A 57,266-nucleotide genomic window follows, 5' to 3' on the forward strand; every position below is an offset into this window, starting at 1 on the left:
GTGTTCCTGCGCACTCAGCGGGGATTCCGGGCGCAGACCGTCCAGGTCGGCGGCCGCAGCGGCGGACTGGCGGCGATCGCCTCGGGCCTGAAAGCCGGAACGCCGATCGCCACGCGCAATGCCTTCCTGCTCAAGGCCGAGCTGGAAAAGGGGGAGGAAGGCGAATGATTGCCCGCACCCTCGAACTCTCGGTCAGGGCACGGTGGTTCGTCGCCTTCCTGACCCTGCTCGTCGCCGGGTTCGGTCTCTGGCAGCTTGCGAAGCTGCCGATCGACGCCGTGCCCGACGTCACCAACCGGCAGGTCCAGATCAGCACCTTCAATCCCACGCTCGGCCCCGTGGACATGGAAAAGCAGGTGACTTTCCCGGTGGAGACCGCGCTTTCCGGCATTCCCGGACTGAACATGACGCGCTCAATATCGCGCAACGGGTTCAGCCAGGTCACCGCCGTCTTCACGGACGATACCGACATCTACTTCGCCCGCCAGCAAGTGACCGAGCGCCTGGCGCAGGCCCGGGAAAGCCTGCCGCCCGGCGTGCAGCCGACGCTCTCGCCGCTGAGCACCGGGCTGGGCGAGATCTTCTTCTACTCCGTCGCCTTCCGCCACCCCGACGGCAAGGGCATCGCCACCATTGACGGCAAGGCCGGCTGGCAGTCCGACGGCAGCTACCTCACGCCCGAAGGCGAACGGCTCACCACCCAACTGGCGAAAGCCGCCTACCTGCGCACCGTGCAGGACTGGATCATCCGCCCCCAGATGCGCAACGTGCCCGGCGTGGCCGGTGTCGATTCCAACGGCGGCTACGTGAAGCAGTACCTCGTCGAGCCCAATCTCGCCGCGCTGGCTTCCTACGGCATCGCCATCACCGAACTGGCCGACGCACTTGAACGGGCCAACCTCTCGGCCGGCTCGAACTACGTCCGGCGCGGCGGGGAGAGCTTCCTGGTCCGTGCCGATGCTCGGCTGAAATCGGTCGAGGAGATCGAGGACGCGGTGGTCGCCACGCGGGCGGGCGTACCCGTGCGCGTCCGGGATCTCGGGCAAGTCGTGATCGGCGGGGCCGTGCGCACCGGTTCCGGCAGCCGGATGGGCTCCGAGGCGGTGATATCGACCGTGCTCATGCTGGTGGGAGAGAACAGCCGCGTCGTCGCCACCAGCGCGGCGGACAAGCTGGTGCAGATCAACCGGGCCCTGCCGCCCGACGTGTTCGCGGAGCCGGTCTACAACCGTTCGAAGCTGGTGGACGCCACGATCGCCACGGTCGAGAAGAACCTGATCGAGGGCGCGTTGCTGGTCATCGTCGTGCTGTTCCTGCTGCTGGGCAACATCCGCGCGGCGCTGATCACGGCGGCGGTCATTCCGATCACCATGCTGATGACGGCATCGGGGATGAACGGACTGGGCGTCTCGGGCAATCTCATGAGCCTTGGCGCGCTGGACTTCGGGCTGATCGTGGACGGCGCGGTCATCATCGTCGAGAACGCGCTGCGCCGTCTTGCGGAACGGCAGGAACACGAGGGCCGCCTGCTAACCCGGCCTGAGCGCATGGAGGAAACCACGCTGGCCGCGCGCGAGATGATCCGGCCCACGGTCTACGGCCAGCTCATCATCTTCCTGGTTTTCGTCCCCCTGCTGACGTTCCAGGGCGTGGAGGGCAAGACCTTCTCCCCCATGGCGATCACGCTGATGATCGCACTGGCCAGCGCTTTCGTGCTCTCGCTCACTTTCGTCCCGGCCATGGTCGCGCTGGTGATCACCGGCAAGGTCAGCGAGACCGAGGTCAGGCCGATCCGCTGGTTCAAGGAAAGATACGCGCCGGTGCTGGCGAAGGCGGTGGCGCGGCCGCTGCCCTTCGTTCTGGGCGGCGCGGGCGTGTTCGCGGCCGCCGTCCTCGCATTCGGGATGCTCGGCGAGGAATTCATGCCGCAGCTCGACGAGAAGGACATCACCGTCACCAACTTCCGCGTGCCGTCCGCCTCGATCGACCAGTCCACCCGGATGCAGCTCCATCTGGAGAACACGCTCAAGACCCTGCCGGAAGTGGCGCTGGTGTTCTCCAAGAACGGCAATGCCGACCTCGGCACCGACCCGATGCCGCCGAACGCTTCGGACACTTACGTCATTCCCAGACCTGAAAGCGAATGGCCGCCCGAAGTTCGCAGCAAGGCGGATATCCTGCGCCGCATCGAGGAGAAGATGAAGCCGCTGATCGGAAACCGGGCGGAAATCCAGCAGCCGATCCAGATGCGCTTCAACGAACTGATCGCCGGGGTCCGCGCCGATGTCGCGGTGAAGCTCTATGGCGACGATCTTGAGCAGATGAGCAGGCAGGCAGGCAGGATCGCCGCCGTGCTGCGCCGGATACCCGGCGCGGGCGACGTCAGCGCCGAACAGACTTCCGGCGCGCCCACCTTCGACGTCAGGATCGACCGGCAGGCCGCCGCGCGCCACGGACTGTCGGTGGAAGAAGTGGCCAACACGGTCGCCGCCGCGCTTGGCGGGCGCGAGGCGGGGCTATTGTTCGAAGGGGATCGCCGCTTCGCAGTGGTCGTGCGCCTGCCCGACGCCCAGCGCGACGACCTCGATACGCTCGGCGCGATCCCCGTCATGCTCCCGGCGGACGGCGGACAGATCGCCCGGTCCATCCCGCTCCGCGAAGTCGCGCGGTTCAGCTATACCCAGGGCCTGAACCAGATCAGCCGCGAAAACGGCAAGCGCATGGTCGTGGTGCAGGTCAACGTGCGCGGGCGTGATCTTGGCGGATTCGTGTCCGAAGCGCGCGAGAAGGTCGACGCGCTCAGCCTGCCTGCCGGGATGTACACCGACTGGGGCGGCACCTTCGAGAGCCTTCAGTCCGCGCGCCTGCGCCTGCTGATCGTGGTGCCGATCTGCTTCATCGCGATCTACGCTCTGCTCTACATGGCGCTCGGCACGTTCGGGTCGGCGGCCATCGTGTTCAGCGCCGTGCCGATGGCGCTGGCGGGCGGCGTCTTCGCCCTGCTCCTGCGCGGCATACCGTTCTCGATCACGGCGGCGGTCGGCTTCATCGCGCTGTCCGGCGTGGCGGTGCTCAACGGGCTCGTCATGATGAGCGCGATCCGCAAACGGCGCGACGAGGGCCAGCCGATCGAGGAGGCGATCGTCGGCGGCGCCATGGAACGCGTGCGGCCGGTACTTATGACCGCACTGGTGGCCAGCCTCGGCTTCGTGCCGATGGCACTGGCGACCGGCACTGGCGCGGAAGTCCAGCGGCCGCTCGCCACGGTGGTGATCGGCGGGCTCGTCACCTGCACGGTGCTGACCCTGCTGGTGCTTCCGGCGATCACGGCGCTTGCCGCGCGGCGGCGCCAGGTCTCCTGAAACGGGACCGGCAGCCCGCGCGCGCCCGCGGACTGCCGGTTTCCCACGAAAAATCGTGCTTCCCCAGCGGTAAAGGGGTCATTCGCCCCATCGCGCAAAGCGGCGGCTCGGCCAGAGTTTCCACGAATTCGCAAGTTTGTGCCGCGCACGCGCCTCACAAAAGCAAAATCGACCGGGCGAAAGGGGCAGCCTGCGCTCAACGGGTTCAAGGAGAAACAAGCCATGATGACGTGCAAGCGCCTTATCCAGACATCGGGCATCGCCCTTGCCCTTGCGGCCAGCGTCGCGGCGGTCCTTCCCGCGCAGGCCCACGGGATCTGGTTCGCGCAGCGCGCCCGCCAGCTTGCCCTGGTCTACGGCGTCGGCGCGGACGACCTCGACGCGGTCGCCCGGGAAAGCAAGCTCACGCTCGTGAAGGGCTATGACGAAGACTGGCTGGACGTGAACGTCAGGCTGCGCGACGCCGGCGCCATTCCCGTGGTCGACAGCGACGAACCGGTGGCGGCGGTGGCGGCGGTGATGGACTACGGCATCTGGACCAAGGATGCTGCCGGCGAATTCCACAACAAGGGCCGCGACGAAGTGCCCGGCGCCACGCTCAGCGAACACAACTGGAAATACGCGGTGCATCTGACCCGCATGCCCACCCGGCAGGTTCCCTTGCTGGCCGGGCAGACCCTCCAGCTCGTGCCGGTCGGAACCGACATCCCCCAGAAGATGGGGCAGCCGATGAAGGTCCGCGTCTACTTCGAAGGCAAGCCGGTGGCCGGTGCGCAGGTCATGACGGACTACGTCAACGATCCCGACGAAGTGCCCGTGAAGACCGACGGCGAGGGCTATGCCACGATCAGGTTGCGCAACCAGGGCATCAACGTGCTGATGGCGATCTTCGTCAGCCCGACCGACAATCCCGTGAAGTACCAGCAGGTCGAGCACCGCGCCTCGCTGTCCTTCGTGCTGCCGCATCTCCCCGAATAGGCGCCTAACCCAGCCTCCCTGCACTCCCCCCCGTTTTCCGACAGGAGCCATTCCCGATGAACACCCAGCCTATCGTCGCCGCTCTCGCTGCCGTCCTTCTTGCCTCGGTCCCCGCCACCGCGTTCGCGCATGGCAGCATGAAACCGCAGCACGGCGGCATCGTCGCCATGTCGGGCGAGATCCTGGTCGAAATGGTGAAGACGCCCAAGGGCGTGAGCTTCTACGTCAGCGAGGAAGACGAACCCGTTCCGGCAAGCGGCTTCGACGCGAAGGTCACGGTTACCGCCGCCGGCAAGAAGACCCAGACCCCGCTCGTCGCCGCAGGGGGCAACAGGTTCTCCGCGCCGGGCCTCGCCGCGCCGAAGGGTTCGAAGGTCGTCGTCTCGCTCGTCAACAAGCGCGACCAGGCCAAGACCTTCGCCTCGTTCACGACGAACTGACATGCACCCGGCAGCCATTCCCCGGCTCGGCCGCCGTTCCTTCACGGACAGGCGGCGCCTGACCTTCGCCGCCGCCGCGATCGCGGCTTTGCTGCTGGCACTGGTCAGTTCCATCGCCCGGGCGCACGGCGTCGCCGAAAACGACGCCGCCTTCATCGAGGGCACTTCCGGGGTGAACATCATCCCGTACATGTACCTCGGCGCCAAGCACATGGTGACGGGCTACGACCACCTGCTGTTCCTGTGCGGCGTGATCTTCTTCCTTTACCGGATGAAGGACGTGGGCGCCTACGTCACGCTCTTCGCGCTCGGGCACAGTTCCACCCTGCTGATCGGCGTCATCTTCGACCTTCGCGCCAATCCCTATATCGTCGACGCCATCATCGGGCTGTCCGTGGCCTACAAGGCTTTCGACAACCTCGACGGGTTTCGCACGGTCTTCGGCATCTCGCCCAACCCCAAGGCGGCTGTGCTGATCTTCGGGTTCTTCCACGGGTTCGGACTGGCCACCAAATTGCAGGAACTGACCATGTCCGGCGACGGGCTGATCCCCAACCTCATCGCCTTCAACCTCGGCGTCGAGATGGGCCAGCTCATGGCGCTTTCGCTGATCCTGCTCGCTATGAACCTGTGGCGGATGACGCCCAGCTTCCAGCGCAGCGCCATCGCCGCCAACGCCGCGCTGATGTGTGCGGGCTTCGTGCTCGTGGGTTTCCAGCTCACCGGCTATTTCACCAAGGGAGCCTGACATGACGGCCCAGACGATGACCCCCAAATCCACGCTGCCCGCCTCCATCCACGCATCGCCGCGGGCGCTGGCCAGGGCCACGCTCGGCGCGGCAGCCGCCGCTGCCGTCATTCTCGTGGCCTTCGTGCTTCCCGCCGAAGCCGGGATCGATCCGACCGGCATCGGCAAGGCGCTTGGCATCGCGGGCATGGCGCAGGGAAGCCCGGAAGCGGAAACGGCCGCTGCATCCGCTCCTGCGGGTGCCATCGCTGCCGGCGCGCTGCCGATCCCCACCCGATCTGCCATTGAGCGCACCGGCGCCTTGCGCAGCGACGAGATGACGATCCACCTTGCCCCGCACAGCGGTCAGGAGATCAAGGCCCACATGAAGGCGGGCGACGGGTTCGTCTTCGAATGGCGCGCTGCCGGCGGACCGGTGAAAGTGGACATGCACGGCGAACACCCCGATGCCCCGGACGGCGAATTCACGAGCTACTGGGCCGAGCGTTCGCTCGAAAGCGCACGGGGAGAGTTCACCGCCCCGTTCGAGGGCACGCATGGCTGGTACTGGCGCAACAAGGGAGACACCCCCGTTACCATCACCGTGCGCACGACCGGCTTCTACAAGGACCTGTTCAAGCCCGCGCACGACTAGGCGCAGCGCCCTGCGGCTCCGCACGCGGGGCGCTGCGCCCCTTCTCGAACCCGTGGCCGCCCCGGCGCTGCCACGGGTTCTTTCTTTCCCGGAGAACCGTGCGCCTGAAGCGGCAGAATCTGCCGGAATCGAGCCGATTCCGGGCCGCTTTCCACGAGCGGCATAAAGCGCGGCCAGGTGTCATTTTTCGTCATATTCGGCCGCCGGCCCCGCCCGTTTCGATCAAAGATACGCGTATCGATCCATAAGCTCGGACTTGCAGAACAGAGCCGCCGACCACGCAAGACCGGACAGATGCAGGCCCGGCACAGGAATAGGGCGAGCGAAAAAAGCAGGCAGGACAGACAACGCACCTTATGAGGGGTCACGACATGACACGATGGAAGTCCGCATTGAACATCGCCCTCGCCACGGGCTGCGCGATGATCGCCTTTCCTGCCTGCGCCGAGGAGGCGGCGGCACCCGAGAATGCATCGGCGAGCGACATCGTCGTCAACGGCAAGCGTGAACAGTATCGCGGCGACGTGCCGCTCAAGGAGGTGCCGCAAAGCATCCAGCAGATCGACGGCAAGATGCTGGCCGATCTCAACATCACCCGGCTGGACAGCGCGCTCGATCTCGCCAGCGGCATTGCCCGCCAGAACAACTTCGGCGGCCTGTGGGACGCCTTCGCCATACGCGGCTTCGCAGGCGACGAGAACTTCCCGAGCGGCTTCCTGGTCAACGGGTTCAACGGCGGACGCGGCTATGGCGGCCCGCGCGATGCATCGAACATCGAACGGATCGACATCCTGAAAGGCCCCAACGGCGCGGTCTTCGGGCGCGGCGAACCGGGCGGCACGGTGAACATCATCACCAAGAAGGCCACCACGGACGACAGCTTCGGCAGCTTCGCCGTTTCCGGCGGCAGCTACGACACCTACCGGATCGAGGGTGACTACAACCTCAAGCTGACCGACAGCCTGGCCCTGCGCGTCAACGGCGCCGCGCAGGAGGCCGACAGCTTCCGCGACTACATCTGGTCACGCAAGAAGGTGCTCACGCCCTCCGTGCTGTTCCGGCCCGGCGCGAACACCACGCTGACTTACGAGATGGAGGTCGTCGACCAGTACGTGTTCTTCGATCGCGGCACGATCGCGGTCGACGGCGAACTGGGCGTGGTTCCGCGCTCGCGCTTCTTCGGCGAGCCCGGTGACGGCCCCAATCACATCACCGTCTTCGGTCATCAGGCGCAGGCCCAGCAGGACCTTGGCGGGGACTGGGTGGTGCTGGCCGGCTTCAACTACCGCGAGACCACTTTCGACGGCTACTCCAGCGATGCCGAACTGTCAGGCAGCCGCCAGACCCTGGAGGAGACCGGAAACTATCTCGCCCGCCAGCGCCGCTACCGCGACTATGACACCACCTACATGGCGGCCCGCGCCGAGATTTCGGGCAAGCTGCGCACCGGGCCCTTCACGCACCACGTGCTGATCGGCGCCGACTGGGACAAGTTCGAGATCGATACGCTCTCGATGCGGTTCCGTCCCGCCGCCTACACCGCCGGATCGCCGATCACGGCGGCCAACAATGCGATCGACATCTACAACCCGGTCTACGGCCAGTTGCCGGCGACATCCTCGGTGGTCCAGGACACTTTCGAGACGCAGCGTGCCTGGGGTATCTATTTCCAGGACCAGATCGACATCACCGACCGGTTCAAGATCCGTGGCGGCGGCCGCTTCGATCACTTCAACCAGAAGATCGACACCGGCATCCATTCGACCCGAACCCGCTTCAGCCCCTCCGTCGGCCTGCTCTACGAACTGACCGACACCTTCAGCCTCTATGCCAGCTACGGCACCGGCTTCCGCCCCAACAGCGGCGTGGACGCGGCGGGAAGCGCCTTTGCACCGGAAACCAGCAAGTCCTACGAAGCGGGGCTGCGCTACGTTTCGCCCGACAACGCGATCACCGCCTCGCTCGCGGCGTACCACATGAAGAAGAACGGCGTGCTGACCGCCGACCCGCTCAATGCCGGGTTCAGCCTCGCGGGCGGGAAGGCGCGCAGCCGGGGCATCGAGGCAGATATCAACGCCAACCTGCCGGGCGGGTTCAAGCTCTACGCCACATACGCCTATACCGACGCCGTCTGGACCGAATCCGCGCTCGACCCCGCATTCGGCCTGACCATCAACCCCGGCGATCCGCTCATCAACATCCCCAAGCATGCCGGCAACCTGCTGGTGACGAAGGAATTCGATGCCGGGAATGCCGGCGTGTTCACGCTGGGCGGCGGCATCAGCGCGGCCAGCAAGCGACTGGGCGAGACCGGCTACGATTTCTGGCTGCCCGGCTACACCCTTGTCCGCGCCATGGCCAGCTACAAGCCGAGCGAGCAGATCAAGTTCAGCCTCGACGTCACCAATCTCTTCGACAAGACCTGGTACGCCGCCTCCTACCACCGTTACTGGATAACGCCCGGCACGCCCCGCACCATCACGCTGCGCGCCGACTTCTCCTTCTGACGGCAATCCACCGTACATCCGCCGAGGCCGCTCCCGTAAAAAACAGGAGCGGCCTCGATCGCCTGCCCCCTTCACAGCGCGGCAGATCGCTTGCCGGCTTGGCAATCCGGCGGCGAGCAAACTAGGTTCGCGGCAAAATGGCTCGGCGCAAGGAGGGAAGGCGCGGCAATATGTATATATTCAATATTTTCCGATACGAGCACGAGCCATTCCGGAAAAATCCACGAGGGAGCAGGGTGCCATCCAAGAGTTTATGACCCGGGAAATGCCATGAGCGCCATCCTTCATGTCGGCCCGAGCGAGCGCGCCAGTGCCTGGCAGGCCGAATTCCGCCATGCCCTGCCCGAGGTTGAATTCCGCTGCTGGCCGGAAATCGGCGATGCCCGGGACATCCGCTATCTGGTGGCCTGGACGCTGAGCCCGCAGCTGATCGCCGCCCTGCCGCGGCTGGAAGTGCTGTTCAGCATCGGCGCCGGGATCGACCAGCTCGACCTGTCGCTGGTGCCGGAACACGTCCGCATCGTGCGCATGATCGAACCCGGCATCACCACGACCATGGCCCAGTACGTGGCGGCCTCGGTCCTCGCCCTGCACCGCGACCTGCCGTTCTACATCGAGGCGCAGCGCCGGGGCGGCTGGACTCAATTGCCAACGCTCCTGTGTGAGGAGCGCAGCGTGGGCGTGATGGGGCTGGGCGAACTGGGGCGCGCGGCCCTCACCATGCTGGCGCCGCTGGGCTTCCGCCTGCGCGGCTGGAACCGCAGCCCGCGCCGGATCGAAGGCGCCGAGTGCTTCTCCGGCGCCGGGGAACTCGGTGCCTTCCTGGGCGGGACCGACATCCTCGTCTGCCTTCTGCCGCTGACGGACGAGACGCGCGGCATCCTCTCGCGCGATCTGTTCGACCGGCTTCCGCACGGCGCCCGCCTCGTCAACGCCGCGCGCGGCGGACATCTCGTGGAAGATGACCTGCTGGCCGCGCTGGACGAGGGACGGATCGCCTCGGCCATGCTCGACGTGTCGCAAGTGGAACCCCTGCCCCAGGACCACCCTTTCCGGACCGATCCCCGCATTCTCGTGACCCCGCACGTGGCCGGCGTGACGCGGATCGAAACGGCAGTCCATGCCCTGATCGACAACTTGCGCCGCGACCTTGCCGGGCAAGCCCTGCCCGGCGAGGTCGACCGGACACGCGGCTACTGAGCCCCCATCTCCTTGGCGCCGCCTTCTTCCAGAGGCGCGCCAAGCGAAAGGCGGACGATGTTGGCGAACCAGGCGATCCCGGTTCCGCTGACAGCGTCGTTGAAATCGTAATGCGGATTATGCAGCGCCGGGGAACCTTCACCGGCCCCCTGCCCGAGCCAGCAATAGGCGCCCGGCTTCGCTTCGAGCATGAACGAGAAATCTTCCGAAGTGAACGCCGGCACGGGCGCCGGCGCACTGTTCACACCCGGGATCAGGGCTGCCGCCGCCAGCGCGCGATCCGCGCAGGACGGCGCGTTGACGGTGGCCGGGTAATACCGGTCATACACCACCGCGACATCGACCTCGTGACTACGTGCGGTTCCGGCAACCATGGCGCGCAGCGATGCCTCGATACGGTCCTGCACCGCCGGTTCGAAACTGCGCACCGTGCCGATCACCCGCACTTCCGCCGGGATCACGTTGTGCGCGCTGCCCGCCTGCACCATCGTCACCGAAAGCACCGCCGTCTCGCTCGCCGGCACGCGCCGCGCGACGATCGTGTTGAGCTGAAGGACCAGATCGGCCGCCGCCAGGATCGCATCGGGCGTCTGGTGCGGCAATGCCGCATGGCCGCCCTTGCCGGTGATGACGATCTCGAAACGGTCCGCTGCCGCCATGATCGGTCCGCTGCGGGTCTGGAAATGGCCGGCGGGAAGGTCCGGCCAGTTGTGGACGGCATAGACCTCGTCGCAGGCGAAGCGCTCGAACAGGCCGTCGTCGATCATCGCCTTCGCGCCGCCCAGCCCTTCCTCTGCCGGCTGGAAGATGAAGTGGACCACGCCGTCGAACTCGACCGACGCGGCAATATGGCGCGCCGCGCCCAACAGCATCGCCGTATGCCCGTCATGCCCGCATCCGTGGAACTTGCCGTCCACCGTGCTGCGATGGGGCAACCCGGTCTCCTCCTGGAAGCCGAGCGCGTCCATGTCCGCCCTCAGCCCGACCGACCGGCGCGACGTGCCGCGCCGCAACGTGCCGACGACACCGGTTCCCCCGATCCCCGTCGCAACCTCGAAGCCGAGGCCGCGCAAGACCTGCTCGACGATCCCGGCCGTCCGGTGCTCCTCGTAAGCGAGTTCGGGATGCGCGTGGATATCGCGCCGGATCGCGGTGACATCGGGCAGCAGGGCTGCGATCGCTTCGAGTTCCTGGTGCGCGTCCATCTGCTGCTCCATGTCCTGTAGATCCGGTCTTCCCCTTCGATCCTAGAACCGCGCGGCAAGACGGAGCTTCCGACGATGCCCCGGCAGGCGGCAGCTTCGGCCGGGCCGCCTGCAAATTCGGAACATCCTGCCACCGAGGGCCCGTAGCTTCGGCCGTGAAGGACCAGGCAGGCGATCCTGCCGCCTTGCAGCGGAGATGAGTGCGTCATGAGCGATACCGGTTTCGACCCATCCCTTGTTGAAATCACGGGACAATCGAACTTCATCGGCGGCCGCCGGGTGCGGGGGCTGGGACAGGCGGTGCCACTCAACCGCCCCTCCGACGGCACGATCCACTGCGATCTCGATTCGGCCTCCTGGGAACAGGTGGACGAAGCCTGCGAGGATGCGCACCGGGCCTTCGCGGAAAGCGGATGGGCAACCTGCCCCCCGCGGGACCGCATCCGGGTGATGCGCCGCTGGGCCGACCTGATCGAGCGCGACGCCCGGCAGATCGCCCGGCTGGAATCGTTCTGCTCCACCCGCCCCATCGCCGACAGCACCGCATGGGACGTGACCAATGCCGCCGAATGCCTGCGCTTCTTCGCGGAACTGGTGGACAAGCAGGGCGGCGAAGTGGCGGCCACCCGGTCGGACAACCTGGGCATGGTGCTGCGCCAGCCCTATGGCGTGATCGGACTCGTCATCCCGTGGAATTTCCCGATGGTGACCACTGCATGGAAAGTGGGCCCGGCCCTGGCGGCGGGCAATGCGGTGGTGGTCAAGCCGTCGGAAATGACCCCCTACAGCGCGCTGCGCCTCGCAGAGCTGGCGATCGAGGCGGGGCTTCCGGCCGGGCTGTTCAATGTCGTGCAGGGAACCGGGAATGCCGTGGGCGACGATCTCGTCCGCCACGCGCGGGTCCGCAAGGTCAGCTTCACCGGATCGACCGCCACCGGCGCGCGGGTCATGGCGGCCTGCGCCGAAACCGGGATCAAGCCCGCCACCCTCGAACTGGGCGGAAAGAGCCCGCAGATCGTCCATGACGATGCCGACATCGAACGCGCGGCGCTGGCCATCGCCAAATCGATTACCGGCAACGCCGGGCAGGTCTGCGTCGCCGGATCGCGGCTCATCGCCCACGAAAGCATCGCCGGAGAACTGGTGGAGCGGATCGCCGGCCATTTCGCGCAAGTGCGCCCCGGCGCAACTTGGGACGGGGCGACCACGTTTCCCCCGATCATCAGCGACCTTCAGTGCACGCGGATCGAAGGCATCGTCGAACGGTCGCGCGCGGCGGGCGCCGAGGTTCTCGTGGGCGGGCAGCGGATCGAGGCCTGCGGCAAGGGCGCGTTCTACGCTCCCACCATCCTCACGCATGTCGACATGTCGAGCGAGGCGGTCAGGTCGGAAATCTTCGGCCCGGTGCTGGCCGTGCAGACCTTTGCCGGGGAAGCCGAAGCCATGGCGCTGGCCGACCATCCGGAATACGGCCTTGCCGCAGGCGTCCACACCCGAGACATCGGCCGCGCCATGCGTGCCATGCGCGCCATCGAGGCCGGCACCGTCTGGATCAACCGCTACGGCCGCAGCGGCGACTTCGTGCTGCCGACCGGGGGATTCAAATCCTCGGGATATGGCAGGGACCTTGGCAAGCAGGCCTTCGAGGCGGCACAGCAGGTCAAGACCGCCCTCATCGACTTCGCCGACTGACCGGCCCCGCAAAGACCCTTCCGCAAACAGCAGGGCCACGTTCCGGAGCAAATGCGAGACATGCAGATCAAGCCATACTGGACTGACACCCGGACGCCCTTCGCCTCTGCGCGGGAAGGTCGGGTTCCGGCGCGGGCCTCGGTCGTCGTGGTGGGCGGCGGCTTTACGGGGCTTTCGGCGGCGCGCACCCTGGCCATGCGCGGGATCGACACCGTGCTGGTCGAAGCCGGCGAAGTCGCGGCGGCGGCTTCGGGCCGCAATGGCGGGCATTGCAACAACGGCACGGCGAGCGACCTTGCCGGGCTGGCCGCCAGCCTCGGGCTGGAAGAGGCAAAGCGGCTCTACGGCCTTTACGACAGCGCGGTGGATTTCGTCGAAGAGACCGTGCGCGGCGAAGCGATCGACTGCGATTTCGTGCGCAACGGCAAGATCAAGCTGGCGGCCAAGCCCAGCCATGTCGATGGTCTCAAGCGGGCGGGCGAATTTCTCGCCCGCCATGTCGAGCCTGACCTGGTCTTCCTCGACCGGGCAGCGCTTCAAGGCGAGGTGCGCTCCGATGCGTTTCACGCCGGGATCGTCATGCCGCGCGGCGCGCAGATGCACATGGGCCGCTTCGGCGTCGGTCTCGCGGAAGCAGCCGCGCGCCACGGCGCCGCGATCTTCGAGAATGCCCCGGCATCCGGGATCGAACGCCTTGCCGGCGGCCGCCACCGGGTGACGACCCCGAAAGGCAATGTCACCGCCGATGCCGTGTTCCTTGCCACCGGCCCCTCGCTGCAAGGCCCGTTCCGCTGGATCCGGCGCCGCACGATCCCGATGGGAAGCTTCATCGTCGCCACAGAGCCGCTCTCCGAAACGCAGGTCGCCGCAACCATGACCGGACGGCGGAACTGCGTGACGAGCAAGAACATCGGCAACTACTTCCGGCTCACCGCCGACAACCGCCTGATCTTCGGCGGCCGCGCCCGCTTCGCCTTGTCCGACCCCGCCAGCGACGCGAAAAGCGGCGCGATCCTGCGCCGCGCGCTGGCCGAGATCTTTCCTGCGCTGGCCGAAATCGGGATCGACTATACCTGGGGCGGCGTGCTGGACATGACTCCCGATCGCCTGCCGCGCGCGGGCGTCCACGATGGGCTGCACTACGCGGTCGGTCTCAGCGGACACGGCGCGCAGTTCTCCGGCTTCATCGGCGACCGCATGGCCCGCCTCATCGCCGGCGAAGCCGATGCCAACCCGCTGGACGGCAAGGCCTTCAAGCCCATCCCCGGGCACATCGGGCCGCCGTGGTTCCTGCCTTTTGTGGGGGCCTGGTACCGCTTCCTCGACTGGCGTTCCTAGGATGCCTGCCCTACCCCGCACAACCGGATGCCCGGAGACACCGCGATGAAGAAACCCGAAGCCCGGCACAGCGACGTCATCGTGGTCGGCGGCGGCATCATGGGTGCGTCGAGCGCGTTCTTCCTGGCACGCCGGGGGCTTTCGGTCCGGCTGATCGAGCGCGATCTCGTCGGCCAGGCGGCCAGCGGCACCAATTTCGGCAATGTCCGCCGCCAGGGCCGCTGGCTGCATCAGCTCCCGCTCTCCCTGCGCGCTCACGCGATCTGGCAGCGCCTGCCCGAACTGATCGGCGAGGACTGCGAATATGTGAAACGCGGCCATCTGCGCGCCGCCTATACCCCGGAATTCGTGGACAAGATCGAGACTTACGCGCGCGACGCACGCGATTGCGGGCTCGACCTCGAAGTGCTTTCCACCAACATGCTGCGAGACCGTTTCCCTTATCTCGGGCCGGAGATCACCGCCGGGGTATGGGACCGCGAAGGCGGCCATGCCAATCCCCGCCTCACCGCCCCGGCGTTCGGGCGTGCCGCCGTGCGTGAGGGCGTGGACCTGATGGAAAACGCCGAAGTGACGGGGGTGACGCGAAACGGCGGGGACTTCATCGTCGAGATCGAAGGCAGGGGAGAGTTTCGCGCGCCGGTCCTGCTGGTCACCGCCGGGGCCTGGGGCGGACGCCTCTCGGCCATGTTCGCGGAACCCGTGCCGATCGAGGTGGCCGGGCCCGGCATGGCGGTGACGGAACCGCTGCCCTACCGGATCGAACCCAGCATCTCGATGGCGGTCGGCACGACTTACGAGACGGTCTATTTCCGCCAGGTCGAACGGGGCAATATCGTCATCGGCGGTTCCACGCGCGGCCCGGCCTCCATCGACAGCAAGCGCGCGAAAGTGATCCCCGGCCACGTCATCGGCCAGATGGAACAGATCAGGCGGATGATGCCCGCATTCGCGCGGGTCAACATCATCCGCGTCTGGAGCGGCGTCGAAAGCTACTTTGCCGATGACGTGCCGGTGATGGGCCCAAGCGGCACTACGTCGGGACTATTCTATGCCTTCGGTTTCTGCGGCGCAGGGTTCCAGGTGGGGCCGGGCGTGGGTGACGTGATGGCGCAGCTCATCGCCACCGGCGCCACCGACACCCCGCTGGCGCCCTATTCGATCACCCGCTTCGCAGGCTATCGTCCGGCCTGATCTCGAGGCGGCAGGATATACCGCAGGAAAGAGGAGATACGGTTTCAGGCCCGGCGATCCGCGCCAAAGCCGGTGCCATCGCCCGCCCCGCCTGCCGCACACATCATGGACCTGTCCGACCCGCAACAAGGAATGCGAAGATGGCTCTGCGCCCGAAATACATCACCTTCGACTGCTACGGCACGCTGATCTACTTCGAGATGGCGCCGGCCGCGCGCCGCGCCTACGCCGACCGCCTCCCCGAGGCCGACCGCATGGAGGCCTTCGTGCGGGAATTCTCCGCCTACCGCCTCGACGAAGTGCTGGGCGCGTGGAAACCCTATCGCGACGTGATCGAAAGCGCGCTGAGGCGCTCCTGCGGCAAGCTCGGCATCGAGTACCGCGACAGCGACCTTGAATACATCTACGGCGATATCCCGAACTGGGGCCCGCACCCGGATGTGGTGGAGCCGCTCAGGCGCGTCGCCGAGGAATTTCCGCTGGTGATCCTCTCGAACTCGATGGTCGATCTCATCCCCCACGCGGTGAAAGCGCTTCAGGCGCCGTTCCACGCGGTCTACACCGCCGAGGAAGCGCAGGCCTACAAGCCGCGCATGCAGGCTTTCGAGTTCATGTTCGACAGTCTCGGCTGCAATCCCGAGGACGTGCTGCACTGCTCATCCAGCTTCCGCTACGACCTGCTGACCGCCTATGACATGGGCGTGAAGATGAAGGCCTTCGTCAATCGCGGCCACGAACCGCTCAATGCCTATTACGAGGTCAACGAGATTCCCGACATCTCCGGCCTGCCGGGCCTGCTCGGCCTGTGAATGCGGCACCCGTGACGGAAACGGCGCCCCCGGCGCCGTTCGTTAACCTGCGCGCTTTCGCCGCCGCAGCCGCAGCCGCCCCTGCACCCGGCAGCGGCGACGGCGGGAACTGGGCCACGGCCCGCGTGCCCGCGCCGGTCCCCGGAGGCGGCCTCGGCATCGCGGCGCTCCTGCTCGAACCGGGCCACGGCATCGCCTCCGCCACCGGCAGCGAGATCGTGCTGGTGCTGGAGGGCGCCCTGTCCCTCACCGCCGACACTGCCACCATCCGGCTGGGGCCGGGCGAGGCCGCGATCCTGCCGATGGGCAGCGATTTTCACTGGCGCGCGGATGAGCCCGTCCGCGCGGTCACGATCTCGGCCGACCGGCCGGGGCCCCAGGGCGCGCGCCTTGTCCGGATCGCGCCGGATGCCCCGCACGAACCCTCCGCCACGCCCGATCCGCGATTGCTGGCAGGAGAGCAATTGCCGCTCTGCGCCCAGCATGTGGACTTTCGCAGCGCCGATGGCGGGTTCTATTGCGGCACCTGGAGTTCGTCGCCCTACCATCGCCTGCCGATGACCTACGGGCATTGGGAAGCGATGTATCTCCTGGAAGGCGAAGTCGCCTTTGGCGATGCCGAGGGCAACGAGACGCTCGTGGGGCCGGGGGATTTCATCGTGGTTCCGCAAGGGCAGGTCGCATCGTGGCGGGGGATCGGCCCGACGCGCAAGCTCTTCGCGATCCTGCGTCCCTGATCGCCGCACCGCCAAGGGACCACGATAAAAGGGCCGGATCGTTCGAACGATCCGGCCCTTTCGCTTGCGACCCTTGCGGGATTCCGTTCGCGGCGGATCAGTCTGGCTGCGCCTGCGCGCCCACCGTGGCCAGCGACAGCGGCTTGACCGGCGCCTGCCCGCGCAGCCTTCCGACATCCTTGAGCGGGCAGCCCCGCGAACCGGCAAGGATCTCGGCGGCGGCGTGGCCGCAGTAGCGCCCCTGGCAGCGCCCCATGCCGACGCGCGACAGCGCCTTGGCCCGATTGAGCTCCGGCGCGCCTTTCTCCTGCGAAACCGCGCGCAGGGTGCCCGCCGTGATCTCCTCGCAGCGACAGACCACGACATCGTCCTCCACCGCGCGCGCCAGATGCGCCGGCCAAGGGAACGCCTGCGCCAGTCCCTGCCGGAACCGTTCCATGCGGCCCAGCACCTTGCGAAGGCGCGCCCGTTCCGCCGCCGTATCCTGCAATCCGCAATCGGCCAGGACGGCAAGCGCCGCCAGCCGCCCGGCCGCCTCCGCGGCATCCGCGCCGAGAACACGCGCGCCGTCCCCCGCGATCACGACGTCCGGTCGCGAACTGCGTCCATCGGCATCGGTCCAGGGCTTCCACTGAGCGATGGTCTCGTCGAAGACGAATTCGCACTCGGCAAGGTCGGCAAGCTGGGTTTCGCTGCGCAAATGGTAGCCCAGGCCCACCGCGTCGCATGACAGCGCCTCTTCGCCTCCCCGCACCTTGCGGTAGCGCACGCCCACCACGCCCTCGTCGCCCTCGATCGCCACGGGCTCCACCCCGTTCTCGATGCGGACCCCGGCCATTTGCAGGCGCAGGCGCATCGCCGCGCCGCGCAGCGCGAGGGCCGGTCTGGCAAGCAGCCTGGGGAAGGCAGCGCGCTGGGCGGCAGCGGGAGAGGTATCGAGCACGGCCACGGGTTTCGCACCGGCTTTCATGTACTGATACGCCACGAGGTAAAGCAGCGGACCGGTTCCCATGAACACCGGCCGCGCACCGATCGCGCAGCCCTGCGCCTTGAGCGCGATCTGGGCGCCGCCGAGGCTGAAACAGCCCGGCAGGGTCCAGCCGCGCATCGGGATGAGGCGGTCGGTGGCCCCGGTCGCAAGGATCAGCGCATCGAACTCCAGCGCCTCGGCCACGCCGCCGTGCATCACGTGAAGCGTATTCTCGCGCAGCGCCCATGCCAGCGTCTCGGGCCTATAATCCACCCGGCCTGCCAGCGCATCGAAATCGCGGTGGACCGCGCGCGCCTTGTCCGCCTCCGGCCCGTAGAGCGTGTCGTAGCTGCGGGTGAAGCCGGGAGGCTGGCGGCGGTAGATCTGACCGCCGGCCATGCTGCCTTCGTCGATCACGGTGGGCCGCACCCCGGCGGCCAGCAAGGTCTGTGCGGCGCGGACACCGGCGGGGCCGGCCCCGATGACGATTACGCGAGGTTGGGCCATTGTTCTTCCCCGACTGGCGACGTGCGCACCCTGATACCTTCCTCCACCGGGGTGGAGCACGGCCTGATCCGTCCGCCGTCCTCGGTCCACATCCAGCAGTCCTGACAGGCGCCCATCAGGCAGAAACCCGCACGGCGACTTGCCGAGAACTCCGAGGTCCGCAGCACCGGGCAGGACGCCAGCACCGCCACCATGAGGGTGTCCCCCTCCAGCGCCTCGATCTGATCGCCGTCCACGAAGAGCGACACCTTACGGCGGCCTGTTTCGGCCAGCCGCACCAGCCTGCCCGCGCTCACAGGTACTTCAGCCACCAGATGTCCCGGCGGCGCTTCTTGAGGTTCGAAAACCAGCGCGTGGGGAAGTAGAGCGGCACGATCAGCCCGACATACCAGACCCATACCCACGCAAGACTGTCGACGCCGAAGTACTTGCCCTGGGTCGCCCCCCAGATGGCGAAGGCGATCACATAGAGCGCTTTCAGCACGTAGAGGTGCAGCAGATAGAAGAACATCGGCGCCCCGCCCATGACCGAGAGCCACTGCGACAGGCGGCCGCCGTCGATCTTCTCGAACCCGGCCAGCAGCACCAGTCCCAGCCCGCAATTGAACAGGAGGTAGAACAGCGAGGGCGGATACTTGGTCAGCGCCATGAAGCTCATCGCGGTTCGCAGGGCATCGCCCTCGACCACGAACCGGGGGGCGTCGCCATATATGTTCAGGCCCCGCATCACGAAGAAGGCCGCCAGCATCGCGGAGCCCGTCAGCACGAGCCGCCGGCGCCGCAACCCTGCGGGAACCTCGTTCGCGAACCACGGCCCCATGCAATAGCCCAGCGCGATCAGGCCGATCCACGGCAGCACCGGATATGTGGTCTTGAAAGTGATCCCGGCGAATTCCCAGGCCTGACGCTCATGAAGCATGGCCCAGGGGGCGAAAAGCGCGCTGCCCGGCGCGGCATGGAGCCCGTCCAGCAGATTGTGCCCGCAGACGATGACGAACCCGATGGCGAAGATCGCCTTGCGCGGCAGGTGCAGCATCGCCGCCAGCGCGATCATGGCCACCCCGATCGCCCAGATCACCTGGAACCAGATCGTCTGCGGGGGATAGACCCCGGTCCACGCGAAATTGACGAACGTCAGCTCCAGCAACATGAGGAACAGCCCCCGCTCGACCAGGAACCGCGAGACTTGCGCCGCGCTGTGCGTGCGTCCGTAGAGAAAGGCGGAAAGCCCGGTCAGCCCCACGAAGACCGGCGCGCAGATGGTGCTCAGGTAGCGGGTGAGGAACAGCGCCGGCATCACCGCTCGCGCATCCATGGGATCGGACACCTGCATGTGCAGGAACCATGTCTCGCGCACATGGTCGAGCAGCATGATGACCATGACCAGCCCGCGCAGGGCATCGATGCTGGTCAGCCGCCTGCTGGCGGGCTTCGCTATGGGTGCCGGCGAGCGCAAGGGCTCACTGCGAGCAATGGTAGCCATGATCCTGAAGCTCCTTTTGGAGCATTGGACAGGAGTAGAGACCCATGCAGACTCCGTTTTTCCCTCGCGCGGAGGATTTTGTGATAAATTTCCGGCAACCCATGGAACAAAGTGCCGCGCCTTCCAATCCCCTGTCTTCGCGGCGCGGCGTCCGATCGCGCGCATTTCCGGCGCAACGGCGCGCACGGGCAGGCACCCGCGCATCTAGCCGATAGAGACAGGCGGCAGCCGGGCGGACAAGCGGCGGCAGACTGTGCCGTGAGATGGGACGGAAAGTTCCCGATCCGTCCAATTGGCGGCGCACAAACGAAGGCACCTGTCGATCGATGCGTGATGCTCTAGGAGGTGAAGTCGGCTCTCTGCCCTCTTCCCTCCGCAGCACGAGAGAGAGACGAACACGCCCATGGCCCATTTCTGCTCCAGTCGCGTCGAAATGCCGGTCCGCCAGGAAGCGGGACCATGCAGCGGCGCGCCGGGAGCATGGCGTTGAGCGCCAGCCCCCTGTCGAGGCGCGCCGCGATCGCTGGCGGTCTGGCCGGTGCCGGGCTGCTGGCCCTGGGCCGGACGCAGGACGTGCTGGCCGTGCCCCGGCGCGGCGGCAGCATCCGCATCGCCACCCAGTCCAGCTCCACCTCGGACACGCTCGATCCGGCGAAGGCCGCGCTCGCCACCGACTATGTCCGGCTCGGCATGGTCTATGAAGGCCTGACCTGCCCCGATGCCGCGCTCAATCCCGTCCCCATGCTGGCGGAGAGCCTCGAAAGCGCCGACCGCCGCATCTGGACGATCCGGCTGCGCCGGGGCGTGACCTTCCACGACGGCGGCGACTTCACGGCCGCCGATGTCGTCTGGTCGCTGCTGCGCCACAAGGAAGCCGCCGTGGGATCGAAACTCGCCAGCATCGCCGCGCAGTTCGCCTCGGTACGGGCGAGCGACCGCCACGAAGTCACGCTGGAACTGACGGATGCCAATGCCGATTTGCCCGCAATCCTGTCGCAGCCGCAGTTCGCCATCGTCCGCAAGGGCGAGAAGCACCCGCGCGGGAACGGCACCGGCCCGTTCCGGATCACCCATTTCCAGCCCGGCGTGCGAACCGTGGTCGAACGGAACCGCAACTTCCGGGTGCCGGGGCGCCCCTATCTCGACCGCATCGAACTGATCGCCATTCCCGACGAGGTCAGCCGCGTGAACGCGCTGCTTGCCGGGGACTGCCAGATGATCAACGCGGTGAATCCGCGCTCCATTCGCCGTATCGAGCAGAGCGGCAGCCATGCGGTCATGGCGACACCCTCCGGGCTCTACACCGACCTCATCATGCGCGCCGACGGGATGCCGACGGGCAACCCGCACTTCGTTCAGGCCGTGAAGCATCTCGTGGACCGGCCGCTCGTCAAGCGGGCGCTGTTTCGCGGCCATGCCACGATCGCCAACGACCAGCCGATCCCCCCCTTCCACCCGTACTACAACCCGAACGTGCCGCAGACCGTGCTCGATCTCGACCGCGCCCGCTGGCACATCGCCCGGGCCGGACTGACCGGCGTGCGCATCCCGATCTACTGCTCGCCCGCCGCAGAGGGTTCGGTGGACATGGCCTCGATCCTCCAGGAATACGGCGCACGAGCCGGACTGGAACTGGCGGTGAACCGCGTACCGGCCGACGGCTACTGGTCCACGCACTGGATGCGCCACCCGCTCACCTTCGGGAACGTGAACCCGCGGCCCACGCCCGACCTGCTGTTCAGCCTGTTCTACAAGTCCAGCGCGGACTGGAACGAGAGCGGATGGCGGAACGAGCGCTTCGACCGCCTCCTGAAGGAAGCCCGGTCCCAGCCCGACCAGGCCTTGCGCAAGGAACTCTACGGCGAGATGCAGCAGATCGTGCACGACCGGGGCGGCACCGCCATCCCGGTATTTATCAGCCTGATCGACGGTTACGACAAGCGCATCCGCGGCCTGAAGCCGATCCCCATCGGCGGCTTCATGGGCTACCAGTTCTCCCAGCACATCTGGCTGGAAAGCTGATGACGGCCCAATCCGCCTCCGGCTCCGCAACGGCGGACGCGCCCAGCATCCTGCTGCGCCTTGTTGCCCGCCGGACGGCTTCCGCGCTGCTCACGCTTCTGCTCGTGTCGATCGTGGTGTTCACCATCAGCGGGCTGCTGCCGGGGGACGCCGCGCAGGAAACCCTCGGCCAGAGCGCCACGCCCGAGCAGGTCGCTGCGCTCCGCCACGAGATGGGCCTCGATCGGCCCGCGCCCACCCGCTATGCGGAATGGCTTGGCGGAATGCTGAAGGCCGATCCCGGCCAATCGCTCGTCGCGAACATGCCCGTGCGCGACATCATAGCCGAGCGCCTGCCGAACTCGCTCATGCTGGCGGGCTTCACCGCGATCATTGCCGTGCCCCTTGCCCTTGCCATCGGAATCGCCGCCGCCGTCGATCGCGGCGGGAGGCTGGACAGGGCGCTGAGCATCGCCACCCTGTCGATGGTGGCGGTGCCGGAGTTTCTCGTGGCGACGCTGGGCGTGCTGGTGTTCTCCGTCAAACTGCTGTGGCTTCCCTCGATCGCGCTGGTTTCCGACGACGCCGACACGATGGACACCATCCGCTCCTGCGCGCTCCCGGTGATGACGCTCACTTTCGTCGTCGTCGCGCAAATGGCCCGGATGACGCGCGCCGCAATGATCGACCAGCTCGATGCGGGCTATGTCGAGATGGCGCAGCTCAAGGGCGTGCCGTTCCGCCGCATCGTGCTGTGGCACGTCATGCCCAACGCCATCGGGCCGATCGCCAACGCCGCGGCCCTTTCGCTGTCCTACCTGCTGGGCGGCGCGATCATCGTCGAGACCATCTTCAATTTCCCCGGTCTCGCCAGCCTGATGGTCAATGCCGTGACCAGCCGCGACATGCCGCTGCTGCAAAGCTGCGCGATGATCTTCTGCGGCGCCTATCTGCTGCTGGTCCTCGTTGCCGATCTCGTCGCCATTCTCAGCAATCCGAGGCAGCGCGCCTGATGAAGACCCCGTTCCCCTCCCGCTTGCCGTCCCTTGCCCGTGCGCTGCCCCTGTCGGGCAGGATCGGCCTGTTCCTGGTGTGCTTCTGGCTTGTCGTCGCCCTGGCCGGACCACTGATCGCGCCCTATTCGGTGGGCGGCTTTGTCGATTACGACGTGTTCGGGCCGATGTCCGCAAGGTTCTGGCTGGGCAGCGATTACCTCGGCAGGGACGTGCTCAGCCGCCTGCTGTGGGGCGCGCGCTATACCGTGTTCCTCGGGCTTGGCGCGGCGCTTGTCGCCAGCGCGACCGGCACTGCGCTGGCCCTGTTCGCTGCCGTCCGGCGCGGCTGGGTGGACGAAGCGATCTCTCGCACGATGGACACGCTGATCTCGATCCCGTCCAAGGTCTTTGCCCTTGTCATGGTGGCTGCGTTCGGTTCCTCGCTGGGGCTCCTGCTGCTCATCGCCGCGATCACCTACGTCCCCGGCAACTTCCGCATCGCCCGTGCCATCGCACTGGACCTCGCGGCGATGGACTATGTCACTTTCGCCCGCGCGCAGGGAGAATCGCCGGTTCACATCGCCCTGCGGGAGATCCTGCCGAACATGATCCACCCCCTGCTTGCGGACCTCGGCCTGCGGTTCGTCTTCATTGTCCTGCTGCTGTCGGGTCTGAGCTTCCTCGGGCTCGGCGTGCAGCCGCCCCATGCCGATCTCGGCTCGCTCGTGCGCGAGAACATCTCGGGCATCACCGAAGGCGCGCCCGCGATCATCGCGCCCGCCATCGCCATCGCTACCCTGACGGTAGGCGCAAATCTGCTGATCGACGCGCTCAAGTCCGGTCGCGGCGGCAAGGGGAAACCGGCATGATCCCGGCCCACCCCGCGCCCCCTGCCCGGACCCAGGGCGCACGCGGCCATGTCGTGGTCGAGGGACTGCGGATCGTCGCCGGGCCGCCGGGCAACGAGCACGCCATCGTCGACGATGTGAGCTTCTCGGTGGCGCCCGGCCGCACACTTGCGCTGATTGGGGAATCCGGTTCGGGCAAGTCCACCATCGCGCTGGCGCTGGCGGGCTTCGCGCGGCCGGGCGCGCGGATCGCGGGAGGAATCGTCAGCCTTGCGGGCGACCGGATCGACCTGATGGACGACAGGGCCCTGCGCGCCGTGCGGGGGCGCCGCGTGGCCTATGTCGCGCAAAGCGCCGCCGCCGCGTTCAATCCCTCGCGCACGATCATGGCCCAGGTGATCGAGCCGCTGCTGGTCCACCGCCTTGCTCCTCGCGCAGAAGCGATCCTGCGGGCGCAGCGGATTTTCGCCAGCCTTTCGCTGCCCGATCCCGAAACCATCGGGCAGCGCTATCCGCACCAGCTTTCGGGCGGACAGCTGCAGCGCCTGATGGCGGCGATGGCGCTCATCACCGGCCCCGAACTCCTGATCTTCGACGAACCGACCACCGCGCTCGATGTCACCACGCAAGTCGAGGTGCTCAAGGCCTTCAAGGCCGCCATCGCCCAGAGCGGCGCGACCGCGATCTATGTCTGCCACGACCTGCCCGTCGTTGCCCAGATGGCCGACGACGTGCTCGTCCTGCAACATGGCCGCACGAAGGAGGCCGGCAGTCTTGCCGCCGTGTTCGGGACCCCGGGCGATCCCTATACCCGCGCCTTGCTCGCCGCCGCCGACCACGGCCACTGTCCGCCCGCAAACGCATCGGCAGGCGGCCAACCTTCCCGGCCCTCCCCCGCGCAAGGCAGGCCGCTGCTGCGGGTCGAGGGCCTCGCCGCCGGATATGGCCGGGTTCGGAACGGGCGGCCGGAAGTGCCGATCCTGGAGGACATCTCGCTCGAATGCCGACGCGGCGAAACCGTGGGCGTGATCGGCGAATCCGGCTCGGGAAAATCGACACTGGCGAAAGTGGTCGCCGGTCTCGTACCCCGGGCAAGCGGCACCGTGCGGATCGACGACACGCCATTGCCCGCGGGTCTTGGCGAACGCAGCCGCGAACACTTCCGCCGGGTGCAGCTTGTGTTCCAGCACGCCGAGACCGCGCTCAATCCCGCCAAGACGGTCGGCGCGATCCTTGCCAGGCCGCTGGCGCTTCACCACGGCATTCACGGCCGGGCCGCGGACAGGCGGGTCGCCGAACTTCTCGACCTGATCCAGCTCCCGGCCGAGACCGCCACCCGCAATGTCAGGGCGCTGTCGGGCGGGCAGAAGCAGCGCGTCAACCTCGCGCGGGCACTGGCGGCGGAGCCCGACCTGCTGATCTGCGACGAAGTGACATCGGCGCTCGATACCATCGTCGGTCAGGCGATCCTCGAACTGATCGACGGGCTGCGCCGGGAACTCGGCATCGCGGTCATGTTCATCAGCCACGACATCTCTACCGTGCGTGCGTTCTGCGACCGCATCCTGGTGCTCTATGGCGGCCGCGCCGTGGAAACGGCCTCCGGAAGCGCTTTCGCGCGCGGGCCGCACCACCCCTATACCGACCTCCTGCTCGGCTCTGTCCCGCGCATGGAGCCGGGCTGGCTGGACGCCGGCGCCATGCGAGCAAGAGGAGCGGGTTTCCCGTCCGATCTCGCGATCTGCCGGTTCGAACCGCGCTGCGGCGTGACCATCCGGGGCCGCTGCAACTGCGAGCCGCCTCCGCTGCGCAGGCAGGGCGAACAGGCATGGCTGTGCCACCACCCCGCCGAAGTGCTGGCGGCGGAATAATCTGCCGTTGAGCGCGCAACAGCGGCACCCGATGCCACGGGCCCGCGCCTAATCGCGGCGCGAGGCAAGATCAGAAGGCCGGCCACGGCCCCCGAAAACCAGAGGGAACGAGCAATGGCGACTGTAGAAGAAACGATTCTGATCCGCGAAATGACCCCCGACGACGTCAACGGCACCGTCGAACTTTCCTACGAACAGGAATGGCCGCATCGGCACGAGGACTGGGAAATCTACCTCGCTCTTGGCGAAGGGCTGGTAGCCGAAAGCGAAGGCCGGATCGTCGGCACCACGATGGCCTGGCGCTATGCCCCGACGTTCGCCACCCTGGGGATGGTGATCGTCGCCAACGAATTTCAGGGCCGGGGACTGGGTCGCCGGATGATGGAGGCCATGCTGGGCCGCCTTGCCGGCTGCACGGTCCTGCTCAACGCCACCGAGGCAGGTGCGCCGCTCTATCGCAAGTTCGGATTCGAACCCCTGGGCCGCATTCATCAACATCAGGGCACGGCACGCATGGTGCCGCTGGCGCAGCTGCGCCCCGGCGAACGCGTGCGGCCGCTGGGCGGCGCCGATTCCGACCTTGCGCATCTTTACGACCGCGCCACCGGCATGGGCCGCGGGAAGCTGTTCGAAAGCCTTGGCCGCAGCGGCAGCGCCGTGGTGCTGGCGCAGGACCACGTTCCGGTGGGCTTCGCCAACATGCGCCGGTTCGGACGCGGCTGGTCGGTCGGCCCGATCGTCGCCCCCGACCTTGCCGGCGCGAAGGCCCTCGCCAGCCACTGGATCGGCGCTTACGCGGGCTCGTTCTGCCGGCTGGACGTGCCCGCCGACAGCGGCTTCTCCGAATGGCTCGAAGAGATCGGCCTGCCCAAGGTGGGCGAAGTCCACACCATGGTGCGCGGCACCGCGCCGGTCTTCGACGAACGATGCCGCCTTTTCGGGCTCGTTTCGCAGGCGCTCGGTTGATGGCCACGCTGGATGCCACCGGGCTCCCCCGGCTTGACGACCCCACGCTGTTTCGCGAAGCCGCGCTGATCGGCGGCGAGTGGTTGCCTTGCGGATCGGCGGCGGTCAGCGTCGAGGATCCCGCCACCGGCCGCACGATCGGCTCGGTGCCGGACTGCGGCACAAGCGAAACCGAAGCCGCCATTGCCGCCGCCGGCGCCGCCTGGCCGGGCTGGCGCGCAAGGACCGCGCATGAACGCGCCCGCCTGCTCGAAAGCTGGCACGCGCTTGTCCTTGCGCGCACCGAAGACCTTGCGCGCATCATGACAGCCGAGCAGGGCAAGCCGCTGGCCGAGGCGCGCGGCGAAATCGCCTATGCCGCCAGCTTCATCAAGTGGTTCGCCGAAGAGGGACGCCGGGTGGGAGGACGCAATGTCGCCAGCCCGGAGGCCGACCGCCGCGTCCTCGTCTTCGCGGAGCCTGTCGGCGTCAGCGCCGCGATCACGCCGTGGAACTTTCCGGCGGCGATGATAACGCGCAAATGCGCGCCTGCCCTGGCTGCCGGATGCCCGGTGGTCATCAAGCCTTCCGATCTCACCCCCTTCACCGCGCTCGCCCTTGCCGACCTTGCACTGCGGGCGGGCATTCCGGCAGGCGTCATCAATGTCGTCACCGGCCGCCCCGACGCCATTGGCGACGCGATCTGTTCCAGCCCGGCGGTCCGCAAGCTGTCCTTCACCGGCTCCACCCGCGTCGGTGCCATGCTGATGCGGCAGTGCGCGGGCACGCTGAAGCGGCTGAGCTTCGAACTGGGCGGCAACGCCCCGCTGGTGGTGTTCGAGGATGCCGACCTCGACCTCGCCGTGCGGGCAACCATGGTCAGCAAGTTCCGCAATTCCGGCCAGACCTGCGTCTGCGCGAACCGCATCCTCGTCCACGATGCCGTCCACGACGCGTTCGCGCGCCGCCTGGAAGCCGCCGTATCGGCGCTGCACTGCGGACCGGGCTTCGATGGCGCCTCCACCACCGGTCCGCTCATCAATGCCGCAGCGGCCGAGAAGGTCGAAAGTCACCTCGCCGATGCGCTGGCGCGAGGCGGGCGGATCTCGGCGCGGGGATCGGGCCGGGAGGGCGGCAATTTCGTGCGGCCGGTGGTCGTGACCGGGGCGGAACCCGGCATGAAGCTGGCCTGCGAGGAAACGTTCGGCCCGATCGCCCCGCTGTTCCGTTTCGCTTCCGAGGACGAGGCGATGAACCTTGCCAACGACACGCCTTACGGACTGGCCAGCTATTTCTTCACACGCGATCTTGCCCGCGCGTTTCGCGTCGCGGAACGGCTTGAAGCCGGCATGATCGGGCTCAACACCGGCAGCATTGCCATGGAAATGGCGCCGTTCGGCGGCATCAAGCAGTCCGGGCTCGGCCGCGAAGGCGGCCAGGCCGGGATCGAGGAATATCTGGAGACCAAGGCCTTCCACATCGGCGGCCTCGATTTCTGACCCTCCCGGCGGCCATCGCCGCCTTTTTTCGTTGTTCCGACACGTTTGAGAAAGGTCCAGCCCGTGAACGCCGCCCGGAAATACTCGATTGCCGTCATCCCCGGTGACGGCATCGGCAAGGAGGTCATGCCGGAAGGCGTGCGCGTGCTCGAAGCCGCGGCAAGCCGCTTCGGTTTCGAACTCGATCTCCAGTGGCACGACTTCGCGTCCTGCGATTACTATCTTCGCCACGGAGAGATGATGCCCGCGGACTGGAAGGCCCGCATCGGCCGGGTCGACGCGCTGTTCTTCGGCGCGGTAGGCTGGCCCGACACCGTTCCCGACCATGTCTCGCTCTGGGGATCGCTGCTCCAGTTCCGCCGCGAATACGACCAGTACGTCAATTTGCGTCCTGTCCGGCTCATGCCCGGCGTTCCCTGCCCGCTCGCCGGCCGCAAGCCGGGAGACATCGATTTCTGGGTCGTGCGCGAAAATACAGAGGGGGAGTACAGTTCGGTCGGCGGGCACATGTTCGCGGGCACCGACCGCGAGGTGGTGATCCAGGAAACCGTGATGACCCGCTTCGGCGTTGACCGCGTGCTGCGCTATGCCTTCGACCTCGCCAGCCGCCGTGAACGCCGGCACCTGACCAGCGCCACCAAATCCAACGGGATCGCCATCACCATGCCGTTCTGGGACGGCCGGGTGGAAGCGATCGCCCGCGAATTCGCGGATGTCACGCATGACAAGTATCACATCGACATCCTGACCGCGCAGTTCGTGCTCAATCCGCAGCGCTTCGACGTAGTCGTCGCCTCCAATCTCTTCGGCGATATCCTGAGCGATCTCGGCCCCGCCTGCACCGGAACCATCGGCGTTGCCCCTTCGGGCAATATCAATCCCGAGGGCACGCACCCTTCTCTCTTCGAGCCGGTCCACGGCTCCGCGCCCGATATCGCCGGCAAGGGGATCGCCAATCCGGTCGGCCAGATCTGGTCCGCAGCGATGATGCTCGAACATCTCGGCGAAGCCGAAGCGGCAGCGGCGGTCATGGCCGCGATCGAGGCCGTACTCGTCTCGCCCCGCGGAAGGACGGGCGATCTGGGCGGCAGCGCCGATACGCTTTCCTGCGGCAAGGCGATCGCCGAATCCCTCTAGGAACGGGTGCGGCATAATATGCCGCACCCCGCGCCCAAATTGGCGATCCTGCTGCCGGATCGCTCCCGTTTCGGCGCAACCGGCCGAACCGACGGCATAATCTGTCCCCCATGACAGATCTTCAGACTTCCCCAATCGCCCGCAGCCACAACCAGGGATTGCTGGAACTGGACCGCCGGCACCTGATCCATCCGGTCACATCGTTCCGGGGCCATGAACGCCACGGCGCCCGCATCCTGCAATCGGGCGAGGGCATGTGGCTTACCGATGTCGACGGGCGGCGGGTGCTAGACGCGTTCGCCGGTCTGTGGTGCGTCAATGTGGGCTACGGGCAGGAAAGCATCGTCGAGGTCGCCGCCGAACAGATGCGGCGGCTGCCTTATGCCACCGGCTACTTCCACTTCGGCAACGAGCCGGCGATCCGCCTGGCCCACGAACTGACCCGGCTCGCCCCGGAAGGACTTGGCCACGCCTACTTCACGCTGGGCGGTTCGGACGCGGTGGACAGCGCGATCCGCTATATCGTCCACTACTTCAATGCCATCGGCAAACCGCAGAAGAAGCATTTCATCGCCCTCGAATGGGGCTACCACGGCTCCAGTTCGAACGGTGCGGGGCTGACCGCGCTGGCCAACTTCCATCGCGGGTTCGATCTGCCCCGGCCCTGGCAGCACCACATCGCATCGCCCTATCCCTACCGCCACCCGGAGGGCCATGACGACGCGGCGGTCATCGCCTCCAGCGTGGCCGCGCTCAAGGCAAAGGTCACCGAACTCGGGGCGGACAACGTGGCGGCATTCTGCTGCGAGCCGATCCAGGGTTCGGGCGGCGTCATCGTGCCGCCCAGGGGCTGGCTCAAGGCCCTGCGGCAGGCTTGCGACGAACTGGGCGTCCTGATGCTGGTGGACGAGGTCATCACCGGCTTCGGGCGCACCGGCCCGATGTTCGCCTGCGAGGCGGAAGACGTCTCGCCCGATTTCATGACCCTCGCCAAGGGCCTCACCTCGGGCTACGCGCCGATGGGCGCCGTGCTCATGGCCGATCACATCTATGAAACCATCGCCGACGCCGCGCCCGAAAGCCTGCCGATCGGGCACGGCTTCACTTACTCCGGCCATCCGGTAAGCGCCGCGATCGCGCTGGAGGTGCTGCGGCTGTACCAGGAGGGCGGACTGCTCGAGAACGGCGAACGCACGGGCATTCGTTTCGCGCAGCATCTCGAACGCATGCGCGAACATCCGCTGGTGGGCGATACGCGCGGACGCGGCCTGCTAGGCGCCATCGAACTGGTCAGCGACAAGGGCTCCAAGGCCGGGTTCGACACTGCGCTGGACATCGGCGGGCGGCTCTCCGCGCTTACCTGGGAAAAGGGCGTGATCGTGCGCTGCTTCGGAAATGCGGTGATAGGTTTCGCGCCCGCCCTGAGCTGCACGTCGAGCGAGATGGACATGATATTCGATCGCGTGGAAGGTGCTCTCGACGCGCTGCTGGAGATGCCCGACATCCGTGCCGCGACGGGTTGCTGACAAGGAAAAAGACGACATGGCGATAGGCCCCAAACTTGACCGGATCGACCTCAAGATCCTCGCCAAGCTTCAGGAAGCGGGGCGTATCACCAATGTCGAGCTTTCCGATGCTGTCGGCCTGTCTCCCAGCCCTTGCCTCACCCGGGTCAAGCGGTTGGAAACGGCCGGTTACATCACCGGTTACGGCGCGCACATCAATCTCAACAAGCTGGGCGAATTCCTCACCGTCTTCACCGAAGTGACGCTGGGCGAGCACCGGCGCGGGGACTTTTCCCGCTTTGAAACCCGGATCGCCAAGATCGACGAAATCGTCGAATGCCACCTGGTCAGCGGCGGGTACGACTACCTCCTGAAATTCGTCGCGCGCGGCGTCACGCATTACCAGTCGCTCATCGAGGAAATGCTCGAAAACGATTACGGCATCGAAAAGTACTTCAGCTACATCGTCATCAAATCGCCGTTCATCAAGCATCACTTCCCGATCCAGAACCTGTTCGGGGATTGAACCGCCGCGCCGCGCGCCCGCGAAATTGCCGTGGGCCGCGGCGAGGGATGAGGCCGGGCGGCGCGTATGATGTCCTGCAAGCCCGGAAGGCATCGTCCCCCGGGCATGGAACCGGAGCTAACCCATGCGTCTCACTGCACTTGCCGCCGCTGCCGCCGTCATGCTGGCCGCCTTTCCTTCCCTTGCGCTGGCGCATCCCAAGCTGCTGAGCGCCACGCCCGCCGCCAATTCGGCGGTGGCGAAGCCCACCTCGATCACCCTGACCTTCTCCGAAGACCTCGTCGCGCCGCTCTCCGGCATCGACCTGGTGATGACCGGGATGCCGGGCATGGCCGATCACAAACCGATGCCGATCAAGGGGATTGCCGCCAGGGCCAAGGGCAAGACGATGACCATAGCCCTGCCCCGCCCGCTTCCCACCGGAACCTACGAACTGACCTGGCACGCGGTCGCCGCCGACCAGCACCGCATCGAAGGCAGCTACGGCTTCACGGTCCGCTGATCCCATGGAAACGGGCAGCCTCGTTGCCGCGCGCCTTGCCAGCTATGTGCTGCTGCTCGCGGCGGCAGGGCTGCCTTTTCACGCCCTGATCCAGCGCCGCGCCCGCTTCGGCGGAGGCGAACGAGCTGCGCTGATGCTGCTCGCGGCGGGCGCGCTCATCACCTCGCTGTGGTGGGCGCTTGCCAATGTCGCGGCCATGGCGGGCCTCGCGATCGGCGATCTCGATACCGCCACTTTTACCGCCGTGCTTCAGGCAACGCCGCTCGGGCTACTGCTGACCTTGCGCGCCGCCGCCCTGACCGCCTTCCTCGTGCTGCTGGCGCTGCGCCCCGCGCCGCTGCTGCTTGCACCGCTAGCCCTTGCCGCGCTTGCCAGCGCCGCATGGGCAGGTCATGCCGGCGCGGGCGAAGCGCCCTGGGGCGTGCTGCTCCGGGCCAGCGACGTGCTGCACCTGGGCGCCGCCGCGCTGTGGCTGGGCGCGCTGTTCGCTTTCCTTACCGCGCTGATGGGCCGAGGCGGGCGAAAGGACGCCGCCGTTATCGCCGCACTGTCCGCTTTCGCGCGGACCGGCACCGTGATCGTCGCCGTGCTGTTCCTGACCGGACTGGCCAATGCATGGCTTATCGGCGGTGCAGGCGGGCTGCCTTCAGGCTGGTGGCCGCGATTGATCGCGCTGAAATTCGCGCTGTTCCTCGCCATGCTCGCACTCGCCGCCGATAACCGCTGGCGGCTGGTGCCCGCGCTTGAACGCCGCACGCCGGGCGCAGCCCGGCGGCTGCGCCTTTCGCTGATGCTGGAAACGGCCTGCGGGCTCGGGATCGTGGGGGTGGTTGCCCTCGCCGGGCAACTCGACCCCCACGGCGGCTGACAGCCAGTTCCCTCAGGCGCGTGCGGCGATGACGATGATCTCGACCTTGTAGTCGGGCGAGGCCAGACGGGATTCGCCGGTGGCGCGGGCAGGAGCCGGTGCATCGGCGATCCAGTCGTCCCAAACCGCGTTCATTTTCTCGAAATCGGCGATGTCGGCCAGCCAGATGGTTGCCGAGAGCAAGTGGTTCTTGCTGCTGCCGGCCTGCTTCAGCAGAGCTTCGATCTCGGCAAGCGCGGTGCGGGTCTGGGCGGTCACGTCATCGCCGGGCTCGCCGACCTGCCCCGCGAGATAGATCGTATCGCCGTGAATGACAGCCTCGCTCATGCGCGGGCCCTGTTCGATGCGGGTAATGGTCATGCAATCAACTCCTGGCGATTCTGGATGGAAACTCGGGTTCAATAGCGGGAGATGGCGAGGTCGGCAGCCTCGATGGCGGGCGCCCGGCCGCCGATGATGTCGGCGATCACATGGGCGGAACCGCAGGCCATCGTCCAGCCGAGCGTGCCGTGGCCGGTATTGAGGAAGAGGTTGGATATGCCGGTAGGCCCGATCACCGGCGTACTGTCGGGCGTCATAGGGCGCAGGCCGCTCCAGAACGAAGCCTTGGACACATCGCCCGCGCCGGGGAACAGCGACCCCAGCGAATACTCCAGCGTGGTGCGCCGCGCTTGCGGCAGATCCCTGGAGAAGCCCGAGATTTCCGCCATTCCGCCCACGCGGATGCGATCGCCCAGCCGGGTGATCGCCACCTTGTAGCTTTCATCGAGCAGGGTCGATACCGGCGCGAGCGCGGGATCGGACACCGGCACGGTGATCGAATAGCCCTTCACCGGATAGACGGGCAGCCGAATGCCCAGAGGCGCCAGGAGTTGGGGCGAATAGCTGCCCAGCGCCACGAGATAGGCATCGGCAACCAGCTTTCCCGCCGCCGTCACGACATGGTCTATCCGTCCGCCGGATCGGGACAGGCCGGTGATCGCGGTATCGTGGACAAACCGTACGCCCGCGTCGCGCGCCATTCCTGCCAGCGCATTGGTGAACTTGAAGCAGTCCCCGGTCTCGTCGTTCGGCAACCGCAAGCCGCCCACCAGCCGGGCCTCGCTTGCCGCCAGCCCCGGTTCCGCCGCCAGGCATCCTGCCCGGTCGAGCACTTCGAAGGGAACCCCGTCCGCCTCCAGGACCGCGATATCCTTGGCGATCCCGTCCATCTGCTTCTGCTCGCGAAACAGCTGCAACGTCCCCTGGCTGCGTTCGTCGTAGCGGATGCCGGTTTCCCGGCGCAGTTCGATCAGCTGGTCGCGGCTGAATTCCGCGAGGCGGACCATGCGGCTCTTGTTCACGGCGTAGGACCGCGCGTTGCAATTGCCCAGCATCGCCGCCAGCCAGCGGAGCATCGCCATGTCCGGGCGTGGCCGCAGGACGAGCGGCGCATGTTCCATGAACAGCCATCGCAGGGCCTTTGCCGGAATGCCGGGGGCGGCCCAGGGCGAGGCATAGCCCGGCGAAATCTCCCCGGCATTCGCGAAGCTGGTTTCCAGAGCGGGGCCGGGCTGCCGGTCGATGACGACGACCTCGTGCCCAGCCCGCGCCAGATACCATGCAGAGGTGACGCCGATCACGCCGCTTCCCAGTACCGCAACTTTCATCGTGCGACGCTCCGCAGTGCCAGACCGGCCGCCGGGACATAGTCTCTTGCGTAGCGGCGGCTGAGCTGGGTTAGAATCTCGTAGGAAATCGTGCCGGCATCGCGGGCCAGATCGTCGATCGTCTGGTTCGGGCCGAGGATCTCGACCGGCGCGCCGGGGCGAAGGTGGCGCTCCGGCACGTCGGTGACGTCCAGAGTAATGCTGTCCATCGACACCCGGCCCACCATCGGCACCCGAATGCCCGCAACGAAAGCGCTTCCGCGGTTGCCCAGCGTGCGCGGCAATCCGTCGGCATAGCCGACCGGTATCGTCGCGATCCGCGTTTCCCGCAGGGCGCGATGCGTAAGGCCGTAGCCGATCCCCGTTCCCACCGGAACCGTGCGAAGCTGGGCGATCCGCGCCTCCAGCGACACTACCGCGCGCATCGGGTTCGCGCCGCCATGCGGGGCGCCGCCGTAAAGGGCGATCCCGGCACGCACGATGTCGAGGTGGTCCTGCGCAAGGAAAGCCCCGCCGCTATTGTCGAGCGCGCGGGGAAGGCCGGGAAAACCGCTCGCGATGCGCGAGAAACACGCGGCCTGCTCGCCGTTGAAGGGATGGTCCGGTTCGTCGGCGCAGGCGAAGTGGCTCATCAGCATGGCCGGCTTCACACCGCGCAGACGGTCCGGCTCGCCAAGGAGAAGGGCGACCTCCTGCGGCGACATTCCCATCCGCGACATGCCGGTATCGACCTGCAAGGCCCCGCGCAGCCACTGGCCTCGCGCCCGGGCGAGGCTGGACCAGCGGTCGATCTGATCGAGCGAATTGAGCACGGGGATCGCCCCGATCGCGGCGCATTCCGCCTCCGCGCCGGGCTGAAGACCGTTGAGGACGAACAATTCCGCTTCCGGCGGCAGCAAGGGCATGAGCGCTGCCGCCTCGTCGAGCACGGCGACGAAGAACGTCCTGCACCCGGCATCGGCCAATGCATCCACCGCCCGTGCCGCGCCGATGCCATAGGCATCTGCCTTGACCACCGCCGCCACCCGCGCAGGCGCGACCTGCCGCCCGACTATAGCGTAGTTCTCCACCAATGCACCGAGATCGATCCGGAGCACGGCACCTGCCGTAGCCAATGTCGTCATGCAGCCCTCCTTTCCTCGCAGATTATCGACGGTTATACGAAATAGGCTCCCAATCTTGCGTCAACCTTGCGAAGATTGCGATAATTTCGCACGATCATTCGGCAGATTCAGAACGATGTCAGAACCACTCGATTCCATCGACCGCACCATCATCCGCCTGCTGCGGCTCAATGCCCGCCGCCCCAACTCGGAAATCGCCACGGAGGTCGGCCTCTCGGCCTCAGCCTGCCATCGCCGCATCCGGATCCTGGAAGAACGCGGCGTGATCCGGGGCTACACGGTCATCACCGGGAGCGGAGAGGAAGACGAGCGCGGGGTCGATGTCCTCGTGCAGGTCACGCTGGACCGCCAGACCGAGGAATACCTTTCGAAGTTCGAGCACGCAGTGCGCCAGTGTCCGGAAATTCGCGAATGCTTCCTGATGACGGGCGATGTCGACTACTGGCTTCGCGTCCGTACGGACAGCGTGGCCGCCTATGAGACGATCCACGGCGAAATCCTGTCCCGGATGCCGGGTGTAACCCGTATCAGCTCCAGTTTCGCCATGCGCGACGCCTTGCGCCCCAAACGGTCCGGGCGGCGTTAGAGCCACCGTCCAGCGCCTTCGCCGACCGGTGGCGGGAAGCCGACGAACCGTGCGCGCCCCGGCGATCCGTCCGCTCAAGGCCATTGACTCGGCCTTCTCTACCATTAAAGTTGACAATACACGAAGCGAGCTATCGCCTGTCTTGAACACATCGCCTGAACACATCAGTAGAAGGGAGAACGACCATCATGCACAGCGATTTTCACGTCGTCCGCAAGGGCATGGAATGGGCCGTCAGCCTGCACGGGCTGATCCTCGAAGCTTTCGCCAACCAGCGCGATGCCCTCAACCGGGCTGTCGATGCCGCGCACCAGGCCGGGATGAACGGGCACCGGGCACAAGTGCTTCTCGTCGAAGCGCCGTCCGATGCGCGCACCCATTGGGTCTTCGGCCATCATCCCTACCCGCCGACCGCCTGAGGGCGCGGGTTCCCTCCAGTTCGACAGGAGCCTGAAATGCTCAGAAAACTATTCGTCGACCATCCCGAAGCGGTAAACGAGACTTACGGCGAGCATTTCTATGTGGCCGGCCGCTTCGGCCTGCTCATGATCCTCGCCGGGCTCGGCACGATCATTCACGGGTTCATTCCGGGCTTCCATACCCGGACCGGCAGCAACATGATCAGGAAGCTTCACGGCGAGATGACCCGCCGCCAGCCTCGCCAGACCCAGCCCGTTTCCTCGGCACCGTTCGCCATGCAGCTCGAATACGAGATCTGAACTAGGTCATAAACTCATAAACGGCACCATCGAGGCGCCCAAATGGCGAACAGCTCGGGCCGAAGCTGCCGCCGGGCGGGCTGGTTGCCCGTCCAAGGTAGCTTCGGTCCGAGATGGAAGCCATTTGGGCGTCCCTTCGGGATTTACCTTGCGGTGAACTACGTTTGACCAAAATGGCCCATCGCTGCGTCGGGAAGTCTTGAAATATCGACATATTCCGTCGCCTTCCCTCCTGGCGCTGAGCCATTTTGCCTCAAACCTCGATGGTACCGTTTATGAGTTTATGACCTGGGTCGCAAAATCCACCGCCGCGCCCTTCTCAAGGGTGCGGTGCTCGGCGGAATGGCGGCTTGGGGCGATTTCCAGTCCGAGATTGCCGCGCAGCGTATCCGCCGAATAGTCGTCCCTGAAAAGCCCGCGCGCGGCGAGGATCGGCACCACTTCGGCGCGGAAGCGCGCCCAGTCGTCGGGATGCTGGACGAAGACATTGAAACCGTCCGCCGCGCCGCTGGCATGCCAGCGCTCGATCTCGTCGGCGATCGTGACCGGCGATCCCGCCAGCCGCAGCCATGCCGATCCCACGTCCGCCAGCACCTGCCGCAGGGTGCGCCCCTCCCGGCGCGCGGCTTCGAGGTCTTCGTGGAAGCGCCGAATTCCGGCAGCCTCGCCGCCCGAAGCGATTTCCGGGAACGGTGCGTCCAGATCATAGCCGGAAAAGTCATGACCGGCGAACTGCCTTGAAAGCGACGCCAGCTGCGCGCGCAGGTCTCCTGCCGTCTGGCGCGCCTCGAATTTCCGCCGTGCCGCTTCGTCTGTATCGGCGATCGTCACGCTGAGCGCGGGGATGAACAGCAGGCTTTCCGGGGCCCTGCCATATCGCCGGGCACGAGCCCGCACGTCCGTGGCAAGCTCCAGCGCCTCCGCCTGATTGCGCGCGAAGCTGAACACGATATCGGCGACTTGCGCACTCAGTTCGCGGCCCTGCGGCGATGTTCCCGCCTGAACCAGCGGCGGCTGCCCCTGGCGCGAGCGCTGGATGTTGAGCGGGCCGGAAACGCTGAAGAACTCGCCGCGATGGTCTAGCCGGTGCTGCCGCGCCGGATCGAGGAACCGCGCGGCCGTCCTGTCCTGCGCGAAGGCGCCTTCTTCGTAGGATTGCCATAAGCCCTGCACCACCTCCACCGCTTCGGACGCGCGGCGATAGCGGGTTTCGTAGTCGCCATGCCCGGTGCGGCTGAAATTGCCTGCCGTGCCGGGGTCCTGGCTGGTCACGATGTTCCACCCGGCCCGCCCCTTGCTGATGAGGTCGAGCGAGGCGAGCCGCCGGGCGATATCGAAGGGCTCGCTGTAGGTGGTGCTGATGGTCGCCACCAGACCGATCCGCTGCGTCGCCGTGGCGACCGCCGACAGCAGGGTCAGCGGCTCCAGCCGGTTGAGATGATGGTTGGGGAAATCCGGTGTGATGTACTGGCTGTCGACGATGAACACGAAGTCGAACCGGGCGTCTTCCGCCTCCCGCGCCTGCCGGATGTACCAGTCTATATCCACACTGGCATCGAGCGGGACCGCCGGATCGCGCCACAGTTCCTTGCCGGATGCATCGCCGACCCCGATCAGGACGGCTCCGAACTTGAGCTTATCGCGTGCCATCGTCATGCCTTTCACAAGCTGTTGGGAGATAGGCGCAGCGCGCCGCCGGTGCCGGGTTCCGCAAGCTTCGGCGCAGCGGCGATCAGGGCGCGGGTATAGGGATGCGACGGATGCGAGAGCACCTGCCCGGTCGGTCCGGTCTCCACGATCCTGCCGCGGTGGAGCACGGCCACCCGGTGCGCGATGCCAGCCACCGAGCCGAGGTCGTGCGAGATGAATATCTGCGCAATGCCGCGCTCCCGTGCGAGCCGTTCGAGCAGTTGCAGGACGTGGATGCGGTTCACGGCATCGAGCGCGCTGACCGGTTCATCGAGCAGGATCACTTGCGGATCGAGCACGAGCGCCCGCGCGATCACCGCGCGCTGGCGCTGACCGCCTGAAAGGTGGCGCGGCAGGCGGCAGCCCAGTGCGGGATCGAGTCCGGCGGCCTCCAGCGCGGCATTCACCAATCGCGACCGCTCGATGCGGTCGATGCCGCCGCGAATGTCCAGCCCTTCGCCCACCGAACCGGCGATGGTGATATCGGGATCGAGGCTGCGCAGGGGATCCTGGAAGGCATATTGCAGCCGGTTGCTGCGGCGAAACGCCATCAGTTCACGCCCCGCCAGCCGCTCCAGCGGTTCGCCGCCGAGCACAATCGAACCTTCGGCAGGGCGAACGAGGCCAAGGATCGACCGCAGGAGCGTGGTCTTGCCGGAGCCGGTTTCCCCGATCAGCCCGAGGATTTCGCCGCGCGCCAGTTCGAGATCGATCCCGTCCAGCACCGTGCCTTGCCCATAGCCTGCCCGAAGCCCGCTGATCCGCAGGAGCGGCGCGGCCGCTTGCGGCGGTGGCGCGTTCTGCCCGGCTTCCAGCGAGGTGGCATGATGCGTTTCGATCAGGCTGCGGGTATAGGCATGGCGCGGCCGGTCCAGCACCTCCCGCGTGGCGCCCGCCTCGACGATCTCGCCCTCGCGCATGACGATCACCTGATCGCAGGTCTGCGCCACCACGGCGAGATCGTGGGAAACCATGACGAGGGTGAGGTCCTGTTCACGGCGCAAGTCTTCGATCAGGCGCAGGACTTCGGCCTGCACCGTAACGTCGAGGGCGGTGGTCGCCTCGTCGGCGATCAGCAGGCGCGGCCCGGCGCAGACCGCGATGGCGATCAGCACACGCTGCACCATGCCGCCCGACAGTTCGAAGGGATACTGGCGGAATACCGTCTCCGGCTCCGCGAACCCCACACGGGCGAGCAGGGCCAGCGCCCGCTCTTTCGCTTCCCGGCGTGAAAGCGGAAGGACCGCACGCATAGCCTCCACGATCTGGCGGCCCACCGGGATCGACGGGTTGAGGTAGGAACCCGCATCCTGGAACACCGCGCTCAGCTCGGTCCCGCGAAGGGGTTTCCAGTCGCGGCCGCTCAACCGCGAGAGGTCGGTGTCCCGGTAGCGAATAGTGCCGGAGGTCACGGCGGTTCCGGGAGGCAGCACGCCAAGGACGGCCCGGCAGGTGAGCGACTTGCCGCTGCCGGATTCCCCGACGATGCCAAGCGTGCCGCCGCGCGGAATCTCGAAATCCACGCCCCGCACGATCATCCGGCCATCGGCCCCGGCGATGGTCAGGCCGCGTACCGACAACAGCGGCGCGGCAGGCGCAACGGGTGCGCGCGGTCCGAAAGTAACGACGTTGTTCTGCTGGATCATGGCCGTATCTCCGGAATGCGGGGATCGCTGCGACGCATCGCGTCCGCGAGCGCGTTGAGCGACCACACTGTCGCCACGATCAACAGGCCCGGCGCGAAGGGGCCGAAGGGCCGGTCGTAAAGCGTGGTCAGGTCGCTGGCGAGCTCGCCGCCCCAGGTCGGGTCGGGCGGGACCACGCCGATGCCGAGAAAGGTCAGCGAAGCGACGATGGAAAGGCAGGCGCCCGTCATCGAAGCGGTCGTGACCGCCACCACCGGCAGGACTTTAGCGATGACGTGGCGGCGGATGATCCATGCCGTCGAAGCGCCGCCCAGCCGTGCCGCCTCGATATAGTCGCTGTTGGCGACCGATAGCGCGGCGGCGCGGCTCACCCGGTAGAAAGCAGGCGCGATCAGCACGCCCACCGCGAACATGGCCTGGACAAGGCCGTTGCCGAGCATGGCCGTCATCGCGATCGCGAAGACCAGGAACGGCAACATGATGAGCGCATCCACCAGCCTCAGGCTGATCCATTCCGCCCGCCTTCCCAGGAAGACGGACAGCACCCCCGGCACCACGCCGAGCAGAAGACCCACACCCACCGAAAGCACGGCGGCCAGTATCGAAACCGTGGAGCCCGCCAGCAGCCGGCTGAACACGTCGCGCCCCAACGCATCGGTGCCGAGCCAGTAAGCCGGGCCGGGGCCTTGCAGGATCGCTCTGCCGTCCTGCGCGAGCGGATCGTGCGGGGCGATGACGGGGCCAAGCGCCGCGAGAACGACGATCAGCGCAAGGAAAGCCAAGGGCACTGCGGCATTTCGCACAAGTGTCATCCTGTCAGCTCCTACGGCGCGAGGCGGGCTGGAGGACGCCCAGCAGCACGTTGATCAGAAGGTTGCTGGCGAGAACCAGCACGATGGAAACGACGAGCGTTCCCTGCACCACCGGCACATCGCCGCGCAGCGCGGAATCGGCGGCGAGGCGGCCCATGCCGGGCATATTGAAGATCGCCTCGCTCACCACCGCACCGCCGATCAGCATGGGCACGCGCAGCGCCAGTATGGAGAGAGCCGGGCCGGCGCCGTTGCGCAGGACATGGACGAACAGGATGCGCCGGGGCGAAAGCCCGCGAACGACGGCCCCGGTCACGTAATTGTCCGAGAGTGCGGCGACGAGGCCGGTGCGAAGCTGGCGCGCGAGCTCGGCCACGACATCGACGCTCAGCGCCATGGCCGGGATCGCGATCGAGCGCAGCCAGCCTGCCACATCCTCCGAAGGCGGGATGTAACCGGCCGAGGGCAGCAGTTCGAGCCAGAGGCTGAACAGCAGGATCATCGCAATGGCGACAACGAACGGCGGCAGCGAGGCGGCGGTCGAGGCGAAGACCGTCACCATACGGTCGAGCCAGCCGCCTTGCCGCGCCGCCGAGGCGATCCCCAGCACCGTCCCCAACCCCACGCCGATCAGCAGCGCCCCGCCCGCGATCGAGAGGCTGACCGGCAGGCGCTGGAGGATCAGTTCGGTAACGGGAACCCCGTTGAACCACGAAGTGCCGAGATCGCCGTGAAGCACCCCGCCCATCCAGTCGAGGTACTGGACGGGGACCGGCCTATCCAGGCCGAACTGCGCGCGGATCTGCGCGATCATTTCGGGCGTGGGACTGTCTCCGGCCAGCCCGGCGGCGGGGTCCAGCCCGCTCGCCACGCCGAGCAGGAAAGTGATGAGCGTCGCCAGAAAGAACACCGGCACCGCGATCAGCAGGGTCGAGCCGGTGAAGCCGAGCAAGGCGCGGCCATGGCGCAGGCGCACGGCCCATGCGTGGCCGGGAACGGCTGGGACTGTGCGCGCGGTCATTGCACGGTCACGCCTTCCCAGCGGATCTGCGAGGGCAGGATGTTGAGGTTCTTCACCCCCGCCCGCGCGCCGACGATCCACGGCTCGCTGTAGAGGTAGTTGCTGGGCGACTGCTCCACCCCGGCGCGGACCGCAGCGTGGAGGCGCGCGGCATAGGCCGGATCGCTTGTCGGCGTGCGCCGCACCGCATCCAGCGCCTGGAGGAACGCGGGCGCCGCATAAGGCCCGCTGAGGTTCATGATGCCTTCAGGGCCATAAGTCGCCAGCAGGTTCTGCACCGGGGATTCCCGGCCGATGGTGCCATCCAGCGCGAGGGCCGGGCGCTTGGCGATATAGACCTCGCTCTGCCAGGTGGAGGAGCCGGGCGGAACGATGCGCAGCGTCGATTTCACACCCACGCGGGCAAGCTGCGCCTGCACGAGTTCGGGCAGGCCGTCGTTCATTACCGGGTTGACGGCGATCTCGATAGCGAGCTTGCCCGGCGGATATCCCGCCTCGCGCAGCAGCGCGCGAGCCTTGCCCGGATCGTAGCCCCAGAGCTTTTCGACACTGGCATCGAAGGCGGCGTTCCCGGCGGGGAACGGCTGGTGCGAGACCGTCGCGAGCCCGGCTGTAACGGTCCTGATGAACTCGTCGCGGTCGAAGGCATAGCGCAGCGCTTCCACCACCCTGGGATTATCGAACGGCGGCCGGTTGCGGTTGATCGAAACGTCGCGGACATTGAGCGAGGGCGCAATGGCGACGGTCAGCCCCCTGCCCTTCGCCTCTTCCACGCGGCGCGGGGGAATGCGTCCGGCCACGTCGATGGAACCGGAAAGCAGCGCGGCGATCACCGTGGCCGGGTCCGGTGCATTGGTCAGTTCGAAGCGGTCGATATGGATGTTCGCGGCGTCCCAGTAGCCGGGGTTCCTCTCGAAGTAGGCGTGCGATTCCGGCACGAATTCGGTGATGCGGAACGGCCCCGCGCCGACCGGCCAGAGCGCCAGTTTCGCCTTGTCCTTCGCTGCAGCGGTCGGACTGGCAATCGCGCCGACGCGGCCGGCGAGAATAGTGGGAAGCTGGTAGTCGGGCTCGCGCAAGTGGAAGGTCACCGCCAGCGGTCCATCGGCGGAAACGCTTTCCACACCGCCAAGATCGCGCTTGATGAAGGAATCCTTCTGGGACAGCGCCCGGTCGTAGAAGGCCTTGACCGCCGCCGCATCCAGCACGGTATCGTCCGAGAACGTCAGCCCCTTGCGCAGATCGAAGGTCAGCGCCTTGCCATCATCGGAAAAGCGCCACTTCTGCGCGAGGCCCGGCTGGGCCTCGCCCTGCTTGTCGAGACGGGTGAGCGAGGCATAGGCCAGGCTGATCGTATTGATATCCGCGCCGGTGCGGCTGGTCACCGGGTCCCACGAGGTGGGCAGCATGAAGGCCCAGCGCAGCTTGCTGTGCCCGGCCTCCTGCTTGCCCGAACCGCCGCACCCGGCAACGAGCAGCCCCGCCGCCAGCACGGTGAACAGCCGCCGCAAGTATCTCCCCGCCTCCTGCCTCATGCGGTGAGCGCCGGTTCGCGCGGGGCCTGCGCAGATGCACGCACATTGGCGGGCTTCGGCAGGCCGAGGTGATCGCGCAAGGTGGTGCCTTCGTAGTCGCTGCGAAACACTCCCGCCTCCTGAAGCAGCGGCACGACTTCGCTTACGAAACGATCGAACTGGTCGGGATGGCCGAGCATCACGTTGAGCCCGTCGAGCGCGCGTTCCTCGAACCAGCGGATTATCGTGTCCGCCACGGTGCGGGCGCTGCCGACGAAGGGGCTGCGATGCCCTGCCCGCACCAGCTCCACGGTCTCGCGCAAGGTCAGCCCGCGCTCCACGGCAAGGTCGGTAAGCTTCTTTGCCTGCGTGAAGAAGCTGCGGCGGGCATGTTCAAGCGCCTGCACCGGGAACGGCGCGTCGAGGTCGTACTGGCGGAAATCGTGCCAGCCGAACGAGCGGCCGAACTCGTTCAGGGCCTGATCGAAGCTGTGGTCGGCCAGCTTGTGCGCCTGTTCGATGCCGCGTGCGTCCTCGTCGGTATCGCCGACGAACACGCTGACGCCGGGCAGGATGATGACCTCATCCGGATTGCGCCCGGCCGCTTCGGCGCGGCGGGCGATGTCGGCGTAGAAGGACTTGCCGTCCTCGATCGTGGCGGCATGGGTGAAGATCGCATCGGCGGTCTGCGCGCCGAGGTCGCGGCCCTGGTCGGAATCGCCCGCCTGGAAGATCACCGGCTCACCCTGCGGCGAGCGCTGGATGTTGAGCGGCCCCGCCACCGAGAAATGCCGGCCCTTGTGGTTCAGCGCATGGAGCTTGTCCTTGTCGAGGAACACGCCGCTCTCGCGGTCGCGCACCAGCGCATCGTCCTCGTAGGAGCGCCAGAGGCCGTGCACGACATCGAGATATTCGTGCGCCAGGCCGTAGCGGGTCTCGTAGTCGTAATGCTCGTCGAGCCCGAAATTGCCCGCCGCCCCGGCATCGCCGCTGGTCACGACATTCCAGCCTGCGCGCCCGCCGCTGATGAGGTCGAGCGAGGCGAAACGGCGCGCAAGGTTGAACGGCGCGTTGAACGATGTGGTCGCCGTGGCGACGAGGCCTATGTGGCTGGTCGCCACCGCGAGCGCGGAAAGCAGGGTCAGCGGTTCGAGCCGGTTCAGGTAATGCGGCGGCGAATCCGGGGTGATGAACTGGCTGTCGACGATGAAGACGAAGTCGAACTTCGCGCCTTCCGCCTTGCGCACGGCGTCGATGTACCAGCCGATGTTGACGCTGGCATCCGCCGGGATTTCCGGGTCGAGCCAGCGGTTGTGCTGGCCCGGCCCGCCAACGCCGGTGGGAACGAGGCCGAGCTTGAGGGTGCGCCTGGTCATGATCTCTGCTCCTTTGCGATGATGGGGGGCGCGCGCATCAGATGCGGCCCTTGAGGGTCACGCCGAAGAGGCGCGGATCGCCCAGCGCGGCGAGAACGACGCCGAACTGGCCGTAGACGGTCTTGGTGTTGTAGTAGTCCTCGTCGAAGAGGTTGCGGACCCAGACCGAGACGTCCCAGCGCTCGTCCGGGCTGCGCACCCCGGCGTGAAGGCCCACGAGGGTCGAGCGCGGCACCCATGAATAGGGGTCCAGATTGACCGCAGCGTAATAGCCCGAACGGTAGCTGACGTCGCCGCCCAGGAAGACCTTCGCGTTCCCGGCATCGAAGGTATATTCGCCGTTGCCGGTCGCTGCGAGACGCGGGGCGCCCGATGCACGGCGGCCGGAAAGGTCGATCACGCCGAGGTAGCTGTTGAGGTACTGCGCCGGGGCATTCTTGTACGAGCGGTATTCCGCATCGTTGTAGGTTCCGGCGAGACCCAGCGAGAGGCCCTCGAACGGGCTGAGGCGGGCATCCAGTTCCACGCCGCGCGAACGCACGGTGCCGACATTGGTGATATAGCCGACCGCCGGGGTCACTGCGTTGTTGACGTAGTTCGCCTGGTAGTTGGCGATATCCGCCCAGAACAGGGAAAGGTTCAGTTCCGCCTTGCCGCCCAGCAGTCGGCTTTTCAGGCCCAGCTCGTAATTGTCCACTTTCTCCGGTTTCACGAAGATGTCGACGCCCAGCGACTGCCGCACGAGGTTGATGCCCGGCGACTTGAAGCCGCGCGAGTAGGAGGCATAGCCGTGCAGGTCGCTGTCGAGGTCGTAAGCGGCGATCAGGGTGCCGGACAGGTTGTCGGTATTGTTCGAAGCCTTGTAGGACGAAGTCGGCGCGAGGCTGGCGCGCGTGGCGGCGATCGTCGCCTGAAGCGCCGGGTCGAAACTGTCGATCGGCGCGAAATCGCCGCGCAAGTCGGCATCGTAGAGCCCGGTCTTGTGCTCGTAAGTGTAGCGCAGGCCACCGGTCAGGCGGAACACCGGCGAGATATTCCAGGTCGCCTGCCCGTAGGCCGCATAGCTGTAAGTGGCGGGAACGACATGGGCAAAGGCCGTCAGCCCTTCCAGCGCCGCCGAGGGGATCGCCGAAACCGAGGCCGAAGGCGTATTGCCGGTAAGCAGCCAGGCCGATGCGTCGCGGCCGTAAGTCTGGACCACTTTGTCGTCCGCTTCCTGCCAGAAGAAATAGAGGCCTGCGGTGTAGTCGATGGTCTTTTCGCCATTGGAGGCGACGCGGAATTCCTGGCTGAACTGCTGCTGGTCGGTATCGACCACGCTGTAGGTAATGACATTGGCGCCGATCTGGTCGCCGTCATAATTCGGAATCCATTTCCAGTTGCGATAGGCCGTGATCGAGGTCAGCGAGACCGGCCCGACGTCCCAGTCCGCACGCGTCTGGAGCCCCCAGCTCGGCATCTCATCATATTGCGAGGAGTCGATATCGGTTTTGCGGGCAAAGGGATCGACGGCGATCGGCGTATAGCCCACGTCCGCCGCCCTGCGGTAGAAGCCGCGCACCTCGGTGCCGTTGGCCAGCGTCGTCGGCAGCACCCCGGAGACGATCTGGAAGCCCATGTCGCCCTTCTGCACGCTGTAATCGGCAATGAAGCGCAGCTTGAAGTTATCGGCCGGCCTGTAGAGCAGGTCGAACTTGGCCGCGTGATTGTCCTGGTCGTCCCAGTGCTGGCGATAGGTCGTATTGTAGATCAGGCCCTCGCGGCTGGATCGCAGGTAGCTGACGCGGAAGGCGATATCGTCGCCGATCGTCGAGTTCAGCGAGACATAGCCGCGAAACTGCTCGTGATTGCCGTAAGTCAGTTCGCCGCGCGCTTCCTGATCGAACGCGGGTTCGCGCGTCTTGACGTCGAGCGCGCCGGCCACCGTGTTCTTGCCGAACAGTGTGCCCTGCGGCCCGCGCAGGAGCTGGATGCTCTCCACGTCCATGAGGTCGGTGATGACCGAGCCGGTGCGCGGGCGGTAGACACCATCCACGTAGATGCCGACGCCCTGCTCCAGTCCGTCGTTGGTGCCGCCCGCATTCGTGCCGATACCGCGCACGGTGATCGTCTGGTTACGGCCGCTGAAGCCCTGGATATTGAGGCTGGGTAGCTGCTGCAGCACCTGCTTCAGCGTGGTGGCGCCCTGCGCCGAAAGCTGCTCGCCGGAAATGGCGCTGATGCCGATCGGCACCTTCTGTGCGCTTTCGTTGCGATAGCGCGCGGTGACGGTGATTTCGCTCACTTCCCCGGCGGCGGAAGCGGATGCATCGGCCTCGGCGTCAGCGGCGAACGCGGGCGAGGCGAAGGTTATCGCAAGGGCCGAGGCCGCACCGCACAGGGCATGCAGGCGTCCGGAACGGCGACGGCGGAAAGAACGAACGAACGGCAACAAAACCCCCTATGCGAGTGCCTCAAGGAGACACCGGGGGTAATCACGTCCATTCTCAACCAATTCAATAGAGTTATGGAAGCCGTCCTATGAGTTCTCCTAAACCCTGGGCGGAGTTCTCCTGATTCCGGGAAAATTCAAGACCTTGCCCTGAAGCTTCGTGCCATGCGGGCACGAGCCGGTTTTGACTTCATGGCCGCAGGCGGTAGTTTGATCGCTTGCCGCTCAAGGCAGAACGCTCAGAAGAGCGGACGGCGGTTCGGAGGAGGATTTTCGTGACATTCCCGGTCGCCGTGCCCCGTTTGCCTGCCATCGTCCTGTTGGCCGCATCGGCACTGGCAGGCTCCCCATCGCTTGCAGCCCCGCCCGGACCTGCCCACGCTGCCGCCAGCGAAGCCTCCGTGGCAGGCCATTACTACCTTTCCGGCGTCATGGAGACGGGTTCGGAACTTCTCCTGCGCGAAGACGGAACCTTCGAATGGTACATCAGCTACGGCGCGCTTGACCAGTTCGCCAAGGGCCGCTGGTCACGCGAGGGGGCATCGGTGATCCTGAAACCGGAAGGCCCTGACGATGCGAAGCCGCTCTATGCTCCGCTCGGAGCCGAGCCCTGGGATTTGCAGGCCGAACAGGCCCTGCTTCGCCAACAGGCCGAAGAAGCCGCGGACGCCGTCGCGGCGCGCTGCCCGTTCCTGGCCGGATGGGCCGATATCGCGGTGACGCCGGTTCCCACCATCGACGAGGCCGCGACCGTCCCGGTTTCCAGGGAAAGCCTCCGCCGGAAGGCCGCCGAGACCCTCCAGACCGCCCTGCTCACGCGCGACCGCGCCGCAATGCTGGCCCGCCGGGCACTGGACGCCCCCTCGCCCGAAGCGAACGAAGCAGTCGGCAAGGCCTTCGCCGCATGGTTCGATGCGCGCGCGGCGGCGCAATCCGCCGCCGGGGAAGCCTATCTGCCGGACCCGGACCTTGCCGAGCCGGAGCTTCCGGCCCCATGCATCGCACCGGAAACACCCGATGCCGCCGACATCCCGCGTGAACAGTGGACAGGCGGAATCGCGGTTCGCGTGCTCGATCCGGTCCGGGAGCAGACCGCGAACCATGTGCGCGTCACCCTGCGCCATGCCGATGGACAGGAAGAGCAGATCGAGACGGGGTCCGGCGGGCTGGCGATCCGGCCCGGCAGGCCGGACAGCCCGGTCGTGGCGGTCGGCCTGTCGGCACCCTATGCGCCGGGGCGGGATGCCAGCTTCCGCATCGAACCGGCCAGCGACACGGTACTGAGCTTCTCGATCGATGGCGGCCAGTTGGAACAGGCCCCTTTCGAATCCATGCAGCTGCGCATCGTCGGACAAGACCTTGCGCCCGATATCTTCGAAGGAAAGGGGCTTTACCGGCGCGCGCGCTGATGCGGCGTTACATGCCGCGCGGAAGCGCCCGCAAGCCTGGCGGTCGGGTCAGGGAACGGCCTTGACCACCGCGCCCTGGATCTCGGGAAAACACTCCCGCGCCAGGTTCTTCCACATCGGCTCCACCGCATCCCGCCAGTCGCCAAAGCCGTAGAGGATCAGCGTGCCATCGTGACGCGCCTCGAACGACATCACCACGGCGGGACGGCTCGCGTCGTTCGCGGCCAGTCGGAAATCCACTTTGCGCCCGGTCTCGATCGCGAGATTTTCGCTCACGCCCAGATCGTCGAACTCCGTCTCCACACATGCCGCCACGTCCGCGATCGGCCGGTCCGAACGCGCGGTGATAAAAGAGGAGGTGACGGAAGGGATCGCTGCCGAAAGCGAGATTGCGGCCAGAAACATGGCGCGAACATATCACGATATGACCCGGCGCCCAACGGCCCCGCGATACAAAAAGACAAATTTGCCCCGGACAGAGCCGCTCCCGATGCCATGCCTGCGCGGACTTGGAGCCGCATCGGTTCTTCCCAGCCCTTTGAAACGGGCCGCAAAAAGGGGCTCCAAGCGGGGCATATCCCGCTGATTGACAGGCGAAACCCGTCGGCACGATCCGATCGGAACGGGTGCCGGCCGGCAAATCACTCCAATTTGGGGAAAGTTGAAACTGAATCGGATGATAATGCTTGATACAACATTTTTTCAAGTATTCATTTCAACAAGTTAACTAACAAGCAAAAACGCAGCCCTGAAGGTCGCCACTGAAAGAATGCTCCGCAAGGTTCGGTTACCCGGATTCAAGCGATACTTTGCGAAAGTATTCTGCAGCGCATAGCAAGAGAGGTGCGAACGTGCTCAGAAAGATTGCTCTTTCCGCGGCCGGACTATCGGCGATAGTCCTTGCTACGAACCCTGCCCGGGCCGACATTACCGGCACGATCGACGCGACGATCACCCTGGAGGCAGGATGTATCGTCAACGGACAGAACTATGACGACGGCACCGCCAACGTCGCTTTCGGCACGCTCGACTTCGGCACGCAAAACACGCTGTTCACGCAGGCCGATGCCCAGGTCCTCAACGGCGGCGCGGCTTTCACGGTCCAGTGCAGCAACGGGATCGCGCCCACCTTGTCGTTCAATGCCGGGCAAAACGATGGATCGGGCGCCGGGGTGGGCGTCCATGCCATGGCCAATCAGACCGCAGCGGGCCAGTTCGTCACCTACAACCTCTATTCCGACACCAACCGTTCGGTCATCATTCCCGTAGACGGCGACATCACCCTGCCCGCCGACGGCACGCAGCAGACCGTCAACGTCTATGGCCGCGCTTTCGGCGAGGCGGGCCTGACCACGGGCACATATTCGGACGTCGTCACCGTGGTCCTCGAACTCTAGCGGCACGCCGCCCGGACCAGGCTCATGAGAACTGGAATTGACGCGAAGGCGCTCCCGGCGCCGGCGCTCGCGATCCTTGTCGCCCCGTGCGTCGCGGCAGCCATGCTTCCCGCCGCCGCAAGAGCAGATACGACCGCGCAGTTCGCCGTCACCGCGAACATCACGGCAGGCTGTCTTGTGGACGGGCTGGGGAGCAGCGGAAACGCGGGGCTCGTCGGCAGGCTGGACTTCGGCGTGGATTCGACGTTCTCCAGGGCGACCCGCACGGCAACCTCTACGGCGACCCAGGCGATCCGCCTGCGCTGCACGCCCGGCGTCAATCTGACGATGACGGTAAACGGCGGCAACCACGCGGCATCCGGCATGCGCAACCTCCAGAGGGGGACCGATGCATCGGCGCGGATTTCCTATGCCTTGTGCAGGGACGCAGGCTGCACCCAGCCCATCGCCATCGGCGGAGCCCCCGCCGTTCCCGTAACCGGCACTAACAGCGAGGACGTGCGCCTGCCGATCTACGGATCGCTGACGCTTTCGGGAACCCTGCCGCCCGGCACTTACACCGATAGCCTGATCGTCACCCTGAGCTGGTGACAGCTCCCAGCCGAGGATAAGCCGATGAAGAGCATGATTCCCCCCGGCAGACTGGCGAGGCTCCTCCTGCTTGCGCAAGCCGCGTTCCTTGCGGTGCATGGCCTGCCCGCCGCCGCGCAGTCACCCAGCTCGATCCTGATCTGGCCGGTCAACCCGGTCATAGAGGGGCAGGCCCGGGCCACCGCGCTCTGGCTCGAAAATCCAGGCAAGTCGCCGATTACGCTGCAGGTCCGCATCTATGCCTGGACGCAGCGCGAAAACCAGAACCTCTATGCCGAGACGCGCGAGGTCATAGGCTCGCCGCCGATCGTGACCATCGAGCCGGGGGCCCGGCAACTGGTGCGGATCACGCGGCTTGTCGCCCCGCCGCCGTCGGGAGAGCAGCCCTATCGCATCATCGTCGATGAAGTCCCGGTGAAGGAAGGCCCGGGCACCGCCGGCGCATCCGTGACCTTTCGCATGCGCTACTCGCTTCCACTGTTTTCCGAGGCGAAGCAGGAAGGCGGCGCGAAAAGGCCGACGCCGCCCGCAGCCGCCATCGCCTGGCGCACGGGCACGGACCGGGACGGCCGTTTCCTTGAAATCCGCAACAGCGGCTCCGGCCATGCCAGGCTGAGCGACGTCGCCTTCACGGGCGGGCGGTCAGCGTCGGTGCTGGGTGAAGGCCTGTTCGGCTATGTCCTGCCCGGCGCCATGATGCGCTGGCCATTGCCATCGGGGGTGGACGGATCGGGCGATCTCGTTGCCGCCGTCAACGGACGGGCGCAGGCCCGTATCGAGCGGCTGCCGGAATGACGGCGCATGATCGCCGCCACCCATTCTCCGGCGCGCCTCCCGTGGCTGGCCGCGCTGGCGGCGACCGTCCTGCAAGCAGCGCCCGCGCAAGCGGCCGATGCCCGGTATGATGTCTTTACCGAGCTGCCACCACCGCCCCGGCACACCGACCCGGACGCCGAGCAGCGGCTCGAACTGGAACTCGTCGTCAATGGACTGGCAAGCGGCGTGATCGCCCCGGTGACCCGGCAGGGCGGACGGTTCCAGCTTCGCGCGCAGGATCTGCGGCAAGCGGGCCTGCTGGTGGACACGGCCGAGGACAGCCTGTTTATCGACAGTCTGGAAGGCGTGAGCGCCGATTACGACGCCCCGCGCCAGCAGTTGCACCTCACCGTCTCCCCTGAGCGCCTCCCCGCCCAGCATCTGGGCAGCAGCGCGGAGGCATTCGCCCCGGCGCAGCAGGATACCGGCGCACTGCTCAATTACGACCTCTACGTCAGCGGCGGCGAAAGGGCGGCGTTTCAGGCTTCGCTCTGGCACGAAGCCCGGCTGTTCGGCCCCTTCGGCCTGTTTTCCACCACCGGCGCGCTGCGCTCGAATGCAGGGCGGGCCTACGTCCGCTTCGATACGACATGGCGCTGGTCGGACGAGCGCAGCATGACGACCGTGGAAGCCGGCGACATCATCACCCGGACCCTGCCCTGGGCGCCCGCGATCCGGCTGGGCGGCGCGCAGGTCTCGCGCGATTTCTCGGTGCGGCCGGATATCGTCACCTATCCGCTGCCCGAATTTGCCGGGAGCGCGGCGCTGCCTTCCACGGTGGAACTGGTCGTCAACGGCCAGCGGATCGCGGGGAGCCAGGTTCGCCCCGGTCCTTTCGCGCTCGACACGCTGCCGCCGATCAGCGGCTACGGCGAGGCCAATCTCATCGTTACCGACATGCATGGGCGCAGCGTGGCAACGGCGCTGCCGTTCTATGTCAGCAGCATCCTGCTGCGCCCCGGCCTTGCCGACTATTCCGTGGCGGCAGGGGCCTTTCGCCGCAACTACGGCACCGCGAACTTCGATTATGGCCGGCTTGCCGCAAGCGCCTCCCTGCGCCGGGGGATGACCTCCGGCCTCACGCTTGAGGCACGCGCGGAAGCCACGGGAACTATGCGCCTGCTGGGGGCCGGCGCCGTTTTCCGGCTGGGCAATCTCGGCATCGTCAGCACCGCCTATGCCCGCAGCTTTCACAAGGGGCGCCAGGGTGGGCAACTGACTCTCGGCTACGAGTATCAGGCCAGGACCTTCTCCCTCGGCCTGCGCCACAGCCGACAGGACCGCCACTACGCCGATCTCGGAGTGCTGGACAGGAACGGCCGGCAGAACCGTCCGGAATGTCTTTCCGAACCTCCTGCCGAAAGCTGCGCGGGCAACCGGGAGCGATCGACCGCCGCCACCGCCAGCATCGCCATCGGCAGCGCCAGCACCTTGGGCATCGGCTACTTCGACCTCCAGCGATCCGGCACCGCCGATGCCCGGCTGGCGAACCTGAGCTGGGCGCTGCCGCTGGTGGGAGAAAGCCGGATCAATGCCTCGATCTCCCGCGATTTCGCGGAACGCGGATGGTCGGGCGCGATTACGCTCACCATCCCGCTGGGTGGCGGCAACCTCGGCACCGGCGTCTCGCGGGACAATGCCGGGCGCAGCGGATTGCGGGCGGACTATTCGCGCGCCGTGCCGTCCGACGGCGGCCTGGGCTGGAGCGCCAGCGCCTTCAGCGAGGGCGGCGGAAGACCCTACCTCAGGGGCGACGTGCTCTGGCGGGCCCAGCCCGTCCAGCTTCGTGCGGGCGCCTATGGACGGGACGAGGTGACCGGATGGTTCGGCGCCAGCGGCTCGCTGGTCTTCATGGACGGCTCGCTCTTCGCGGCGAACCGGGTGTCCGATGCCTTCGCGGTCGTCAGTACAGATGGCGAGGCGGGCATCCCGGTGCGCTACGAAAACCAGCTCATCGGCAGGACCGGTTCCGGCGGCAAGCTGCTGGTCCCCTCGGCCAGTGCCTATTACCCCGCGCATTACGACATCGACACCCTGTCGCTGTCGCCCAACGTGAAGGCCGATACCGTGAGCCGCCGCGTGGCCATCGCCGCCGGCAGCGGCCACGTCATCCGTTTTCCGATCGAGAGGGCGATCGCCGTCCGCGCGACGATCGCTGACACGCGGGGCGAGCCGCTGCCCGCCGGAACCCCGATTACGGTCAACCGCAAGGACAGGACCTATGTCGGCTGGGACGGAATGCTGTTCATCGACGACGCCTCCCCCGAGACCGTCCTGGAAGCGATCCTGCCTGACGGCACACGCTGCCATGCAGCGTTTTCCGTGCCTGCCGAAGCCGAAGAGATCATCGATGCGGGAACGCTGACATGCCGTTCCTGAAGCGCCTGCCTTGCGGCATCGCCGCCACGCTGGCCGCCTGGTCGATGATGCCGGGCACCGCCGGAGCCTGCACGCTTTCGGCAACGAGCACCAACCTCGGCAGCCTGAGTTCCTACACCGTCGCCAATACCGCGCAGGCGGGGAGCGGATCGGCCGGGCTGCAGTGCGACATTCTCCTCGCGGCGCTGACCACGCATTATGTCGGCCTTCAGGTGGATGCCTCGACCTTCCGGCTCACCGGTCCGAGCGGACAGACCATCCCCTTCACCGCTTCACTGAGCGCGAACGGAGCCGCCCTTGCTATCGGCAGCTTCCAGAACCTGTCCTCGCTCAGCATCGTCAGCCTTTTTGCGGGCACGAACAACTCCATCCCCCTCTATTTCCGCACGACCGCGACCTCCGGCCTCCGGGCAGGACGCTACACCGGCTTCCTCGACTTGCGCTGGTTCTACTCGGTATGCTCGCTCGGGGCCGCCGTATGCCTCAGCTACTCGTCCAGTCCGGGCTTCGTCCGTCCGGGGCTCGGTGTCGCGCTCAACTGGGGAGCGGGCAGCACGGTTCGCGTCAACGTGGAACTCACCGTCCTGAACGATTGCATCATCACCGCTCCGGCCGCCAGCTTCGGCTCGGCGCCGCTGGTCGGCAGCTTCAACCCCATCACCCGGACCATCCTGATCCGGTGCAGCGCGGGAGCGAGCTATACGGTGGGCCTCAACGACGGCAACAATGCCGACGGCACCGTCCGCCGGATGCGCAAGATCGACAATTCCAGCAACTACCTGCGCTACGAGATATACAAGTCGGCCTCCTCCACCGAGCGCTGGGGATCGGTGGACAGCACCCGGCGCAGCAGTGCCACTGCCGACACCAACCAGGGCATCTACGATTCCGTCACGACCCAGAGCTATACCTACAGGGCGGCCGTTCTGCCCGGCCAGATCACGCCTGCCGCCGGGGACTACAGCGACACGATCCGCATAGATGTCGCCTTTTGAACGGGTTAGGCAGGGCGGGCAAATTCGGCAGGGCGAGCCTCGATTGCGACGAGGGCGGGAACCATCGCGCGCGCTCCGGCGCTGGTCCTGCGGGAAATCAGGCAAAGGGGACACGCATGAGCGAACATGCGCGCGGCCACTTACCAGTCGCACCGGAAGAAGCGCAGCTCGACACGCTGGTGGGGCGAGTGGAAAATCTCATCGCGATGCTGGAAAACATCGCGATAGAGCAATGGCGTGCACGGCGCCAACTACGGCATTCGTCGGAAACCGCCCTGCCGCCAGCCTCAACCCCGCCCCTTTCTCCGCCGGAAGAGGCCCGCGCCGCGCTTGCCCGGGACCGCATAAGGCAACGCCGCGCGCGCGAGAACTGCTTCGGCGCCGAATTCTTCTCGGACCCGTGCTGGGACATCATGCTGGACCTTTACGCCGCCCATTACGAAGGCGAACCGGTCTCGATCTCGAGCCTGTGCATCGCGGCATCGGCTCCTGCGACCACGGCAACGCGCTGGATCGACCGGATGACCGAAAAGGGCCTGCTCACGCGTTCGAAGGACCCGGCCGACGGGCGGCGAATCTATATTCACCTGAGCAAGGATACCCGCCTCAAGCTCGATGCCTATTTCGAGGCACTCCAGCAGAATTGAAGGGCATGGCCGCCTCCCCCCGCCGAACCTGATGCCGACCTATCCCTTGCAGGTCGCCGCCATCGTGCGCAGTTCCGCCTCACTCAGGCCGCGGTCGCGCAGGGCGCAGGGCCTGCCCGTCTCGTCCGTCATCACGGCATAGGGCAACCCGGCCGCCCGCCCGGCGGAAGCGCGGCGCAGGAGTTCCCAACCCTCTCGCGGCGAGATCGTCAGTTTCTGGCGACCATCGAAGCGGCGCGTCATTTCCGTGCTGCGCGCGCCCTCGTCCAGCGCGACGATCAGCAGGCGCCGGGGGCGCGCCGCAGCCTCCAGCGCCTCGAACCGGGCAAGCTCGGCAAGGCAGGGGGCGCACCACGAAGCGACGAACATCAGCACGCTATCGCGAGGCGGTTCGCCCGGCGCCGCAACAAGCGAGGCCGCGGGTACCAGCCCTGCCGCAAGGGCGGGCGCGGGCGTGCCTATAAGGGACAATACTGATGGAAATACGACAATTGATATCAATCGCTTAACTTGCGAAGCCATATTGGATAGCCCACTACGCACCTGAACACTTCTCCGAGGCTCCCTATGTTCGGTATTATTGGCCAATCCCTGCTTTTGGCAACAGCGCAGGCCGCGGCTCCCGCCGCAGCGGCTCCCGCTTCGGCGCCCGCCACGCTCCAGCAGCAGTTCGATGCCGCCAGCGACGCGGCACAGGATGGCAAATGCAGCGACGCGATTACCGCATTCGAAGCGCTGGAACACAATCCCGCCGCCATGAAGTCCCCGGTCGTGCGCGGCGCGATCGGCGTGCGCAAGGGCAACTGCCTGGTGAAACTGCACCGGACCGACGAGGGCGAAGCCGCGATCCGTTCGGGACTGCCGGCAATGGTCGCCGCAGGGGAAGCCTTTGTCGGCGATGTCGTGAACGCCCACATGGGGCTGGGCACCGCCGCCCGCGACCGGTTCGACTACGCCCGCGCGGGGGACGAATTCCGTCTGGCGCTGGCGGCGGGCGGGCCGCAGGGGCGCTTCAGGCCGTTGCTGGCGCTGTCACAGGTTTCCATTTTCGATCCCGGCCCCGAACCGCTCGCCTATATCGACGAGGCGAGCCGGATCGCTGACGCAACGCCTTCGATCAGCAAGGATTTCCACGCGCAACTGCTGACGCTCAAGGCCCGGATACTGCTCAATCGCGGGGAAAAGGCGGAAGGCTACGCCTTGCTCAAGGACGCGCTGAAGCTTCAGGGCGGGCTGTCGCTCAAGGTTTCGCTCAGCGATGTCGCCACCCGCTCGGACCTCGCGATCGCCGCCATGCTGCTGAACAAGCGGGACGATGCCCGGAACTATCTTGTCTATACCGGCGCCGGGCGCATGGATCAGGCGCCATTCTCCCGTGCCGAGAACATGGATGTCCCCCTTTGCGGCTCCACCAGCGGCCTGACCCCGGCAGACTACGCCGTGGTCGAATTCAGCATCGCCGACGACGGTTCGGCCTTCGGGGTTCAGCCGATCTATTCCACCGGGGGCCGCGAAATTGCGCTGGCGTTCGCGCGCGCAGCGTCCCGCTGGTCCTGGGCGCCCGCGAAGGTGCAGGAAATCAAGCCGTTCCTGCGCTACGCCATGCGGGTCGAGATGCGCTGCACGGTCGCCGGAGCCCGCCCCCAGATCAACGAACCGCTGACCTCGCGCTTCATGCAGTGGGCTGCGCCGCTGCTGGCCGGCAGGATCCAGGGCGGAACCGACGGCGCGGTCGCCGCCCGGGCCAGCGCGCTGCTCGATCAGTCCCGCAAGGAAGGGACAGACCAGTTGACCGTCGCGCTGCTGGGCATGCTGGGCCTCAATCCGGTGACGGACACGGCTTCGGCCAACACCTACCTGCAGGAAGGCCTCGGCCTTGCACTCAGCCGGAACATGCCGGTGGAGACTTCGAACTGGCTGCGCTTCGCCATCGCCGCGCAGCGCAATTCCGATAAACCGGCGGC

The 57,266-nt window shown here is 66.8% G+C and carries 51 protein-coding genes (2 of these 51 cut by a window edge); 35 read left to right on the forward strand and 16 right to left on the reverse strand.

Annotated elements, in window-relative coordinates:
* The 8 genes from ACXJ16_RS23600 to ACXJ16_RS23635 all read left to right on the forward strand — a co-directional run.
* Positions 1–168: the end of an efflux RND transporter periplasmic adaptor subunit gene (locus ACXJ16_RS23600; RefSeq protein WP_463922332.1), read on the forward strand. It extends 1,005 nt beyond the left edge of the window; only the last 168 of its 1,173 coding nucleotides appear in the window; the start codon falls outside the window, past its left edge; the stop codon is at positions 166–168.
* Entirely contained in the window at positions 165–3,362 is a 3,198-nt protein-coding gene (locus tag ACXJ16_RS23605; RefSeq protein ID WP_463922334.1) for an efflux RND transporter permease subunit, read from the forward strand. The genes ACXJ16_RS23600 and ACXJ16_RS23605 overlap by 4 nt, the downstream gene beginning before the upstream one ends.
* A gap of 225 nt (positions 3,363–3,587) precedes the next feature.
* Positions 3,588–4,340, forward strand: coding sequence for a DUF4198 domain-containing protein (locus ACXJ16_RS23610; RefSeq protein WP_186000046.1), 753 nt, complete (start codon positions 3,588–3,590; stop codon positions 4,338–4,340).
* A gap of 56 nt (positions 4,341–4,396) precedes the next feature.
* Entirely contained in the window at positions 4,397–4,780 is a 384-nt protein-coding gene (locus tag ACXJ16_RS23615; RefSeq protein WP_324699890.1) for a hypothetical protein, read from the forward strand.
* A gap of 1 nt (position 4,781) precedes the next feature.
* Positions 4,782–5,528 (forward strand): HupE/UreJ family protein, encoded by a 747-nt coding sequence (locus ACXJ16_RS23620; RefSeq protein WP_185999111.1) that lies wholly within the window; start codon positions 4,782–4,784, stop codon positions 5,526–5,528.
* A 1-nt stretch (position 5,529) separates the two neighbouring features.
* Positions 5,530–6,162, forward strand: a complete 633-nt coding sequence (locus ACXJ16_RS23625) for a hypothetical protein (protein WP_324699891.1) — start codon at positions 5,530–5,532, stop codon at positions 6,160–6,162.
* A 371-nt stretch (positions 6,163–6,533) separates the two neighbouring features.
* A complete protein-coding gene (locus ACXJ16_RS23630; RefSeq protein ID WP_324699893.1) occupies positions 6,534–8,669 on the forward strand; it encodes a TonB-dependent siderophore receptor in 2,136 nt (711 codons plus the stop codon).
* Between the two features lie 270 nt (positions 8,670–8,939).
* Complete coding sequence (locus ACXJ16_RS23635; RefSeq protein WP_463922335.1) at positions 8,940–9,869, forward strand: 2-hydroxyacid dehydrogenase; 930 nt, start codon at positions 8,940–8,942, stop codon at positions 9,867–9,869.
* Here ACXJ16_RS23635 and ACXJ16_RS23640 read toward each other — a convergent pair.
* Positions 9,863–11,086: a M20 aminoacylase family protein gene (locus ACXJ16_RS23640; RefSeq protein WP_463922336.1), complete on the reverse strand. Its 1,224-nt coding sequence runs from the start codon at positions 11,084–11,086 to the stop codon at positions 9,863–9,865. The genes ACXJ16_RS23635 and ACXJ16_RS23640 overlap by 7 nt on opposite strands.
* A 195-nt stretch (positions 11,087–11,281) precedes the next feature.
* Between ACXJ16_RS23640 and ACXJ16_RS23645 the strand changes: the two genes are divergently transcribed.
* From ACXJ16_RS23645 to ACXJ16_RS23665, 5 genes are all read left to right on the forward strand, one after another.
* On the forward strand, positions 11,282–12,766 hold the full coding sequence (locus ACXJ16_RS23645; RefSeq protein ID WP_463922337.1) for an aldehyde dehydrogenase family protein: 1,485 nt from the start codon (positions 11,282–11,284) through the stop codon (positions 12,764–12,766).
* A gap of 60 nt (positions 12,767–12,826) precedes the next feature.
* Positions 12,827–14,104 (forward strand): NAD(P)/FAD-dependent oxidoreductase, encoded by a 1,278-nt coding sequence (locus ACXJ16_RS23650; protein WP_463922338.1) that lies wholly within the window; start codon positions 12,827–12,829, stop codon positions 14,102–14,104.
* 45 nt (positions 14,105–14,149) lie between these two features.
* Positions 14,150–15,298, forward strand: coding sequence for an NAD(P)/FAD-dependent oxidoreductase (locus ACXJ16_RS23655; protein WP_454797928.1), 1,149 nt, complete (start codon positions 14,150–14,152; stop codon positions 15,296–15,298).
* A gap of 140 nt (positions 15,299–15,438) precedes the next feature.
* A complete protein-coding gene (locus ACXJ16_RS23660; RefSeq protein WP_463922339.1) occupies positions 15,439–16,107 on the forward strand; it encodes a haloacid dehalogenase type II in 669 nt (222 codons plus the stop codon).
* A complete protein-coding gene (locus ACXJ16_RS23665) occupies positions 16,104–16,844 on the forward strand; it encodes a cupin domain-containing protein (RefSeq protein WP_324699903.1) in 741 nt (246 codons plus the stop codon). Before ACXJ16_RS23660 ends, ACXJ16_RS23665 begins: the two co-directional genes overlap by 4 nt.
* Before the next feature lie 97 nt (positions 16,845–16,941).
* Here ACXJ16_RS23665 and ACXJ16_RS23670 read toward each other — a convergent pair whose 3' ends face one another.
* Genes ACXJ16_RS23670 through ACXJ16_RS23680 form a run of 3 tightly spaced genes read right to left on the reverse strand, consistent with a single transcriptional unit; the run spans position 16,942 to position 19,804 of the window.
* Positions 16,942–18,321 (reverse strand): FAD/NAD(P)-dependent oxidoreductase, encoded by a 1,380-nt coding sequence (locus ACXJ16_RS23670; protein WP_463922340.1) that lies wholly within the window; start codon positions 18,319–18,321, stop codon positions 16,942–16,944.
* Entirely contained in the window at positions 18,303–18,632 is a 330-nt protein-coding gene (locus ACXJ16_RS23675; protein WP_324699906.1) for a (2Fe-2S)-binding protein, read from the reverse strand. Before ACXJ16_RS23675 ends, ACXJ16_RS23670 begins: the two co-directional genes overlap by 19 nt.
* On the reverse strand, positions 18,614–19,804 hold the full coding sequence (locus ACXJ16_RS23680) for an acetyltransferase domain-containing protein (RefSeq protein ID WP_324699907.1): 1,191 nt from the start codon (positions 19,802–19,804) through the stop codon (positions 18,614–18,616). Before ACXJ16_RS23680 ends, ACXJ16_RS23675 begins: the two co-directional genes overlap by 19 nt.
* A gap of 459 nt (positions 19,805–20,263) precedes the next feature.
* Between ACXJ16_RS23680 and ACXJ16_RS23685 the strand changes: the two genes are divergently transcribed.
* From ACXJ16_RS23685 to ACXJ16_RS23735, 11 genes are all read left to right on the forward strand, one after another.
* Complete coding sequence (locus ACXJ16_RS23685; RefSeq protein WP_324699908.1) at positions 20,264–21,826, forward strand: ABC transporter substrate-binding protein; 1,563 nt, start codon at positions 20,264–20,266, stop codon at positions 21,824–21,826.
* Complete coding sequence (locus tag ACXJ16_RS23690; RefSeq protein WP_463922341.1) at positions 21,826–22,818, forward strand: ABC transporter permease; 993 nt, start codon at positions 21,826–21,828, stop codon at positions 22,816–22,818. The genes ACXJ16_RS23685 and ACXJ16_RS23690 overlap by 1 nt, the downstream gene beginning before the upstream one ends.
* Positions 22,818–23,669: an ABC transporter permease gene (locus tag ACXJ16_RS23695; protein WP_463922342.1), complete on the forward strand. Its 852-nt coding sequence runs from the start codon at positions 22,818–22,820 to the stop codon at positions 23,667–23,669. Before ACXJ16_RS23690 ends, ACXJ16_RS23695 begins: the two co-directional genes overlap by 1 nt.
* Complete coding sequence (locus ACXJ16_RS23700) at positions 23,666–25,519, forward strand: ABC transporter ATP-binding protein (protein ID WP_463922343.1); 1,854 nt, start codon at positions 23,666–23,668, stop codon at positions 25,517–25,519. The genes ACXJ16_RS23695 and ACXJ16_RS23700 overlap by 4 nt, the downstream gene beginning before the upstream one ends.
* 114 nt (positions 25,520–25,633) lie before the next feature.
* Positions 25,634–26,485 (forward strand): GNAT family N-acetyltransferase, encoded by an 852-nt coding sequence (locus tag ACXJ16_RS23705; RefSeq protein ID WP_324699913.1) that lies wholly within the window; start codon positions 25,634–25,636, stop codon positions 26,483–26,485.
* Positions 26,485–27,963: an NAD-dependent succinate-semialdehyde dehydrogenase gene (locus tag ACXJ16_RS23710; RefSeq protein WP_324699914.1), complete on the forward strand. Its 1,479-nt coding sequence runs from the start codon at positions 26,485–26,487 to the stop codon at positions 27,961–27,963. Before ACXJ16_RS23705 ends, ACXJ16_RS23710 begins: the two co-directional genes overlap by 1 nt.
* Before the next feature lie 63 nt (positions 27,964–28,026).
* Complete coding sequence (locus tag ACXJ16_RS23715; RefSeq protein ID WP_185999127.1) at positions 28,027–29,100, forward strand: tartrate dehydrogenase; 1,074 nt, start codon at positions 28,027–28,029, stop codon at positions 29,098–29,100.
* Between the two features lie 110 nt (positions 29,101–29,210).
* Complete coding sequence (locus ACXJ16_RS23720) at positions 29,211–30,626, forward strand: aminotransferase class III-fold pyridoxal phosphate-dependent enzyme (protein WP_463922344.1); 1,416 nt, start codon at positions 29,211–29,213, stop codon at positions 30,624–30,626.
* A gap of 16 nt (positions 30,627–30,642) precedes the next feature.
* Positions 30,643–31,131: an Lrp/AsnC family transcriptional regulator gene (locus ACXJ16_RS23725; protein WP_054438688.1), complete on the forward strand. Its 489-nt coding sequence runs from the start codon at positions 30,643–30,645 to the stop codon at positions 31,129–31,131.
* Between the two features lie 124 nt (positions 31,132–31,255).
* A complete protein-coding gene (gene copC / locus ACXJ16_RS23730) occupies positions 31,256–31,633 on the forward strand; it encodes a copper homeostasis periplasmic binding protein CopC (protein ID WP_185999129.1) in 378 nt (125 codons plus the stop codon).
* 4 nt (positions 31,634–31,637) lie between these two features.
* The gene (locus ACXJ16_RS23735; protein WP_463922345.1) at positions 31,638–32,501 is read left to right on the forward strand and encodes a CopD family protein; all 864 of its coding nucleotides are present in this window, start codon (positions 31,638–31,640) and stop codon (positions 32,499–32,501) included.
* 12 nt (positions 32,502–32,513) lie between these two features.
* On the opposite strand, the gene ACXJ16_RS23740 is transcribed toward ACXJ16_RS23735, so the two are convergent.
* The 3 genes from ACXJ16_RS23740 to alr are packed head-to-tail and all read right to left on the reverse strand — an operon-like array spanning position 32,514 to position 35,274.
* Positions 32,514–32,861, reverse strand: a complete 348-nt coding sequence (locus tag ACXJ16_RS23740) for a RidA family protein (RefSeq protein ID WP_054438660.1) — start codon at positions 32,859–32,861, stop codon at positions 32,514–32,516.
* A 38-nt stretch (positions 32,862–32,899) separates the two neighbouring features.
* On the reverse strand, positions 32,900–34,150 hold the full coding sequence (locus ACXJ16_RS23745) for a D-amino acid dehydrogenase (RefSeq protein ID WP_054438661.1): 1,251 nt from the start codon (positions 34,148–34,150) through the stop codon (positions 32,900–32,902).
* Positions 34,147–35,274: an alanine racemase gene (gene alr / locus ACXJ16_RS23750; protein ID WP_324699920.1), complete on the reverse strand. Its 1,128-nt coding sequence runs from the start codon at positions 35,272–35,274 to the stop codon at positions 34,147–34,149. The genes ACXJ16_RS23745 and alr overlap by 4 nt, the downstream gene beginning before the upstream one ends.
* 115 nt (positions 35,275–35,389) lie before the next feature.
* Here alr and ACXJ16_RS23755 point away from each other — a divergent pair, with 115 nt between their 5' ends.
* The 3 genes from ACXJ16_RS23755 (at position 35,390) to ACXJ16_RS23765 (ending at position 36,579) form a co-directional block, all read left to right on the forward strand.
* Positions 35,390–35,860 carry an Lrp/AsnC family transcriptional regulator gene (locus tag ACXJ16_RS23755; RefSeq protein ID WP_054438666.1) on the forward strand — a complete coding sequence of 157 codons (471 nt, stop codon included), beginning with the start codon at positions 35,390–35,392 and terminating at the stop codon, positions 35,858–35,860.
* Positions 35,861–36,048: 188 nt separating this feature from the next.
* Positions 36,049–36,279 carry a hypothetical protein gene (locus ACXJ16_RS23760; RefSeq protein WP_054438668.1) on the forward strand — a complete coding sequence of 77 codons (231 nt, stop codon included), beginning with the start codon at positions 36,049–36,051 and terminating at the stop codon, positions 36,277–36,279.
* 36 nt (positions 36,280–36,315) lie between these two features.
* Positions 36,316–36,579: a DUF6356 family protein gene (locus ACXJ16_RS23765; RefSeq protein WP_324699922.1), complete on the forward strand. Its 264-nt coding sequence runs from the start codon at positions 36,316–36,318 to the stop codon at positions 36,577–36,579.
* A 273-nt stretch (positions 36,580–36,852) separates the two neighbouring features.
* On the opposite strand, the gene ACXJ16_RS23770 is transcribed toward ACXJ16_RS23765, so the two are convergent.
* Genes ACXJ16_RS23770 through ACXJ16_RS23800 form a run of 7 tightly spaced genes read right to left on the reverse strand, consistent with a single transcriptional unit; the run spans position 36,853 to position 47,068 of the window.
* The gene (locus ACXJ16_RS23770) at positions 36,853–38,229 is read right to left on the reverse strand and encodes an NtaA/DmoA family FMN-dependent monooxygenase (protein ID WP_463922346.1); all 1,377 of its coding nucleotides are present in this window, start codon (positions 38,227–38,229) and stop codon (positions 36,853–36,855) included.
* 11 nt (positions 38,230–38,240) lie between these two features.
* The gene (gene nikE / locus ACXJ16_RS23775; protein WP_324699926.1) at positions 38,241–39,914 is read right to left on the reverse strand and encodes an ABC transporter ATP-binding protein; all 1,674 of its coding nucleotides are present in this window, start codon (positions 39,912–39,914) and stop codon (positions 38,241–38,243) included.
* Positions 39,911–40,726 (reverse strand): ABC transporter permease, encoded by an 816-nt coding sequence (locus ACXJ16_RS23780; protein ID WP_324699927.1) that lies wholly within the window; start codon positions 40,724–40,726, stop codon positions 39,911–39,913. Before ACXJ16_RS23780 ends, nikE begins: the two co-directional genes overlap by 4 nt.
* Before the next feature lie 4 nt (positions 40,727–40,730).
* Positions 40,731–41,747, reverse strand: a complete 1,017-nt coding sequence (locus tag ACXJ16_RS23785) for an ABC transporter permease (protein WP_463922347.1) — start codon at positions 41,745–41,747, stop codon at positions 40,731–40,733.
* Positions 41,744–43,258 (reverse strand): ABC transporter substrate-binding protein, encoded by a 1,515-nt coding sequence (locus tag ACXJ16_RS23790; protein ID WP_463922349.1) that lies wholly within the window; start codon positions 43,256–43,258, stop codon positions 41,744–41,746. Before ACXJ16_RS23790 ends, ACXJ16_RS23785 begins: the two co-directional genes overlap by 4 nt.
* 20 nt (positions 43,259–43,278) lie before the next feature.
* Positions 43,279–44,637: an LLM class flavin-dependent oxidoreductase gene (locus ACXJ16_RS23795; RefSeq protein WP_463922350.1), complete on the reverse strand. Its 1,359-nt coding sequence runs from the start codon at positions 44,635–44,637 to the stop codon at positions 43,279–43,281.
* Positions 44,638–44,674: 37 nt separating this feature from the next.
* Complete coding sequence (locus ACXJ16_RS23800) at positions 44,675–47,068, reverse strand: TonB-dependent receptor (protein ID WP_463922351.1); 2,394 nt, start codon at positions 47,066–47,068, stop codon at positions 44,675–44,677.
* 275 nt (positions 47,069–47,343) lie between these two features.
* On the opposite strand from ACXJ16_RS23800, the gene ACXJ16_RS23805 reads away from it, so the two are divergent.
* A complete protein-coding gene (locus tag ACXJ16_RS23805; protein ID WP_463922352.1) occupies positions 47,344–48,477 on the forward strand; it encodes a hypothetical protein in 1,134 nt (377 codons plus the stop codon).
* 48 nt (positions 48,478–48,525) lie between these two features.
* On the opposite strand, the gene ACXJ16_RS23810 is transcribed toward ACXJ16_RS23805, so the two are convergent.
* Positions 48,526–48,882: a hypothetical protein gene (locus tag ACXJ16_RS23810; RefSeq protein WP_054436679.1), complete on the reverse strand. Its 357-nt coding sequence runs from the start codon at positions 48,880–48,882 to the stop codon at positions 48,526–48,528.
* A 446-nt stretch (positions 48,883–49,328) separates the two neighbouring features.
* Here ACXJ16_RS23810 and ACXJ16_RS23815 point away from each other — a divergent pair, with 446 nt between their 5' ends.
* The 6 genes from ACXJ16_RS23815 (at position 49,329) to ACXJ16_RS23840 (ending at position 55,302) form a co-directional block, all read left to right on the forward strand.
* Complete coding sequence (locus ACXJ16_RS23815) at positions 49,329–49,874, forward strand: Csu type fimbrial protein (RefSeq protein ID WP_054436682.1); 546 nt, start codon at positions 49,329–49,331, stop codon at positions 49,872–49,874.
* Positions 49,875–49,898: 24 nt separating this feature from the next.
* Entirely contained in the window at positions 49,899–50,465 is a 567-nt protein-coding gene (locus tag ACXJ16_RS23820) for a Csu type fimbrial protein (protein ID WP_221937255.1), read from the forward strand.
* A 24-nt stretch (positions 50,466–50,489) separates the two neighbouring features.
* Positions 50,490–51,260, forward strand: coding sequence for a fimbrial biogenesis chaperone (locus ACXJ16_RS23825; RefSeq protein ID WP_185999139.1), 771 nt, complete (start codon positions 50,490–50,492; stop codon positions 51,258–51,260).
* Between the two features lie 6 nt (positions 51,261–51,266).
* Positions 51,267–53,660: a fimbria/pilus outer membrane usher protein gene (locus ACXJ16_RS23830; protein WP_463922354.1), complete on the forward strand. Its 2,394-nt coding sequence runs from the start codon at positions 51,267–51,269 to the stop codon at positions 53,658–53,660.
* Positions 53,648–54,655: a Csu type fimbrial protein gene (locus ACXJ16_RS23835; RefSeq protein WP_324699099.1), complete on the forward strand. Its 1,008-nt coding sequence runs from the start codon at positions 53,648–53,650 to the stop codon at positions 54,653–54,655. Before ACXJ16_RS23830 ends, ACXJ16_RS23835 begins: the two co-directional genes overlap by 13 nt.
* 116 nt (positions 54,656–54,771) lie before the next feature.
* Entirely contained in the window at positions 54,772–55,302 is a 531-nt protein-coding gene (locus tag ACXJ16_RS23840) for a MarR family transcriptional regulator (RefSeq protein ID WP_054436696.1), read from the forward strand.
* Between the two features lie 39 nt (positions 55,303–55,341).
* Here ACXJ16_RS23840 and ACXJ16_RS23845 read toward each other — a convergent pair whose 3' ends face one another.
* Positions 55,342–55,773, reverse strand: coding sequence for a TlpA family protein disulfide reductase (locus tag ACXJ16_RS23845; RefSeq protein WP_463922355.1), 432 nt, complete (start codon positions 55,771–55,773; stop codon positions 55,342–55,344).
* Between the two features lie 126 nt (positions 55,774–55,899).
* Between ACXJ16_RS23845 and ACXJ16_RS23850 the strand changes: the two genes are divergently transcribed.
* Positions 55,900–57,266, forward strand: partial view of an energy transducer TonB gene (locus ACXJ16_RS23850; RefSeq protein ID WP_463922356.1) — the 5' portion only. It continues 574 nt past the right edge of the window; only the first 1,367 of its 1,941 coding nucleotides appear in the window; it begins with the start codon at positions 55,900–55,902; the stop codon falls past the right edge of the window.

This window comes from Novosphingobium sp. TK71 (assembly GCF_055361505.1).

What these genes read in the sequence shown, in the direction of transcription:
- ACXJ16_RS23605 (WP_463922334.1), top strand. Translation starts at nt 165, where the DNA reads ATGATTGCCCGCACCCTCGAACTCTCGGTCAGGGCACGGTGGTTCGTC.
- ACXJ16_RS23610 (WP_186000046.1), top strand. Translation starts at nt 3,588, where the DNA reads ATGACGTGCAAGCGCCTTATCCAGACATCGGGCATCGCCCTTGCCCTT.
- ACXJ16_RS23615 (WP_324699890.1), top strand. Translation starts at nt 4,397, where the DNA reads ATGAACACCCAGCCTATCGTCGCCGCTCTCGCTGCCGTCCTTCTTGCC.
- ACXJ16_RS23620 (WP_185999111.1), top strand. Translation starts at nt 4,782, where the DNA reads ATGCACCCGGCAGCCATTCCCCGGCTCGGCCGCCGTTCCTTCACGGAC.
- ACXJ16_RS23625 (WP_324699891.1), top strand. Translation starts at nt 5,530, where the DNA reads ATGACGGCCCAGACGATGACCCCCAAATCCACGCTGCCCGCCTCCATC.
- ACXJ16_RS23630 (WP_324699893.1), top strand. Translation starts at nt 6,534, where the DNA reads ATGACACGATGGAAGTCCGCATTGAACATCGCCCTCGCCACGGGCTGC.
- ACXJ16_RS23635 (WP_463922335.1), top strand. Translation starts at nt 8,940, where the DNA reads ATGAGCGCCATCCTTCATGTCGGCCCGAGCGAGCGCGCCAGTGCCTGG.
- ACXJ16_RS23640 (WP_463922336.1), bottom strand. Translation starts at nt 11,086, where the DNA reads ATGGAGCAGCAGATGGACGCGCACCAGGAACTCGAAGCGATCGCAGCC.
- ACXJ16_RS23645 (WP_463922337.1), top strand. Translation starts at nt 11,282, where the DNA reads ATGAGCGATACCGGTTTCGACCCATCCCTTGTTGAAATCACGGGACAA.
- ACXJ16_RS23650 (WP_463922338.1), top strand. Translation starts at nt 12,827, where the DNA reads ATGCAGATCAAGCCATACTGGACTGACACCCGGACGCCCTTCGCCTCT.
- ACXJ16_RS23655 (WP_454797928.1), top strand. Translation starts at nt 14,150, where the DNA reads ATGAAGAAACCCGAAGCCCGGCACAGCGACGTCATCGTGGTCGGCGGC.
- ACXJ16_RS23660 (WP_463922339.1), top strand. Translation starts at nt 15,439, where the DNA reads ATGGCTCTGCGCCCGAAATACATCACCTTCGACTGCTACGGCACGCTG.
- ACXJ16_RS23670 (WP_463922340.1), bottom strand. Translation starts at nt 18,321, where the DNA reads ATGGCCCAACCTCGCGTAATCGTCATCGGGGCCGGCCCCGCCGGTGTC.
- ACXJ16_RS23680 (WP_324699907.1), bottom strand. Translation starts at nt 19,804, where the DNA reads ATGGCTACCATTGCTCGCAGTGAGCCCTTGCGCTCGCCGGCACCCATA.
- ACXJ16_RS23685 (WP_324699908.1), top strand. Translation starts at nt 20,264, where the DNA reads ATGCAGCGGCGCGCCGGGAGCATGGCGTTGAGCGCCAGCCCCCTGTCG.
- ACXJ16_RS23690 (WP_463922341.1), top strand. Translation starts at nt 21,826, where the DNA reads ATGACGGCCCAATCCGCCTCCGGCTCCGCAACGGCGGACGCGCCCAGC.
- ACXJ16_RS23695 (WP_463922342.1), top strand. Translation starts at nt 22,818, where the DNA reads ATGAAGACCCCGTTCCCCTCCCGCTTGCCGTCCCTTGCCCGTGCGCTG.
- ACXJ16_RS23700 (WP_463922343.1), top strand. Translation starts at nt 23,666, where the DNA reads ATGATCCCGGCCCACCCCGCGCCCCCTGCCCGGACCCAGGGCGCACGC.
- ACXJ16_RS23705 (WP_324699913.1), top strand. Translation starts at nt 25,634, where the DNA reads ATGGCGACTGTAGAAGAAACGATTCTGATCCGCGAAATGACCCCCGAC.
- ACXJ16_RS23710 (WP_324699914.1), top strand. Translation starts at nt 26,485, where the DNA reads ATGGCCACGCTGGATGCCACCGGGCTCCCCCGGCTTGACGACCCCACG.
- ACXJ16_RS23720 (WP_463922344.1), top strand. Translation starts at nt 29,211, where the DNA reads ATGACAGATCTTCAGACTTCCCCAATCGCCCGCAGCCACAACCAGGGA.
- ACXJ16_RS23725 (WP_054438688.1), top strand. Translation starts at nt 30,643, where the DNA reads ATGGCGATAGGCCCCAAACTTGACCGGATCGACCTCAAGATCCTCGCC.
- copC (WP_185999129.1), top strand. Translation starts at nt 31,256, where the DNA reads ATGCGTCTCACTGCACTTGCCGCCGCTGCCGCCGTCATGCTGGCCGCC.
- ACXJ16_RS23735 (WP_463922345.1), top strand. Translation starts at nt 31,638, where the DNA reads ATGGAAACGGGCAGCCTCGTTGCCGCGCGCCTTGCCAGCTATGTGCTG.
- ACXJ16_RS23740 (WP_054438660.1), bottom strand. Translation starts at nt 32,861, where the DNA reads ATGACCATTACCCGCATCGAACAGGGCCCGCGCATGAGCGAGGCTGTC.
- ACXJ16_RS23745 (WP_054438661.1), bottom strand. Translation starts at nt 34,150, where the DNA reads ATGAAAGTTGCGGTACTGGGAAGCGGCGTGATCGGCGTCACCTCTGCA.
- alr (WP_324699920.1), bottom strand. Translation starts at nt 35,274, where the DNA reads ATGACGACATTGGCTACGGCAGGTGCCGTGCTCCGGATCGATCTCGGT.
- ACXJ16_RS23755 (WP_054438666.1), top strand. Translation starts at nt 35,390, where the DNA reads ATGTCAGAACCACTCGATTCCATCGACCGCACCATCATCCGCCTGCTG.
- ACXJ16_RS23760 (WP_054438668.1), top strand. Translation starts at nt 36,049, where the DNA reads ATGCACAGCGATTTTCACGTCGTCCGCAAGGGCATGGAATGGGCCGTC.
- ACXJ16_RS23765 (WP_324699922.1), top strand. Translation starts at nt 36,316, where the DNA reads ATGCTCAGAAAACTATTCGTCGACCATCCCGAAGCGGTAAACGAGACT.
- ACXJ16_RS23770 (WP_463922346.1), bottom strand. Translation starts at nt 38,229, where the DNA reads ATGGCACGCGATAAGCTCAAGTTCGGAGCCGTCCTGATCGGGGTCGGC.
- nikE (WP_324699926.1), bottom strand. Translation starts at nt 39,914, where the DNA reads ATGATCCAGCAGAACAACGTCGTTACTTTCGGACCGCGCGCACCCGTT.
- ACXJ16_RS23780 (WP_324699927.1), bottom strand. Translation starts at nt 40,726, where the DNA reads ATGACACTTGTGCGAAATGCCGCAGTGCCCTTGGCTTTCCTTGCGCTG.
- ACXJ16_RS23785 (WP_463922347.1), bottom strand. Translation starts at nt 41,747, where the DNA reads ATGACCGCGCGCACAGTCCCAGCCGTTCCCGGCCACGCATGGGCCGTG.
- ACXJ16_RS23795 (WP_463922350.1), bottom strand. Translation starts at nt 44,637, where the DNA reads ATGACCAGGCGCACCCTCAAGCTCGGCCTCGTTCCCACCGGCGTTGGC.
- ACXJ16_RS23810 (WP_054436679.1), bottom strand. Translation starts at nt 48,882, where the DNA reads ATGTTTCTGGCCGCAATCTCGCTTTCGGCAGCGATCCCTTCCGTCACC.
- ACXJ16_RS23820 (WP_221937255.1), top strand. Translation starts at nt 49,899, where the DNA reads ATGAGAACTGGAATTGACGCGAAGGCGCTCCCGGCGCCGGCGCTCGCG.
- ACXJ16_RS23825 (WP_185999139.1), top strand. Translation starts at nt 50,490, where the DNA reads ATGAAGAGCATGATTCCCCCCGGCAGACTGGCGAGGCTCCTCCTGCTT.
- ACXJ16_RS23830 (WP_463922354.1), top strand. Translation starts at nt 51,267, where the DNA reads ATGATCGCCGCCACCCATTCTCCGGCGCGCCTCCCGTGGCTGGCCGCG.
- ACXJ16_RS23835 (WP_324699099.1), top strand. Translation starts at nt 53,648, where the DNA reads ATGCCGTTCCTGAAGCGCCTGCCTTGCGGCATCGCCGCCACGCTGGCC.
- ACXJ16_RS23840 (WP_054436696.1), top strand. Translation starts at nt 54,772, where the DNA reads ATGAGCGAACATGCGCGCGGCCACTTACCAGTCGCACCGGAAGAAGCG.